Origin of the sequence: Paraburkholderia dinghuensis (genome assembly GCF_003837865.1) — a bacterium.
Classification (GTDB): domain Bacteria; phylum Pseudomonadota; class Gammaproteobacteria; order Burkholderiales; family Burkholderiaceae; genus Paraburkholderia; species Paraburkholderia dinghuensis.
The window spans coordinates 34,350-80,187 of record NZ_RQIS01000024.1 but is presented as its reverse complement, the minus strand read 5'-3'; the positions used below and the strand labels follow the sequence as shown (position 1 = coordinate 80,187).

Below are 45,838 nucleotides of genomic sequence, written 5' to 3'. Positions count from 1 at the left end.
CCGACGATGCCGAATTCCGCCGCTTTCTTGCTACGCTCGGTTATCCGTACTGGGAAGAGACGCACAATCCGGCGTACCGGTTGTTTCTCTCATAAGAGGCCGCAATCGTGGGCGTTTCGCTCTCCGACAAACTCGTTGTCGCGATCTCGTCGCGCGCCCTCTTCGATTTCGAGGAGGAAAACCGCGTCTTCGAAACAGGCGACCTTGCAGCCTACGAAGCCCTGCAGCGCGCGCGCCTGAACGTGCCCGCGCAGCCCGGCGTCGCGTTCGCGCTGATCCGCAAGCTGCTCGCGCTCAACGACGCCGCGCATCACGTCGAAGTGGTGATCCTCTCGCGCAGCGATCCGATCAGCGGCCTGCGTGCGTTCAGTTCGTGCCGCGAGCATGGGCTGGATATCCAGCGCGGCGTGTTCACGCGAGGGAGTGCGCCGTGGCGCTATCTGTTGCCGCTCAATGCGTCGCTCTTTCTCTCCGCGAATCCCGATGACGTGCGCGGCGCGCTCGACGCGGGCTTTCCCGCCGCACGCGTGTTCCCACGCGTCGACGCAAATTCGGAGACAATAGCGGGACGCAATGCGGGCGAGATTCGCATCGCGTTCGACGGCGATGCGGTGCTGTTTTCCGACGAAGCCGAACAGATCTTCCAGCGCGATGGCCTCGGCGCCTTCGTGAGCCACGAGCGCGACAACCGCGAATTGCCGCTCGCGCAAGGTCCGCTCAAGCCGCTGCTCGAAGCGCTGCATCGCCTGCAGAAGCTCGCGGACGCAAACGCGCAGATGCGCATCCGCACCGCACTCGTCACGGCGCGCTCGGCACCGGCGCACGAACGCGCGATCCGCACGCTGATGGCATGGAACATCGAAATCGACGAAGCGATGTTCCTCGGCGGACTCGACAAAGGCCCGTTCCTGCGCGAGTTCGAACCCGATTTTTTCTTCGACGACCAGATCCGCCACTGCGAATCGGCCCGCTCGGTCACGGCGACCGGGCATGTGGCTAGCGGCGTGGCGAATGCAAAAACACCGGCCAACGGCCCAGCAGCACAAGTAACCATCGCATCATGACTCCTGAACAATCTCCGCTCGGCAAGCCCGCCGCCTACACCGAACAGTACGACGCGTCGTTGCTGTTCCCGATCCCGCGTGCAGGGGCGCGCGAAGCGATCGGCATCGGCGCGCAACTGCCTTTCTTCGGCACCGATATCTGGAACGCCTACGAGCTTTCGTGGCTGAACGCGCGCGGCAAACCGCAGATCGCGATCGCGACGTTCTTCATCCCCGCCGACTCGCCGAACATCGTCGAATCGAAATCGTTCAAGCTCTATCTGGGTTCGTTCGCGCAGACGAAGCTCGATTCCGCCGAAGTCGTCCGCGACACGCTCAAGCGCGATATCACGGCGGCCTGCGGCGCGCCGGTATCGGTACGGCTCGACCAGCCGGGCGGATTCGGCAAGATCCAGTTCGAGGAATTCGACGGCCTATCGCTCGACCGTCTCGATCTGGAAGCCGAGGTCTATCATCCGGATCCGTCGCTGCTCACGGCTGCCTTCGACGAAGCGCCGGTCGAAGAAACGCTGTACTCGAATCTGCTGAAGTCGAACTGCCCGGTGACCGGGCAGCCCGACTGGGGCAGCGTGCAGATTCATTACGTGGGGCCGCAGATCGACCAGGCGGGGCTGCTGCGCTACATCATTTCGTACCGCAACCACACGGGCTTTCACGAGCAATGTGCGGAGCGCATGTTCGTGGACATCCTGAACGCGTGCAAACCGGACCGGCTCGCGATCTACGCGCGCTACACGCGCCGCGGCGGGCTCGATATCAATCCGTTCCGCACGAACTACAACATGCCGATGCCGGATAACGCGCGGCTCGCGCGGCAGTAAGTCGACGCAACGAGGCAGACCATGAAAAAAGCGCCGTCAACGGCGCTTTTTTTGGGGCTGTTCGCGGGTTAGCGGGGGAATGGTGATTCCCGACCCAAAGCGCTCCGTTGACTCCCATACCTCCAGCGGCCATTTCGGCCGGTATTACGCCCGTTCGGCATCGCGGTAATTTTCGTGCCCCACCGACCTGAAAGGATTGTCTATCAGCCACGCCCGCGCTGATGCACGAGGAATGCCACGACCGTAGCCAGAACCAGGCCACCGCCGCCCAGCACAATGCCCGCCCAGCCCATCGCGTTATAGAGCGTGCTAGCCACCGCCGATCCCATGGCACCACCGACAAAAATACTCGTCATGTACAGCGCATTCAGGCGGCCGCGGCTCGCAGCATCGAGGGCATAAACGGCTCGCTGGCCCAGTACCATGTTCATCTGAACCGCGAAATCCAGAGCGACCCCGGTCACCCCCAACCACACAACACCATGTGCACCGCCAATCAGGCCCGGGAGGAGACTTACGGCCGCGACGATCATGGCGAAAAGAGATGTTCCCCGCGTATAGCCAGCATCGGCAAGCCGACCCGCAACGGGTGCTGCAGCCGCACCCAACGCGCCTACCAGGGCGAACAGACCAATTTGCTCTTGTGTCAAGCCATAGTGCCGGGTCAGCTCAAGCGGCACGCTCGTCCAGAACAGGCTGAAGGTGCCGAACAGCAGACCTTGATACAGAGCGCGCTCGCGCAACACGGCAAATCGAGTAAAGAGATGCCACAGTGAGCCGAGGAGCTGACCGTAGTTGGACGTATGTTCAGGCACTCGCCGAGGCAATGTCGCTGCAATAACACCGACCGTACCCAGCGTCATGGCCGCCGCAAACATGAACACGGCACGCCAGCCGAAGTGCTGCGCGAGGAAACTCGACAAGGGACGCGCCAGCAGAATGCCGAGCAACAATCCGCTCATGATGTTACCCACTACGCGTCCACGCGATCGCTCAGGAGCAAGATGGGCAGCGAGTGGAATCAGAATCTGTACCGTGACGGAACTCAGCCCGACGAGCAGGGACATGAAAAGGAAGACGCCCGGTGTAGCAGAGAAAGCTGCGGCCAGCAGGCTCGCCGTAGCGGTCAGCGCCGTTACGATCAATAGTCGACGGTTTTCAAGCAGATCGGCCAGGGGAACCAGAAAAAACAGGCCAAGTGCATAGCCAATCTGCGTCAGTGAGACGATCAGGCTCGCGCCCTGCGACGACAGTCGAACGGCCGGGGCGATAAGCTCGATGATCGGTTGGGCGTAGTAGATGTTGGCGACGATCGCGCCGGCGCTGACTGAAAACAGTCCCACCAGCGTCGGTGACATCTCGTGATGGGCGCTTTCCGCGCTGGAAGACACGGTGTTCATGGCGAAGTCCTCAGGGTTGAATGCATCTGAAAGAGATGCCCCGAAGCTTAGCCAGCCATTCAACCGTACAGAATAGGGTCGCAGCGCAACACGGCTTTGCGGGCAACGCAAAGCCGCGGGAGATCAGCCGGGCATGACCCGCATCGCCCGATACATCGGCCCTGGAATCTGGGCGAGAAAATCGAGGAATGCCGAGACACGGCGAGACCCTCGTTGACTGGGCAAGTACAACGCAGTAACGGCCGAAGTCGCGCGATTGGGGTTGACCGTCCAGTGGTCGAACAGCACGGTCAACCGCCCCGCGTGAATATCCGCATCGACCAGCCAATCCGGCAGCAAACCGATGCCGCTGTCCGACATGACGAGTTCGTACAGCATCTCCATGTTGTTGGCGCGCAGTCGCCCAGATACCGGTACCTGCAGTTCTTCCTCACCACGTTTGAACGTCCAGACCTGAGCGTTACTGCCGAAACTGAAACGCAGGCAAGCGTGCGCGGTCAGATCCATCGGAGACTCAGGGGAGCCATGCTGCTGCAGGTAAGTCGGGCTCGCTACGACATACCGGCGAAACGTACCAATCTGCCGCGCAATCACATCGTCATAGGAGGCTGCGCTCCCCAGCCGGATCGAAACATCGATTCGCTCGCCGAGGAGGTCGACGATCTCGTCCGTCATCGTGACGTCCAACTCGAGCTTGGGATGCATCGTCAGTAGACGACCGAGGAATGGCGCAATGCAGCGCCTGCCGAATGCCACCGGCAGCGAAACACGCAATTGGCCGACCGGTGTATCGCCACGATCCGCGATCATGGCGTCGGCTTCGGAAACCGCATCAAGGATCTTGCGCGCACGTTGGTAATACGCCGCCCCTGCTTCCGATACCGTCACCTGACGAGTCGATCGATTTAGCAGAACTGCCCCCAGTTCGGTCTCCAGACCGTCGATCGTGCGCGTGACGGACGAAGTTGCCAGATCCAGTCGGCGTGCCGCGGCAGAAAACCCTCTGGCATCGACGGTTTCGACAAACATTTGAAGTGCCAGCAGTTTGTCCATGCGCACGGTCTCCTTGGGGGGCTCGAAGTTGGTGATTGTCGTACAGCGCGCTCACTGTGTGGATTCAATGGGGCGCGCACAGCGGCAGATTCCCTGATGGTTGACATTCGATAAAACCGGGCCTGCGTGAACGACGTCAGGTCGGAGAGTTGCATCTTCCTGGCGTTATCGGCGGCGCAAGGTTCACTTGCGCACCGGAGGGATTCCGGCGCTCCAGTTCGCCGCCTACGATATGCGCCTCGTCTTGCATGAAGACAAAATCAATGCGGCACTTCCGCGGCCCCCATGCGCCGCGCGATCACCGACGCGCGCTGCGCCAGATAAGCCGAATCGCGATGCTCGTCGAAATACTTCGGACGCGGCAGCATCACCGCAAGCCGCGCCGATTGCCAGGCGGTGAGCTTCGACGCGGGCGTGCGGAAGTAGTACTGCGCCGCAGCCTCGGCGCCATAAACGCCATTGCCCCACTCCACCGAATTCAGATAGATCTCGAAGATGCGCTCCTTGTCGAGCAGCGTCTCCAGCATCCAGGTGATGATGAGCTCCTGGCCCTTGCGGATGTAGCTTTTCTCGCGCGAAAGGAACAGGTTGCGCGCGAGCTGCTGCGTGATCGTCGAACCACCAGCCGCGATGTGGCCGCGCCGCCGGTTCTTTTCCCACGCCTGCAGGATCGCGTCGGTTTCGTAGCCTTTGTTGTTGACGAAGTTCGCGTCCTCGGACGCGATGATCGCGCGCTTGAGGTTGCGCGATATCTGGTCGTAGGGCACCCAGCGATGCTGGATCGAGAGATCGGGACGGTCAGCGCCAAAGCGCGCTTCGTCGGTGCGCATGAATGCCGTCGACTGCGGATCGACGAAATTCCAGGCCGCGATCTGCGCGAAGTAGTAGCCCTGCAGCGCTATCCAGGCAATGACGAACACCGCGACCACATAGGCCAGCCAGCGCAAGGCGCCCGGACGTTTCACGCCTGAGTGCTTCGGCATCGCGGCCCCCGAGTGCGTGCGGCGCGCTTAAGCCTGCGCCGCCAGTTGCGCGCGCAGCGCGGCCAGCACCGGCGCGCTGTCCGGGCGCACGCCGCGCCAGACGTAGAACGATTCCGCTGCCTGCTCGACCAGCATGCCGAGCCCGTCCGCCGCGCGCGCTCCGAGCGACTGCGCATGGCGCATGAACACCGTCGGCTGCGCGCCGTACATCATGTCGTAGGCCAGCGTGCGCGTGCCGAACGCGCGTTCGTCGCATTCGGGCAGCGCGGCGTCGAGGCTGCCTGCGGTCGCGTTGACGATCACGTCGTAGGGCGCCGGATCGACCGCGTGCGGCCCACCGCCGTTGATGACGCATCCCGCCTCGGCCGCCGCGCCCGCGAACTGTCCGATCAGATCGTGTGCCTTCGCGGCCGTGCGATTGACGATAGTGATCTCACGCGGACCGCGTTCGAGCATCGGCAGCACGACACCGCGCGCCGCCCCGCCCGCGCCGAGCAGCAACACGCGAGCGCCCTTGAGGGCGACGCCGAGATTCGCTTCGATGTCGCGCACGAGACCGAAGCCGTCGGTGTTGTCGCCGAAGATGCCGTCTGCGTCGAAGCGCAGCGTGTTCACCGCACCCGCCGCCGCCGCGCGCGGCGAGAGCCGGTGCGCGAGCGCATGCGCTTCGAGCTTGAACGGGACGGTCACGTTCAGGCCGCGGCCGCCGGCCGCCTTGAATGCGTTCACTTCGTCCGCGAAACCATCGAGCGGCGCGAGCAGGCGTGTGTATTCGATGTGCTCGCCGGTTTGCTCGGCGAACCGCGCGTGAATGAACGGCGACTTGCTATGCGCGACCGGGTTGCCGATCACGGCATAGCGGTCAACGTGCAAGTCGCCCACGCCGGCCGCGCTCATTCGCGTGTCTCCGCTGTATGCTGGGCCTGCTGCCCGTTCGAATCGGCGGCTGATTCATCGGCGTTTTCGGCGGCGTTTTCGTCCGCATTTTCGTCGTTAGCGCCTTCGCCCGCCTCCGATTCGGCGAGCGCTTCAGCCTCGCTTTGCGCCGATTCGTCCGCGGCTTCGATCAGTTCGTCGTCTTCGCCCTCTTCTTCAGCTTCCGCACCGCTCGTCACGACCGGCGCATCGAGCACGCGCAGCATGCGCACCGACGCCTCGATGGTCAGCTCGTCGATCGACATCACTTCGAGCAGCACGCGCGTGCCGCGCGCATGTACGCCGAGCGCCGGCACGTGCATGATCAATGGCACTTCCTCGAAGCGCACGAGGTCGTCCTTAATAACGGTCGCGGCGAATTCGCGGCGGTTTTCCTGCTTGAGCCAACGCAGACACCAGAAGTACTCCATGCGGCGCTGATAATCGGCGTAAGCGGTATAGGTCTCGTCGAAGCCCTGCACGACCGCAAAGAGATCGGCGTCCTTCGGCTTGAACGGCGCGACGAGCTTCGCAGCCACGCCGTGCTCGACGCACGCGAGAAGCTGCCACTGGTTCACGAGGTCAACGTACCGGCGCAGCGGCGACGTGCTCCACGCGTATTGCGTGACACCGAGGCCTTCGTGCGGCGCCGCCGTGGTCTGCATGCGCGTGCGCTTCGGACCGCTCGGCGCGCCGAACGCGCGTTGCGAGCGATAGATGCCCGGCACGCCGTGATCGTGCAGGAACGCACCCCACGTCGAATTCGCGAGGATCGCGAGCTCCGCGACGATCGTGTCGAGCGGCGAGCCGCGGCGGCGCGGTGTGATCGTGACGTGCTCGCCATCGACGTAGAAGTTGAAGTCGGTGTTGCGCTGGACTTCGCGGCGCAGGCCGTAGCCCGCACGCGCCTCCTGGCGCTTCTCGAAGAGCGATTGCGCGAACGGCCACAGCACCGCGATATCGTCCTTGTGCGGATAGTCGCCGGTGCCTGCCGCGAGGGTCTCTTCGGTGACGAGTTCGTCGAGCGTGTTGTGGCGCAGGTTGTTCTTCACGAACACGCGCTCGGCACGCGTTTCGGTCGCGACGATGTCCTGCGTTTCGCGGTTCACGATGCAGTAGAGCGACAGCGCCGGACGCAGTCCGCCTTCCTTGAGCGTGAACGCATCGACGAAATCGTCGGGCAGCATCGTGATCTTGTCGCCGGGCATGTAGACCGTCGAAAGGCGCGTGCGTGCGATCGTGTCCGCCATGTCGCCGCGCTGAATGCCGAGCGCAGGCGCCGCGATGTGAATGCCGATGCGCACGCGGCCATCGGAGAGCGGCTCGATCGAGAAGGCGTCGTCGATTTCGGTGGTCGTCACGTCGTCGATGGAGAACGCCTCGACGTGCGGCCCCGCCTCGGGCAGATCCTCGGGCAACGCGCCGACTTCCACGGCCGGGAAGCCCGTGCCGTGCGGGAAGAACTCCGCGAGGAAACGCGCCTCGTGCAACGCGCGCGGCGACGCGATGCCGCCGCATTCGAGCATCAGGCGCGGCATCGAGATTCCACGGTGAGCCGCGGCCGCTTCGAGCGCCTTGTACTCGATGGAATTCTTGTCGGGTTTCGTCAGAAGGCCCAGTGCCTTGCCCCGGAACGCTTCGGGCAGCTTGCCCGCCTTCAGGTCATCTTCGTAACCGGCCTGCACGAGCGCCTGCTGACGCTTGCGCTCGAGCGCGGCGAGCGCCATCTTCAACTGCTCTTCGGGCGCACGCTGGTACTGGCCGCGTCCCTTGCGGCGGAAATACACGGGCGAACCATGCAGGCACAGCACGAGCGCCGCGCGCTCGATCGCACCGTACGTTTCACCGAAGTATTCGGCGGCGAGCGTCGTGAACGCGAATTCTTCGGCGGGCGCGCATTCCCAAAGGAAGTCGAGATCGATCTCCTTCGCAGCGGCTTCCGCCTGTTCCATCAATTCAGCGGCAGCCGGCTTTTCGAACTCGATCAACACGTCCTTCGCGCGCACCTTCGCGCGGCGTCCGCCCGGCAACTCGACCTGAAATGCGTCGCCCTGGCGCGACAGCACACTGCCCGCCTTGAAACTGCCCGATTCCTCAAAGAAAACGTTCACTCAATACTCTCGTTCAGACTTGCTTAGACCGCCCACGCGATGCGGTGAGGCGGTGCTGTATACATACAGACTGGCGTTCGCGCCTGTGTTCAGCGCGATGCCTTCTATTGGAGATACGTCAGGGCGCGTCGCACCAGGCAATCGCGTCGTCGACGTAATCGGCAAATTCGCTGATGCCGTGGTCGCTGCCCTCGATCAGCTTCGTGCGTACGCCCGGATAGTGCGCGAGCATTTCCCGATAGTCGAGCACCTCGTCGCCGGTCGCGGCGATCAGATAGTAGCGCCCGGGCTGCGTCACCGATGCGACGGCCAGCCCACGCAACTCATCCAGATGGCGCTGCTCGACGACGATACTGCCGCCACCGTGCCAGAGCGGCTGCTCGCCAAGATACTTCGACAGATCGCGGTCCGGCACCACCGCCGGATTGAGCAGCACGGCACGCCAGCCGTGCTTTTCGGCGAGATGCGTCGCGAAATAGCCGCCGAGCGAACTGCCGATGAGCGTCACCCGCTCGCCCGGCTTCACGCGCGAGCCGATTTCCTGCTCCGCGATCGCGATGGCATCGACGGGCGACACAGGCAGCGTCGGGCAGAGCCATTCGTCGGCGCGGCCCAATTCAGCCAGGCGAGCGGCGATGAGCTGCGCCTTGAACGACTGCGGCGACGACCGGAACCCATGCAGATAGACGATCACGACGTACCCCGCGCAGAAAGCGCATCGAGCAGCTTCTGATGCACGCCGCCGAAGCCGCCGTTGCTCATCACGAGGACCTGGTCGCCCGGGCGTGCGGCCGCGACCACAGCCTTCACGAGCGCGTCGAGGTCGTGGAATGCCTGCGCCTTGCCGCCGAGAGGCGCCAGCGCGCCGGCCAGATCCCAGCCGAGCGCGTCCTTGCCGCCTGGTGCGCCGTAGCCGAACACGAGGTCGGCATCGGCGAGACTCACGGGCAGTTGCGCCTTCATCACACCGAGCTTCATCGTGTTTGAGCGCGGTTCCAGAACAGCCAAAATGCGCGTTCGTTTGCCATCCTCGCCGCTACCCACGCGCGTGCGCAGTCCGGCGATGGTCGTCTCGATCGCGGTGGGATGGTGCGCGAAGTCGTCGTAAACGGTCACGCCGTCCACGCTGCCGCGCACTTCCATGCGGCGCTTCACGTTACGGAACGTCGTGAGCGACTGGGCGGCCTGCGCGGGCGGCACACCGACGCTGCGCGCCGCGGCAATCGCCGCGAGCGCGTTCAGCCGGTTGTGTTCGCCCTGGATCTGCCACTCGACGACACCCACGCGCTCACTGTTGTGATAGACGGCGAAACGTTCATCGACGGGCATATCGCTCGCGGCGGGAAGCGCCTGCCAGCCACCGTCGACGCCAAAGCGTTCCACGTCGCTCCACACGCCGCGCGTGAGCACGCGCTCGAGCGCATCCGAGCGGCCGTTCGTAACAACACGGCCCACACCGGGAATCGTGCGCACGAGATGATGGAACTGCGTCTCGATCGCGGCGAGGTCGGGGAAGATGTCGGCGTGATCGTATTCGAGGTTGTTCAGCACCGCGGTGCGCGGACGGTAATGGACGAACTTCGAGCGCTTGTCGAAGAACGCGGTGTCGTACTCGTCGGCTTCGATGACGAAGAAGCTCGAATCGGTGAGCCGCGCCGACACACCGAAATTGAGCGGCACGCCGCCGATCAGGAAGCCGGGATTCAGGCCCGCGTCCTCGAGCAGCCACGTGAGCATCGAGGTCGTCGTGGTTTTGCCGTGCGTGCCCGCGACGGCGAGCACCCACTTGTCGCGCAGCACATGGTCGCCGAGCCACTGCGGCCCGGACGTGTACGGCAAGCCGCGGTTCAGGATCTCCTCCATCAGCGGATTGCCACGCGACACCACATTGCCGATCACGTAGAGATCGGGCTTCAGATCAATCTGGCTTGCGTCGTAACCCTCGATCAGGCGGATGCCCTGCGCTTCGAGCTGGGTGCTCATCGGCGGATACACCCCTGCGTCGCAGCCGGTCACGGTGTGGCCCGCGCTGCGCGCGAGCACGGCGAGACCGCCCATGAACGTGCCGCAAATGCCGAGGATATGGATGTGCATAAGCCTGTCACGCCGCGCGGGCGTCGGGAAACGGGTTGTCGGGATGGGGTACGCGAAGACGGCGGCGTGCGCCGCCACAACGAAGGACGCTATTGTACCCGACGCTCACCCGACGGCGCGGGCCATGGGCCGCCGCCGCGGGGCGCGGAACCGGTGCCAGGCGAGGTGCCGCGGACGCCGGACGGCGGCAACCGGAGGACAACACGGAGGACAACCCGGGGTGCGACCTGGGCGCCAGTCGGGCGCCCAGGCATTCTCCAGTATCATTGAGGGATCATGATTCGCAGAGCACATTTCGATCCGCAACGCGTGCGCGAGGAAATCGCGATCGCGGCAGCACGGATGATTGCCGAAGACGGCCTCGACTACGCGAGCGCCAAGCGCAAGGCGGCGCGGCAGGTCGTGGGGGACGCGCGCATCGACGGCGCCTGGCTGCCCGACAACGATCTGATAGAAGAGGAAATCCGCGAATATCAGGCCCTGTTTCAGGGCGAGAGCCAGCCGGTGGTGCTGCGGCGGCTGCGCGAGATCGCGCTCGACTGGATGCGGCGACTCGATGCCTTCAACCCGTTTGTGACGGGCGCGGTGCTCAACGGCACTGCGGGTCAGCATTCTGACATCCATCTGCAGATCTTCTGCGACAACCCGAAGGACGTCGCCATCTGGCTTCTGAACGCGAATGTGCAATATGACGTGTCGGAGACGCCCCACTTTGCTGCGCGCACCTACGTGGAGACGCTGAGCTTCATGTACCGGCCGTCGCGCAACGAGGAGCCAGTGGGCATCCACGTTGCGCTCTATGACACCGACGACCTGCGCGGCGCCGTGCGCGCCGACGCTCGCGGACGCCTGCCGCGAGCGAACGCCGAGGCGCTCAAGGCGCTGATCGACGAAAGCGACGCGACATCCTCCCGCGTCCTGACGTCAACCTCACTCAATCAACACGATCAAACGGACTGAAAAGCGCACCGATGAACACGAAGCGGATTCTGGCTACCGTCGTGGTGGCGGCTCTGGCTGCCGGCGGCGGCATTCTGGCGGGACACTGGGCAAAGGGCGGCAACGCGGGCAAGGCCGACGCGGCCTCGGTCGCGGACAAAAACGCTGTCGGAGAACTGTGGTCCGCCGCCGTCACGACCCCCGACGGCAAGCCCCAGTCGCTAGCTCACTACAAGGGTCGCCCGATCGTCGTGAATTTCTGGGCCTCGTGGTGCGGTCCGTGCGTCGAAGAGATGCCGGAGCTGTCCGCGCTGCAGCGCGAGTACGCGAAGAAAGGCATCCAGTTCATCGGGGTCGGAGTCGACTCCGGCGCGAACATCAAAGCGTTCCTCCAGAAAGTGCAGGTCGACTACCCCATCTACGTGGCGGGATTCGCCGGCGCCGATGTCGCGCGCGCATTCGGCAATACGGCAGGCGGCTTGCCGTACACCGTCGTTATCGACGCGAACGGCAACGTACGCGCGACAAAATTAGGCCAAATCAAACCGGACGAACTTCGTCATACGTTGGATGCACTTTGACGCAGCGGAAGAATTGACCGGACCTTAACCGCCGTACGGCACTTTTTGCTTTGGGATTTACGCTTTTTGACAGAAGATCGCTGATTCTGACGGACGCAGAGCAAACTAAGGGCCGCATCACTCTCTCGGAAAACTAGACAAAATTCTCTAATCGGCGCTAAAGTTCGCGCAACTCCACGGAATAACAAGCGACCATGACGCGACTGCTGGTTCTTCACGGCCCCAACCTCAATCTTCTCGGCACGCGGGAACCTGAGGTCTATGGGCGTGTGACGCTCCCGCAGATCGATCAGGCGCTCGCTGACCGTGCCGCCGATAGAGGCGTGACACTCGCGACGTTCCAGAGCAATCACGAAGGGGCGCTTGTCGATCGCATCCAGGCTGCGCGCGTCGAAGAAACCGATTTCATCCTGATCAATCCGGCCGCCTACACGCACACGAGCGTGGCGATCCGGGACGCGCTGGCAGGCGTCGGCATTCCGTTCGTCGAGATTCACCTGTCGAACGTGCATCGCCGCGAGGCCTTCCGGCATCACTCGTATTTTTCCGATCTGGCCGAAGGCGTCATCTGCGGGCTCGGCTGGAAGGGTTACCTGTACGCGCTCGAATACGCGCTTGACCGGCTTGCCGCCGCCAAAAGCGCGTGATTCGCGGGTCGCGCCGTCCGCATTAGCCGACTCACTCTGACAGACAACACCAATCCTGTGCCGGCGCGCGCGCCCCGGCACCTCACGCATTCAAAGGGGCTGCACCATGGATCTACGTAAGCTGAAGACTCTGATCGACCTCGTTTCCGAGTCGGGCATCTCGGAACTCGAAGTCACCGAGGGTGAAGGCAAGGTGCGTATCGTCAAGAACGCTCCGCCGGTCTATATCCAGCCGCAGGCCGCCCAGTTCGCGGCACCCATGGCCGCACCGCTCGCTGCGCCCGCCCACGCCGCCGAAGGCGCTGCCAGCGTCGCTGCTGCGCCGGTGGTGCCGCAAGGCCATGTTGTGACTTCGCCGATGGTCGGTACGTTCTACCGCGCACCGTCGCCGGGCGCCGATCCGTTCGTCCAGGTCGGCGACACGGTCAAGGAAGGCCAGACGCTGTGCATCATCGAAGCGATGAAGTTGCTGAACGAAATCGAATCGGACGTGGCCGGCGTGGTCAAGGAAGTCCTCGTCGAGAATGGTCAGGCTGTGGAATACGGCCAGCCCCTCTTCGTAGTCGCATAAAGCCGTTGGCGCGCTCGCGCTGCGGCGGTGCCGCACGCGAGACGCATGAGTTGCCTGTGCTGCGTGCCGCATGCGCGAAGAGCGCTTCGCGACGCACGCGCGACCGATCCTCTCAGGTGTCCCGCCTGTCCCTTGCGCGGCGCCCATTGAAGAGTCGAATACCCACCATGTTTGAAAAAATCCTCATTGCCAATCGTGGCGAAATCGCGCTCCGTATCCAGCGCGCGTGCCGCGAACTCGGCGTCAAGACCGTCGTTGTCTACTCGGAAGCCGACAAGGAAGCCAAGTACGTGAAGCTCGCCGATGAGGCGGTCTGCATCGGCCCGGCTCCGTCGAACCTCAGCTATCTGAACATGCCCGCGCTCATCAGCGCAGCGGAAGTCACCGACGCCGAAGCGATCCACCCCGGCTACGGCTTCCTTTCCGAGAACGCGGATTTCGCCGAGCGCGTCGAGCAGTCGGGCTTCACGTTCATCGGCCCGCGCCCGGAAACGATCCGCATGATGGGCGACAAGGTCTCCGCGAAGCACGCGATGATCAAGGCCGGCGTGCCGTGCGTGCCCGGCTCGGAAGGCGCATTGCCGGACGATCCGAAGGAGATCGTCAAGATCGCGCGCGCGGTCGGCTACCCCGTCATCATCAAGGCGGCGGGCGGCGGCGGCGGCCGCGGCATGCGCGTCGTGCACACGGAAGCGGCACTCGTCAACGCGGTCAACATGACGCGTGAAGAAGCGGGCCGTGCGTTCGGCAATCCGCAGGTGTACATGGAGAAGTTCCTCGAGAATCCGCGCCACATCGAAATCCAGGTGCTCTCGGATTCGTTCAAGAACGCCGTGTGGCTCGGCGAACGCGACTGCTCGATGCAGCGCCGCCACCAGAAGGTGATCGAGGAAGCGCCTGCGCCGGGTATCGCGCGCCGCCTGCTCGATCGCATCGGCGACCGCTGCGCCGACGCCTGCAAGAAGATGGGTTACCTCGGCGCGGGCACGTTCGAGTTCCTGTACGAAAACGGCGAGTTCTACTTCATCGAAATGAACACGCGCGTGCAGGTCGAGCACCCGGTCACCGAGCTGATCACCGGCATCGACATCGTGCAGGAACAGATCCGTATCGCCGCCGGCGAGAAGCTCGCGTTCCGCCAGCGCGACATCCAGTTGAAGGGCCACGCGATCGAGTGCCGTATCAACGCTGAAGATCCGTTCAAGTTCACGCCGTCGCCGGGACGTCTCACGTCGTGGCACATGCCGGGTGGCCCGGGCGTGCGCGTCGATTCGCACGCCTACAATGGCTACTTCGTTCCGCCGAACTATGATTCGATGATCGGCAAGCTGATCACCTACGGCGCGACGCGCGAACAGGCGATCCAGCGTATGCGCATCGCGTTGTCGGAGATGGTGGTCGAGGGCATCCAGACGAACATCCCGCTGCACCGCGAGCTGATGCTCGATGCGAAGTTCGTCGAAGGCGGCACGAGCATTCACTACCTCGAAAACCGTCTGGCCGCGCGCCAGCAGGTTCAGAAGGAAGAAGCGTAATTCATGAGCTATCGGGAACTGATCGTCGAACTCGATCGTGAACGCGCCGAGGAACTCTCCGACGCACTGATCGAACTCGGCGCGCTGTCGGTGTCGGTCGAAGATGCCGACGCCGACACGCCCGACGAGCAGCCGCTCTTCGGCGAGCCCGGGCTCACGCCCGATCGCACCGCGTGGCAGCACTCGCGCGTGATCGCGCTCATCGGCGACGATCAGGATCCGGCCGTGCTGCTCGCGGCCGCAGCGAACGAACTCGGCCTCGCGGCGCTGCCTGCGTTCGCGCTGCGCGAAGTCGAGGAGCAGGACTGGGTGCGGCTCACGCAATCGCAGTTCGAGCCGATCCAGATCGGCCAGCGCATCTGGGTCGTGCCGTCGTGGCACGATGCGCCCGATCCCGACGCGCGCGTCCTCGAACTCGATCCGGGCCTCGCATTCGGCACGGGCAGCCATCCCACCACGCGTCTTTGCATGGAGTGGCTCGAACAGCACGTCAAGCCGGGCAACTCGCTCCTCGACTACGGTTGCGGCTCGGGCATCCTCGCGATTCTCGCGAAGAAGTGCGGCGCGAATCCGGTTATCGGCATCGACATCGACCCGCAAGCAGTCGAATCGGCGCGCCACAACAGCGCGCGCAATCACGCCGACGTCACCTACGGCCTCCCCGACGACTGCCCGCCGGGCGAGTTCGACATCGTCGTCGCCAACATCCTGTCGAATCCGCTGAAGCTCATGGCTTCGATGCTCTCGTCGCGCGTAAAACCCGGCGGACGCCTCGCGCTATCGGGCATCCTCGCGCGCCAGGCCGAGGAAGTGGCTCGCGTCTACGAACCGTGGATCGACATCGCCGTCTGGCGCGAACACGAAGGCTGGGTTTGCCTCGCTGGTACGCGGCGCGGCTAGCGACGGAATGCCAGTAGAATGGCGGGTATCGCTAACCCACCGGTCTACCCAGATCAACGGCCCACATGCTCCTGGCAACGCGCTGTCCCTTCTGCGAAACCGTCTTCCGTATCGTGCCCGCGCAGCTTGCAGTGCGTCGTGGCCTCGTGCGTTGCGGCCACTGTCAGGAAGCGTTTGATGCGTCGGGCAGCCTGTTCGAGGTGCCGGACAACGGCGAGTTCGCAAATGCCGTTCCCGTTGCCGCCGATGTCGCAGCGACCCTGACCGCGCCGGCCACGACACATCTGCCGGAAGAAAAGCGCGAGGCAGTCACATCAGCTGGCGCTCCCGATTTCGCGAATCCCGCGTGGGACCCGTGGGCACCGCCCGCTGACAGCCAGATCGACAACCGGCTGCTGTACAGCGCCGAACACCTGCCGCAGCCCGCGATCGCGCCGAGCGTCACACCGACGTTCACGCCCCCGCTCGCCGAGCCGTCGCTCGCGCCCGAGCCGGCAACACACGCGAGCGCCACAGCGACGGCAGCACAATCGACTGCGTCGCATTGGCAACGCGTCGAACCAGGCATCAACGAGCCCACACTGACCGCGGACGAACCATCGTCCGTTCGCACCGACGATCCCGAGCCCGTACTGCCAGGCGCCGCTGCGGCAGCGTCTGCGGCGGCGGCCTTCAGCAGCCTGTCTCCAGGTGCTGGTCCTGAACCGTTCGCCGTTACACGCGAAACGCCCGCGCGCGCACCGCGCCGCACGGGCTGGCGCATCATCGGCTCGTTGTTCGCGCTTGTGCTGCTCGCATTGCTCGCGGCTCAGCTCGCCTGGTGGCTGCGCGAGACGGTGATGGTCTACTGGCCCGCCTCGAAGCCGCTCTACGAGCAGGCATGCCAGCAGCTCGGCTGCCGAGTGCTGCCACCGCGCGATATCGACGGCCTGCAGGTCCAGCCGTCCGATCTGCGCCAGGTCGACGATCCGCATCACCTCGAACTGAAGGTGCCGCTGCGCAATCACTTCAACGTGGCGCTCGCGTTTCCAGCCATCGAACTGACACTGCTCGACCATCAAAATAACGTGGTCGTGCGTCGCGTGCTGTGGCCGCAAGACTATGTGACGCCCGGCACGCGCATCGAGGCCGGCTTGCCGGCACGCACCACGCAGACGATGATCGTGCGGCTCGACACAGGCAACGTCGTCGCTTCGAACTTCCGCATCGAGATCTTCTATCCCTGATGCCCGCGTTGTTGTCAGTTTCGCCTGCGGGACTGCTTTCGAGCGGCCCGCACATTCCCTGCGCCCGGCGCTACCGGCGCGCTTTTCATTGGTACATGAACTCGCGGAGAGCACATCATGAGTCAAGTTACGCTGGGTGGTAACCCGATCGACGTTGCTGGCACGTTCCCTTCGGCTGGCCAGAAGGCGCCGGCATTTTCGCTCGTCGGCCGCGATCTGAAGCCTGTCTCGCTCGCCGATTTCGGCGGCAAGCGCAAGGTGCTCAACATCGTCCCGAGCCTCGACACGCCGGTCTGCGCCACGTCGACGCGCAAGTTCAACGAATCCGCGGGCAAGCTCGACAACACGGTCGTCGTCGTGATCTCGGGCGACCTGCCGTTCGCGGCGGCGCGCTTTTGCACGACCGAAGGCATCGAGAACGTCGTGACGGCCTCGACCTTCCGCGGCCATGACTTCGCGCAGGCCTACGGCGTCGATGTGACGAGCGGCCCGCTCGCCGGCCTGACCGCGCGCGCGGTCGTCGTGATCGACGCCAACGACAAGGTCGTCTACGCCGAGCGCGTCAGCGAGATCAAGAACGAACCGAATTACGACGCTGCCCTCGCAGCACTAAAGTAATCTGGCATCTGTGCGCCGCCGCGCCTGGCGCGCGGCGCACGCCCGGACTCACCCTCCACGCTACAGGAACTCCAGCCTTGTCTACGTTGATTTGCGGCTCGCTCGCCTACGACAACATCATGACCTTCGAAGGTCGCTTTCGTGAGCACATCCTGCCCGAGCAGGTGCACATCCTTAACGTGAGCTTCCTCGTGCCGACGATGCGTCGCGAATTCGGCGGCTGCGCAGGCAACATCGCCTACTCGCTGCATCTGCTCGGCGGCGATGCGCGCATCATGGCGACGCTCGGCGGCGCCGACGCACAACCGTACCTCGATCGCCTCGACACGCTCGGCCTCTCGCAAGCGCATGTGCGTGTGCTGCCCGACACGTGGTCGGCACAGGCGATGATCACGACCGATCTCGAAAACAACCAGATCACTGCGTTCCACCCGGGCGCGATGATGCAGTCGCACCTGAACCGCGCCGACGAGGCACCTGGCATCAAGCTCGGTATCGTCGCGCCGGACGGCTTCGACGGCATGGTCCAGCACGTCGAGCAGTTCGCGAAGGCCGGCGTGCCGTTCATTTTCGATCCGGGTCAAGGATTGCCGCTCTTCGACGGGCCGTCGCTGCAACGCGCGATTGAACTTGCGACGTATGTTGCGGTCAACGATTACGAAGCCAACCTTGTCAGCCACCGCACCGGCTGGTCGCTCGAAGAGATCGCCAGCAAGGTCGATGCGCTGATCGTCACGCGCGGCGAGCACGGGTCGCAGATCTATCACGACGGCGGCATCGAGGAGATTCCTCCGGTGCAGGCGGAACGTGTACTGGATCCGACCGGTTGCGGCGACGCGTTCCGCGGTGGTCTGCTCTACGGCATCGAGAACGGCCTCGGCTGGGCAACCACCGGGCGTCTCGCGAGCCTAATGGGCGCGCTCAAGATCGAACATCAAGGTCCACAGAACTATGCACCCACACGGGCGCAGATCAATGAACGGTTCATGAAGGCGTTCGGATACGAACTGCCGAACTGAACGCAGGCCCCGCGCGGGGGCCTTCTGGAGTTATACGAATGAGAACAACAAGTTGTTTGCTGGTTGCAGTGCTGGTGGCGGGTTCGTTTGCGGTTTCGGGGTGTGCATATAACAGCAGTTCCGCCGACGTCTATACGGCGTCGCAGGCGCAGCGCGAGGCCATGGTCCGCATGGCCACGATCGAGAGCGTTCGTGCCGTGAAGATCAGCTCCAATGACGGACAGCCCACCGGCCTCGGCGCCATTGGCGGCGGCGCGCTCGGCGCGGTAGCCGGCAGCGCGATCGGCGGCGGACGCGGTTCGATCGTCACGGGCATCATCGGCGGCATCGCGGGCGCAGTGGCTGGCAATGCGGTGGAAAACGGCGCCGCGTTGCGCGACGGCCTCGAGCTTACGGTGCGTCTCGACAGCGGCGACCTGCGTGCCATCACGCAGACCTCCACCGGTGAAGTCTTCAACGCGGGTGACCGCGTGCGCCTGCTCTCGAGCGGCGGCGTGACCCGCGTCACCCACTAACAGCGGTTTCCCCTGTACCGCGGCGGCGCCCTTGCGCCTTACGCGGAACCTCAGGCGCATGTGCTCCCCTGTGCATGCGCCTTTTTTCGTGCGTGCTCGCCGGCTCGCGATCGCACACGCCCCTGCGCGCGTACCACGGGGCCCACGGACGAAAAAAATCCCGTCGCGAGCAACGCCAGCGACGGGATCATGATCGGGCCTTGAAGCCGCCCGAACTGCGAGGCACGCAAGATGCGTGTCTCGCCTGGTACTGCGTATTACGGACGGCTGCCGGTCGGGAACGGCCATGCAGCAGCCGGGTTCAGGGCAGTCTTCACCGATGCTGCGGGTGCAGCCGGTTGCGCAGCAGGGGCAGCAGCAGGCGCGGGAGCGGCAGCCTTCTTCGCAGGCGCTTTCTTGGCAGCCTTCTTCGCGGCAGCCTTCTTCGCAGGCGCGGCCTTCTTCGCAGCAGCCTTCTTCGCAGGCGCGGCCTTCTTCGCTGCGGCCTTCTTCGCAGGCGCGGCCTTCTTCGCTGCGGCCTTCTTCGCCGGCGCTGCCTTCTTCGCAGCAACCTTCTTCACGGCGACTTTCTTCGCGGCAACCTTCTTCGCTGCGACCTTCTTCGCCGGAGCAGCCTTCTTCGCAGCAACCTTCTTCACTGCGACTTTCTTCGCTGCGACCTTCTTTGCAGCGGCCTTCTTCGCCGGAGCAGCCTTCTTCGCAGCAACCTTCTTCACGGCGACTTTCTTCGCTGCGACCTTCTTCACTGCGACCTTCTTCGCAGCAGCCTTCTTCGCCGGAGCAGCCTTCTTCGCTGCAACCTTCTTCACTGCGACCTTCTTTGCCGCCGGTTTCTTCTTGGCAGTTGCCATTTTCTTCTCCTTCAGGTTCAGATGAGAGTCAGTTCAAACATCGCCCTTCGTCAAAACCCGCTTCCCGCGAACGCTTATCAGGGCGCACGCTGCGAAGCGGGCTATTCATCGGCGTACGCTGATCCCGCGCGCTTACGCTAATGAATGCGGTAAGGCGCGCAGTGCCATCGGGCACTGCGCGCCATGTCAACCCGGCGTCGGATATCGACACCGGCCAACGTTCGTTGAAGACGCCAGCCATATGGCTAACGCCGTTTTCCGGGGGGAAGTTTGCCCATCCCTCTGAAGGGTTCGCAAAGTGCCAGTCATATCGGTCAGCCACCAGGGCCCCGGGCACGCTTTGCATCAGGCGTTCCTGCTCCTAATCATCTAGCCGGCATGGGCGCTCGCGTAGCGCCGCCGGCACCCCAAAAGACTTGTTCAGCAGTGCACCCCAGGTTACTCCCAGGACAATGCACCGCCCGTCTGATATTCGATCACGCGCGTCTCGAAGAAGTTGCGTTCCTTCTTCAGGTCGATCATCTCGCTCATCCACGGGAACGGGTTCTCTTCGTTCGGGAACAGCGGATCGAGACCGATCTGCTGGCAACGCCGGTTGCTGATGAAGCGCAGATAGCTCTTGAACATCGACGCGTTCAGACCGAGGACGCCACGCGGCATCGTGTCTTCCGCGTAGCGGTATTCGAGGTCGACCGCCTGCTTGAACAGATCAGCGATCTCTGCACGGAACGCGGGGGTCCACAGGTGCGGGTTCTCGAGCTTGATCTGATTGATGAGGTCGATGCCGAAATTGCAGTGCATCGACTCGTCGCGCAGGATGTACTGGTATTGCTCCGCCGCGCCGGTCATCTTGTTCTGGCGGCCGAGCGCGAGGATCTGGGTGAACCCGACATAGAAGAACAGGCCTTCCATGATGCAGGCGAACACGATCAGCGACCGGAGCAGCTTCTGGTCGGCGTCTGTCGTGCCCGTCTTGAACGACGGATCTGTGAGCGTATGGATGAACGGGATCAGGAACTCGTCCTTGTCGCGGATCGACTTGACCTCGTGGTACGCGTTAAAGATCTCGCCTTCGTCCAGACCGAGCGATTCGACGATGTACTGGTACGCGTGCGTGTGGATCGCCTCTTCGAACGCCTGGCGCAGCAGGAACTGACGGCATTCGGGCGCCGTGATGTGGCGGTAGGTGCCCAGCACGATATTGTTCGCGGCGAGGGAGTCGGCGGTCACGAAGAAGCCGAGGTTGCGCTTGACGATCCGGCGCTCGTCCTCGGTCAGACCGTTCGGGTCCTTCCAGAGCGCGATGTCGCGGGACATGTTGATTTCCTGCGGCATCCAGTGGTTCGCACAGCCGGCCAGATACTTTTCCCAAGCCCACTTGTACTTGAACGGGACCAACTGGTTCACGTCGGTCTGACCGTTGATGATGCGCTTGTCGGCGACATTCACGCGCGCTTCGGAGGACACCGCTGCCTGAGCCGGCGGAGCGACTGCGAAGTCGCTGGCGAAAATGTTTTCCGCAGTGGATGCCTGAGGAGTGGAACGCAGACCGAACTGCACATCGGCAGCCGGGACAGCCTCACCCGCGAGGTTGCGCATCGCATTTTGTTGCGCACCGCTCGACGGAGTTACGGCCGTTTTCTCGTCATCCCAGTTGAGCATAAATGTCACCATCAATTTAGATCGGTTTGTACCATCTTTTCGTGAGCGGTAAAAGGGTTCGCACACGAAAAGTCCAGTTTTCGTTTCGCGTTGCGACCTGCATACAACACTTTGTCATTGCATTGTGTCGATCAACATGCGAGAGGCGCTGCGATAACGATGTGTTCGAATGCCTTCGCGCGTTTCAAATGAGCCTTGAAACTTGCGAGTAGTCGCGACGCGCGAGTGCTCTTGATTGCAGTCGATCGCTCTCGATCGAGGTCGCTTGCGTCTGCTTGCGTCCGCTTGCTGCGCGATGCACTTCGCTTCGTCACTGCCATACGTGCGGACTTCGCCGCCTCGTCGCTGCCTGTTGTGCAGCGTGTCCCGGGCGCATCGGTGAAAACTCCAGGGATTCCTGATGCCTTCGCTCGCCGACTTCTTTCGTGCGTCGCGGCATGGGTGCCGTGCGTGTCGGGAATTAGCCGCAAGCGGATGACGCGAGCGGCGAGAACTTCCTCTTGCCAGGCGGCGCGCATCGCACGCGCCGCCCTTCTCTACTATTTACTACTGCAGTGCTGCTTCAGTCACGAGGCATTGCACCACGTCACTGGCAGGCCTCGCACTCTTCGAAGCCCGGGTCGCCCGGACGCATCATGCACACGGGGCCGTCGGCTTCGGGCGCTTCCACGATCGGTTCGGCCTCTGCGGCGCTCGCCGATTGCAGCATCGTCGAATCCGCTCCGCCACCCGTCACGCCGAAGCCCGCGCCACCGCCGTATGCGCCACCAGCACCACCCGCACCGCCGTCGCCGTTCGTCGGCACCGCGTTAAGCGCGCCGTGCGCGACCGTCGACTTCTCGACGTGCGTCGCCGCCATCGTACGCAGGTAGTAGGTCGTCTTGAGACCGCGCAACCACGCGAGCTTGTAGACCTCATCGAGCTTCTTGCCCGACGCACCTGCCATATAGATGTTCAGCGATTGCGCCTGGTCAATCCACTTCTGGCGACGCGACGCTGCCTCGACGAGCCAGCTCGGATCGACTTCGAACGCCGTGGCGTAGATCGCGCGCAGGTCGGCCGGGATGCGGTCGATGCGCGAGAGCGTGCCGTCGAAGTACTTCAGGTCCGCGACCATCACCTCGTCCCACAGGCCGCGCTCCTTCAGATCGCGCACCAGGTAGTCGTTGACGACCGTGAACTCGCCCGAGAGGTTCGACTTCACATAAAGGTTCTGGAAGGTCGGCTCGATACAGGCCGAGACGCCGATGATGTTCGAAATCGTTGCCGTCGGTGCGATGGCGACGCAGTTCGAGTTGCGCATACCGTGCGTCGCGATGCGCGAACGCAGCGCTTCCCAGTCCATCGTCTCGCTCGTGTCGACTTCGACGTAGCCGCCGCGTGCGTCGGCGAGCAGCTTCAGCGTGTCCTGCGGGAGGATGCCGCGATCCCACAGCGAGCCACGGTACGTCGAGTAGCGGCCGCGCTCCTGGGCCAGCTCGGTCGATGCCCAGTAGGCGTAGTAGCAGACCGATTCCATCGAACGGTCGGCGAACTCGACGGCCTCCTGCGACGCGTACGGCGTGCGCAGCAGATGCAGGCAGTCCTGGAAGCCCATGATGCCCATGCCGACCGGGCGGTGCTTCAGGTTCGAGTTACGCGCCTTCGACACCGCGTAGTAGTTGATGTCGATGACGTTGTCGAGCATGCGCATCGCGACGCTGATCGTGTGCTTGAGCTTGTCCTGGTCGAGCGCGTAGCTGCCGTCGTCCTGCTTGACCATGTGCGCGACGAGGTTCACCGAGCCGAGGTTGCAGACGGCGATTTCGGCATCGCTCGTGTTCAGCGTGATTTCCGTGCAGAGGTTCGACGAGTGGACGACGCCGATGTGCTGCTGCGGCGAGCGCACGTTGCAGGGATCCTTGAACGTGATCCACGGGTGGCCCGTCTCGAACAGCATGCCGAGCATCTTGCGCCACAGCTGGGCGGCAGGCATCTTCTTGAAGAGCTTGATCTCGCCGCGCGCGGCCTTCTCTTCGTAAGCGGTGTAAGCGGTTTCGAACTCGGCGCCGAACTTGTCGTGCAGGTCCGGGCAGGTCGACGGCGAGAACAGCGTCCAGTCGGCGCCTTCCATCACGCGCTTCATGAACAGGTCGGGAATCCAGTTCGCCGTGTTCATGTCGTGCGTGCGGCGGCGGTCGTCGCCGGTGTTCTTGCGCAGTTCCAGGAATTCTTCGATGTCGAGGTGCCACGACTCCAGGTACGCGCACACCGCGCCCTTGCGCTTGCCGCCCTGGTTCACGGCGACGGCCGTGTCGTTGACGACCTTCAGGAACGGCACGACGCCCTGCGACTTGCCGTTGGTCCCCTTGATGTGCGAGCCGAGCGCGCGCACGCGCGTCCAGTCATTGCCGAGGCCGCCCGCGAATTTCGAGAGCAGCGCGTTGTCCTTGAGCGCTTCGTAGATGCCGTCGAGGTCGTCGGCAACCGTCGTCAGGTAGCACGACGACAGCTGCGAGCGGTGCGTGCCCGAGTTGAACAGCGTCGGCGTGGACGACATGAAGTCGAACGTCGAGAGCACGTTGTAGAACTCGATCGCACGCGCTTCACGGTCGATCTCGTTCAGCGACAGACCCATCGCGACGCGCATGAAGAAAGCCTGCGGCATCTCGATGCGGGTGCCGTCGACGTGGAGGAAGTAGCGGTCGTACAGCGTTTGCAGGCCGAGGTAACCGAACTGCAGGTCGCGGTTCGCGTCGAGCGCCGATGCGAGGCGCTTCAGGTCGAACTGCTGCAGCTTGTCGTCGAGCAGGCCGGCTTCAACGCCGCGCTTCACGAACTGCGGGAAGTAGTCGGCATAACGCTCGGCCATCTGCGCCTGCGTCACTTCCTCTTCGAGAATTTCGCGACGGATCGTGTGCAGCAGGATGCGCGAAGTCACCTGGCTATAGGCCGGATCCTTTTCGATCATCGTGCGCGCGGCGAGGATGGCCGAGTCGTAGACCTGTGACATCGGCACGCCGTCGTAGAGGTTCTTCACCGTTTCCGCGACGATCGGATCGGCGTTCACAGCATCACCCAGCCCCGCGCATGCCGACTCGATCAGCGCGTGCAGCGCGTGCATGTCGAGTGGGCGCGTGACGCCGTTGTCGGTCACGTTCAGGCTCGCAGCGGGCGGCGCCTGTTCTTCCTGCGCGTGGCTGCGCTCCTGGTTGCGCTTTTCGCGATACAGCACGTAAGCGCGCGCGACGTTGTGCTCGCCGCCGCGCATCAGCGCGAGTTCAACCTGGTCCTGGATATCTTCGATATGGAACGTGCCGCCGTTCGGACGGCTACGCAAGAGCGCGCGCACGACGTTCTGCGTGAGCTGCTCGACGAGTTCGCGCACGCGTGCCGACGCCGCGCCCTGCCCGCCATTGACCGCCAGAAAGGCCTTCGTCATCGCGATGGCGATCTTCGACGGCTCGAACGCCACCACGCTGCCGTTGCGGCGGATCACCTTGTGGTCGGCGAACTGTGACGCATTCGTCTGGCCGTCCTGCGTCTCACCACCCAGCGTGTGCGCGGCGTGCGCGCCTTCAAACCGGGTCGAGACGTTATCGGTCGTTTGCATGTGCAAAGCTCCTGGTCCTGGAAGTGTGCGAAGAGTTTTCGCGGATTAAAACGGACGCCGCGCCCCCGTGTGCGCGGTCGATTAGGCGGAGAAAAAAAGACAGCCTGGCGAGGATGCCGGATGCGGCAAAGCAGATGGGACAAACGAAACGCCGGTCTTCATCGTGTATGCCGCGATCATTGGCTGCACCCCTTTTCTCGATTACTGCCGGTGCGTCGGCGATTCACCGGCTGTTTTGCCGGTTTTTTACTCACTGCGCACCGCACATCGTTCTTTTTCCTATGTCGCCAAAGCGAGCGGCGCCGTGCTCGTCGAGCGAGGCGCCGCGGCGCAACACAACATATGGTGTGAAGCTGTGTTTCGGGAACAAAGTATAGTGGAGAATAAAAACCGGTCAAACGTTTTTATTTGGGCCGGAATGCTTGACATTTGTGAAGCCCAGGCGTGTCGGGGGCTCCACGCAAAGCAAGCATCAATGCGACTTTTTCGTGACAGAGACAGGGGGTACGGCGGTGGTCAAAGCGTCGCGTCTTGCCTGCCTTGCCCGCGGAAATAAGGGAAGTACGGATCGGCGAGTTGCGCGTCGCGCTGCAGACGCGCCCAGTCGAAATGCGGGCCAGGATCTGTCTTGCGCCCCGGCGCGATGTCAGAGTGACCAGCGAGCGCGTCGATCGGATAACGCGTAACGAGCACCTTCACGAGCGCCGCCAGCGTCGCGTATTGCGCGGACTCGAACGCCGTCGTATCGCTGCCCTCGAGTTCGATGCCGATCGAAAAGTCGTTGCAGCGCTCGCGGCCGAAGAAGCTCGACACGCCCGCGTGCCACGCGCGTTCGTCGCAGGAGACGAACTGTTCGAGCGCGCCGTCGCGATGGATCACGAAATGGGCCGACACGCGCACTCCGCGCAGATGTTGATCGAAGTACGGATGTGAATCGCAGTCGAGGCGATTGAGGAAGAGATCTGCGATCGAGGCGCCGCCGAAGGTGTCCGGCGGCAGGCTGATGTTGTGCACGACGATGAGCGTCGGCAGCGCGTGCGCGGGACGCGCCTCGAAGTTCGGCGATGGAAGGCGACGCGCGGCGGCAACCCAGCCCTGCGCGTCCACTTCGAACGGATGCGATGCTGCGCTCATCGCGCGGCGCGGTCCTTGTCCGCTGAACGCGCGACGTAGGCACGCGCATGCTCGGCGCAACAGAACGACTGCGCGCCCGCGGTAACCGACTCGCTGCGCGGCGCGTGCACACCGCACTCGGCGCAGCAGACCATCGGCTCAGGCAACGCGCCCTGTCCATTCGATCGGCCAGCAGCACCCGCACCGTTCGACGCGCGCCATGCACCCTGAGCGCCGCGGCCGCCTTGCGTGTTTTGCCCCTGCTGCGCTTGTTGCCCTTGCGAGCCCGAACGCATCTGCGCGCGGCGCAGCGCCTTGACGAACCACTGGCCGAGGACGATCAGCAGGAACAGGAGAAAAATCTGTCTCATGAGATTGATGCGCTTCACGCGCACTCAGACGATGGGGCGGTGCAGCAGCACCTCGAAGACGAACCGGCTGCCGACATACGCGAGCAGCAACGCGATGAACGACGCGATCACCCAGCGTAGCGCGGCGCGGCCGCGCCAGCCCGAAATCCTGCGAGCCGTGAGGAGCGATCCGAACATGACCCACGAGAGGATCGCGAACACCGTCTTGTGATCGAGTGAGAGCGGCCGGTCAGTCAACTGCTCGTTGAACACGATGCCCGAAGCGAGCGTAAGCGTGAGCAGCACGAAGCCGGCGCCGATCAGGCGAAACAGCAGCTTCTCCATCGTGAGGAGCGGCGGCAGCGTGTCGATCCAGTTCGAAAGCCAGCCGCCGTTCGCGGCACCGTTGCGCTGGAAGCCGCCGCCGCGCAGCGAGTGCAGGCGGCGCTCGACGGCAAGCATCAGGATCGCGTGCAAGGCGGCGATGGCAAAGAGCCCATACGCAATGTTTGCGATGACGAAGTGCGTCTTGAACATCGGCGCTGCGGCGTACGGCAGCACGCGCACGCCACCGAACACGAGCGGCAACAGAGCGGCCAGCGCGGCGAGCGGCAGCAGCAACAGGCGCAGCCCGTCGAGCTGAAAGAAAAAGCTCTCGATCCAGTAGATGACCACGCCGAGCCAGAACATCGCCGACAACGCGAAGGCGAAGCCGAAGATCATCTCGTGGACGGGAAAGATCGTCATGTGCAGCAGCACGCCGTGCGCCGCGAGCGCAACGAGCAGCAGCGTCCGCGAGAGCGGCCCGAAGCTGCGCGTGCGCGCCGGGCCGTCGGCGCCGGCAACGCTCACCGGTGCCGTCACGGACGCCGGAAGCACGCCGCCGGGAAGCGTCTCGACGCCGGCATGACGCAGCGCCCGCCAGTCGGCGGCGCACAGACCGCCGTAAAGGAGCGCGGTGAGGGCATACAGTACAATATCCATATTCGAAGTTTACTATAGGCCCCATGCCGGGAGGGACAGCACCCTTCTTACGCGCGCCCGGGCCGCACTGCTCACCGCTCCCCATGCTCGACAATCTCACTCAACGGATGGCGCGCGTCGTCAAGACGCTGCGCGGCGAAGCCCGGCTGACCGAGGCCAATACGCAGGAAATGCTGCGCGAAGTGCGTCTCGCGCTGCTCGAGGCGGACGTCGCGCTGCCCGTCGTGCGCGAATTCATCGCCAAGGTGAAGGAGAAGGCGCTCGGCGAAGAAGTGGTCGGCAGTCTGTCGCCGGGGCAGGCGCTCGTCGGCGTGGTGCAGCGCGAGCTGACCGCCGTGATCGGCGGCGACTACGAAGGTAAAGCCGCCGAACTCGATCTCGCCGTCACCCCCCCCGCCGTGATCCTCATGGCCGGTCTGCAGGGCGCGGGCAAGACGACCACCGTCGGCAAGCTCGCAAAACTGCTGCGCGAGAAGTACAAGAAGAAGGTGCTCACCGTTTCATGCGACGTCTATCGTCCGGCCGCTATCGCGCAGCTGAAGACGGTGACCGAGCAGGTCGGCGCCGACTTCTTCCCGTCGCAGCCCGACCAGAAACCGGTCGATATCGCCAACGCCGCCGTCGACTGGGCGAAGCGCCACTATCACGACGTGCTGCTCGTCGACACGGCCGGCCGCCTCGGTATCGACGAGGCAATGATGAACGAGATCGCCGCACTGCATGCGGCGCTCAAGCCCGCTGAAACGCTCTTCGTCGTCGATGCGATGCTCGGCCAGGACGCCGTCAACACCGCAAAGGCGTTCAACGACGCCCTGCCGCTCACCGGTGTCGTGCTCACCAAGCTCGACGGCGACTCGCGTGGCGGCGCCGCGCTCTCCGTGCGCCACATCACGGGTAAGCCGATCAAGTTCGTAGGCGTCGCCGAAAAGCTCGACGGCCTCGAAGTCTTCCATCCGGACCGCATGGCGAACCGGATTCTCGGCATGGGCGACATTCTCGCGCTCGTCGAGGAGGCCCAGCGCGGCGTGGATGTGCAAGCGGCGCAAAAGCTCGCCGACAAGGTCAAGAAGGGCGGCGACTTCGACCTCAACGACTTCAAGGCCCAGCTCTCGCAGATGAAGAAGATGGGCGGTCTCTCGACGCTCATGGACAAGCTGCCCGCGCAGTTCCAGCAGGCCGCCGCGGGTGCCGACATGGGCGTTGCCGAAAAGCAGATGCGCCGCATGGAGGGCATCATCAATTCGATGACACCCGCCGAGCGCGCCAAGCCCGAACTCATCAAGGCCACGCGCAAGCGGCGCATCGCGGCGGGCGCGGGCGTGCAGGTCCAGGAAGTGAACCGCATGCTGAACCAGTATGACCAGATGCGCACCATGATGAAGAAGCTCAAGGGCGGCAACCTGCAGAAGATGATGCGCGGTATGAAGGGCATGATGCCCGGCATGCGCTGAACTTGCGGGCGACACGCGCGGCAACCGGTTGCGTTCGGACGTCGCGGGTCGTCACCCGTCACGCGGCGCGCGAGCTGGACCACACGGGTTTATGCTGTAGCGCGCGCCAGCGTTATTTCCCACACTGAATAACTACCGCCACGACCCCGCCAGAGTCATGAATCGCGAAGAAGCCCTTCACATTTTCCGCCACTCCGAAGAGATCGTTTCGGAGGGCGAGGTCAATGCGTCGATCGGCCGGATGGCCGAAGCGATCCGCGCCGAAATCAGCGATGACTTCCCGCTCGTGCTGTCGGTGATGGGCGGCGCTGCTGTGTTCACTGGCATGCTGCTGCCGCATCTCGACTTCCCGCTCGAATTCGACTACATCCACCTCACCCGCTATCGCAACGCGATCAAGGGCAGCTCCGAAATGCAGTGGCGCGTGGCGCCGCGCGAGTCGGTGAAGGACCGCGTGGTGCTGGTTCTCGACGATATCCTCGACGAAGGCGAGACCATGGCCGCCATCCGCGACCGCATCCTCGCGATGGGTGCGAAGCGATTCATGTCGGCGGTGTTGTGCGAGAAGACCATCCCGAAGGCGAAACCGCTGCATCCGGACTTCTGCGGTTTCGCGGTGCCGGATCGCTACGTATTCGGCTGCGGCATGGACGCGAAGGGTTACTGGCGAAACCTGCCGACCATCCGTGCGCTGACCGAAGGCGCCTGAGCCCGTTCACACGCACCATGAAAAAAAGCGGCCCGGGCCGCTTTTTTATTGTGTGCTCGTTTCGCTGCGATTCTGCGTTTTCACAGGTGATGCACGAAGGTGCTGATCCCCGCGAGAATCATCTCGACCGAGATCGCGACCAGCACGAGCCCCATCAGCCGCTCGAACGCGGTCACCACGCGCTCGCCGAGCCACTGCTGGATGCGCTCCGCCAGCACGAGCACCGCGGCACAAACCACCATCGTCACCGTGAGCGCCGCGATCCACTCGTACAGCTTGCCGGGCGCCTGCGACGTGAGCAGCATCACCGTGGCGAGCGCCGAAGGCCCCGCCAGCGCGGGAATCGCGAGCGGCACGATGAGCGGCTCGCCGTCCTTGTCGCTGCCGCCGAACGGGCCGCCCGGATGCGGGAAGATCATGCGCAGCGCAATAAGAAACAGCACGATGCCGCCACCGATACGCAGCGACGTATCGGTGAGCCCCATCATGCGCAGGAAGCCGTTGCCGGCCACCATGAAGATGAGCAGGATCACGAATGCGATCGCCACTTCCCGCAGGATCACGATCGCCCGGCGCCGCGGCGCCACATGGTGCAAACACCCGATGAAGAGCGGAATGTTGCCGAGCGGATCGGTGATGAGAAGCAGCAGGACGGTCGCGGACAGGAAGCTGTACTGCACGCTCGCGGCGCTCCCTGACGCTTAGCGCGCGAGCGCCGCGCGGATCTTCTGCGCGACAACCTGGGCGGCCTCCTCGGCTGCCAGCAGCGTCGCTTCGGTGTCGCGACGGCCCTGGTACTCGATCTTGCCTTCCTTGAGGCCGCGCTCGCCGATCACGAGGCGATGCGGCACGCCGATCAGCTCCCAGTCCGCGAACATGACGCCCGGACGCTCGCCACGATCGTCGAGGATCACGTCGACGCCGGCCTTGACGAGTTCGTCGTAGACACGCTCGGCGTGCTCGCGCACGAGTTCGCTGCGATCGAGGCCCATCGGGCACACGACCACTTCGAACGGCGCGATCGATTCCGGCCAGATGATCCCCTTCTCGTCGAAATTCTGTTCGATCGCGGCACCGAGGATACGCGTGACGCCGATGCCGTAGCAGCCCATCTGCATCGGTTGCGGCTTGCCGTTTTCACCGAGGAAGTTGGCGCTCATCGCATCGGAATACTTGGTGCCGAGCTGGAACACGTGGCCCACTTCGATGCCGCGGCAGATGTCGAGCACGCCCTTGCCGTCCGGCGACGGATCGCCCTTCTTCACATTGCGAATGTCGGCGACGACCGGCTCCGGCAGATCGCGGCCCCAGTTCACGCCGGTCGTATGGAAGTCCACTTCGTTGGCCCCGACGACGAAGTCGCTCATGTTCGCGACCGTCGAATCGGCGATCACCTTCACCGGCTTCTTCGTGCCGATCGGACCGAGGTAGCCCGGCGGCGTGCCGAACCATTCGACGATCTCGGCCTCGGTCGCGAAGCGGAAATTGCCCAGGCCCTCGAGCTTGCCCGCCTTGATCTCGTTCAGATCGTGATCGCCGCGCAGGAGCAGCAGCCAGATCGTCGGTTCGGCGCCTTCACCGTTTTCGGTTGCGAGCACGATCGACTTCACCGTGCGCTCGAGCGGGATTCCGAGCAGTTCGGCGACCTGCTCGCACTTCGCTGCGCCCGGCGTGGCGGTCTTCACGAGCGGCTCGGTGGCCGCGCCGCGTTGTGCGATGAGTGGCAGCGCATCGGCGGCTTCGACGTTCGCTGCGAAATCCGACGTCGGGCAGTAGGCAATATCGTCCTCACCGGTCTCGGCGATCACGTGGAACTCGTGTGAGCCGCTGCCGCCGATCGAGCCATTGTCGGCCGCGACGGCACGGAACTCGAGACCGAGACGCGTGAAGATGCGCGTATAGGCGTCGTACATCTTCTGGTACGAGACCTTCAGACCGTCGACGTCCTTATCGAACGAGTACGCGTCTTTCATGATGAACTCGCGGCCGCGCATCACGCCGAACCGGGGACGGATTTCGTCGCGGAACTTCGTCTGCACCTGATAGAAGTTCACCGGCAACTGGCGATAGCTCTTGATCTGGTTGCGCGCGATGTCGGTGATGACTTCCTCGTGCGTCGGGCCCATCACGAAATCGCTCTGCTTACGGTCCTTGAATCGCAGCAGTTCCGGCCCGTATTGTTCCCAGCGCCCCGATTCCTGCCACAGCTCGGCCGGCTGCACGGACGGCATCAGCAGTTCGATCGCGCCCGCGCGGTTCATTTCCTCGCGCACGATCGCCTCGACCTTGCGGATCGAGCGCAGCCCGACCGGCAAATAGTTATAGATGCCGCCCGCAACGCGACGGATCATGCCCGCGCGGACCATCAATTTGTGACTGACGATCTCGGCGTCAGCCGGCGCTTCCTTCAAGGTGCCGATAAAGAAACGGGTGGCTTTCATTCAGGTTTTCCAAAAGCGGCGGCCCGTGCAGACCGCCCGAAGAAGGTGAAACGGTGGGGACTCGCACAGCTCGCGCGGCATCGCGTGGTATCGAGATGCCGGCGCACTACCCATGGCGCCGGCCAGCCGGCCGGGCGCCCCCCCCCGTGAGGCCTCGATTGCGCGCCTTGCCCGTACTCGCGGCAATTCGCTCCAATCTTCCGGCGCTCGGGTGCGTGAGGACCGTTATCTGTTTATAATCAAAGCAATTTTAAAGGATTCGAAGGTGGTTGTATGCTGGATCGTGAAGGCTTTCGCCCGAACGTCGGCATCATCCTCTTGAACGCGCACAACGAAGTGTTTTGGGGCAAACGGGTTCGTGAACATTCCTGGCAGTTTCCGCAAGGGGGCATCAAGTATGGTGAGACCCCCATGCAGGCAATGTATCGGGAGTTGCAGGAAGAAACCGGGCTGCTTCCAGAGCACGTCAAGATCGTCGGTCGCACGCGCGACTGGCTGCGTTATGAGGTGCCGGACAAGTTCATCAAGCGCGAAGTGCGCGGCCATTATCGCGGCCAGAAGCAGATATGGTTTCTGCTGCGCATGGTCGGGCGCGACTGCGATATCTGTCTGCGGGCGACAGAGCACCCCGAGTTCGATGCGTGGCGCTGGAACGAATACTGGGTGCCGCTCGAAGCGGTCATCGAGTTCAAACGCGACGTCTATCAACTCGCGTTGACCGAGTTGTCGCGCTTTCTGCGGCGACCCGCCGCGCCACGCCCGGAAAGGGGCGGCATGCACGGGCACGAAGTGCGCTATCCGCGCATCGTCACGTCGGCACACGCCGACGCCGTGCAGGCCTCGCCTTTTATGGCAGACGTGCCCGACAGCACGCCTGTCGAAAGCGACTGCGGACCGGGCGAGAGTATGATCGTGCCTGCGCCGGAGGAGCACGAATAACCGACTACGGCGCACTGAGCGCCAGAACCGGCGACGCGAACCTCGTTCGCATCGCCGCTTGGCCTTTGCGCTGCGGCATCTTTGGCGCGCAACGCGCCGTTGCTTCGAAGGGAAACCAATTTGAAACGTATTGCTCTTGCCGCGGCGTGCGCCGCGGCCGCAAGTAGCGTCCTGCTGACCGGCTGCGGCAGTTCCGGCCCCACCAACAAGGACGACAGCGCATTCACCTACCTGCTTGACCGCAAAAGCAACTGGCAGGAAAACAAGCTCGAAGGATTGCCGACGCTACCGCAGGCCGGTTCGACGCTTCTGGCGTTCGACGTCTCGAACAACACGCCGCTCAAGTTCGCGATCGATCCCGCCTCGTTGACGGTGGGCACCGACGGCGTCGTGCGCTATACGATCGTCATCACCAGCCCGACGGGCGCACGCAACGTGAACTACGAAGGGATTCGCTGCGATACGTACGAGTGGCGTCTCTACGCGAGCCTCGACGCCGATCACAACGGCTGGGACCAAACCGTGGCGAACGACTGGTCGCGCATCGAAAACGGCACGCTGAATGCGTATCACGCCGCGCTCTACCAGGACTACTTCTGCGCCAACAAGTTGCCGTTCGCGAAAGCGCCGGTCATCGTCCAGAACTTGCGCTACGGTCGCGTGCAGTCGTCACTCGTTCGCTGACGCCGCGGCCCCTGTATAAAAAAACCGCGCCGGCCCAAGGCCGGCGCGGTTTTTTCTTGCGTGCCCGCCTGGCTGGAGTCAGACGAGCACGAGATTGTCGCGGTGGATCAGTTCGGGTTCGAGCATGTAGCCGAGGATGCCCTCGATCTCGCCACTCGAATGACGCTGGATCAGCTTCGTTTCCGCGCTGCTGTAGTTGGTGAGCCCACGTGCCACCTCGATGCCCGCGCCATCCAGGCACGCAATCACTTCGCCGCGCGCGAACGCGCCCTGTACGCCAATCACGCCGATCGGCAGCAGACTCTTGCCGGCAGCAGTGAGCTTCTGCACGGCGCCGTCGTCGATCACGACGTGACCGCGCACCTGCAGGTGGTCGGCCATCCACTGTTTGCGGGCGGCCATGCGTGCGGTGCGTGCGATCAACTGCGTGCCGATCGCCTCGCCCGATGCGAGACGCACGAGAACCTCGGACTCCCTGCCACTCGCAATGACGGTGTTCGCGCCGCTGTGCGCCGCGCGCTTCGCTGCGAGGATCTTGGTGAGCATGCCGCCACGGCCGATGCTCGACCCGGCGCCGCCCGCCATCGCTTCCAGCTCCGGCGTGCCGGCGTCCGATTGCTGCACGAGTGTCGCCGACGGATCCTTGCGCGGATCCGCAGTGTAGAGGCCGCTCTGGTCGGTCAGGATGATGAGCGCATCGCCTTCGATCAGATTCGCGACGAGCGCGCCCAGCGTATCGTTGTCGCCGAACTTGATTTCATCGGTAACGACCGTGTCGTTCTCGTTGATGATCGGCACGACGCCCAGACGCAGCAGCGTGAGTAGCGTCGAGCGCGCGTTCAGATAGCGCTCGCGATCGGCGAGGTCGGCATGCGTAAGGAGGATCTGCGCGGTGCGAACGTCGTGCTCGGCAAAACGGCTTTCGTACACCTGCGCGAGCCCCATCTGTCCGACGGCCGCAGCCGCCTGCAGTTCGTCGATTTCGCGCGGCCGCTTCGACCACCCGAGCCGCTGCATGCCCTCGGCAATCGCACCCGAACTAACCAGCACGACTTCCTTTCCCTGCGCACGCAGCGCAGCGATCTGCGCGGCCCAACGGCCGATGGCCTCGTGATCGAGCCCCCGGCCATCGTTCGTGACGAGGCTCGAACCGACTTTCACTACCAGGCGCCGTGAATCGGCAATGACGGAACGCATACTGCGCGGTCTCCCCAAATGACTGATGACGGGTAAAGCCCCGGCGTTAACCGCGCGGCGGCACTGACGAGGTGCTTACTCTTGCGGATCGCGGGCGTTATCGCCCTCGGCGCGCGGCGTGTCGCGAAAACGCACGTCCGATGCGAGGTCTTCCGCCTCTTCGGCGCGACGCGCGTCCGAATGAGCGGAAACATAGTCGAACACCGCGTAGCAGAGGTTTTCGCAGCCCTGACCGGTGAGCGCCGAAATCTCGAACACGGGGCCGTCCCAACCGAAGCGCTTCACGAAGTCGGCGATGCGTTCGGCACGCTCGTCTTCGGGCACCATGTCGAGCTTGTTCAGCACGAGCCAGCGCGGCTTCTCATAGAGCGTCTCGTCGTACTTGCGTAGTTCGCCGACGATGGCCTTCGCCTCCGCTACCGGATCGACCGATTCGTCGAACGGCGCAAGGTCGACGATATGCAGCAGCAGCCCCGTGCGCTGCAGATGGCGCAGGAACTGGTGTCCAAGGCCCGCGCCTTCGGCGGCACCTTCGATCAGACCCGGAATATCGGCAATCACGAAGCTCTTGCTCGGACCCACGCGCACCACGCCGAGATTCGGCGCGAGCGTCGTGAAGGGGTAGTCGGCAACCTTCGGTTTTGCGTTCGACACCGCCGAAATAAACGTGGACTTGCCCGCATTCGGCATGCCGAGCAGACCGACGTCCGCCAGCACCTTCAGTTCGAGCTTGAGCATGCGGCGCTCGCCGGGCTTGCCGTCGGTCTTCTGGCGCGGCGCACGATTCGTGGACGACTTGAAGTGCAGGTTGCCGAGGCCACCCGCGCCACCGTTCGCCACGATCACGCACTGATCGTGCTCAGTGAGGTCGGCGATCAACTCGCCTGTCTCGAGGTCGGTGATGACCGTGCCTACGGGCATGCGCAACGTGATGTCGTCGCCGCCCTTACCGTAGCAGTCCGAGCCACGGCCGTTCTCGCCGTTGCGCGCCTGATGCTTCTTTGTATAGCGGTAGTCGATCAGCGTGTTGATATTGCGGTCCGCGATCGCGTTGACGCTACCGCCACGCCCGCCGTCGCCTCCGTCCGGTCCGCCGAACGGGACGAACTTCTCGCGCCGCATCGACGCGCTGCCATCACCCCCATCACCGGCGATGACTTCGATCTTCGCTTCGTCAATGAACTTCATGCGTTACTCCGTCCCGTGGATGTCACTATTTTGCCGCGCAAGGACCTGCTTGACCAACCTGGCCGAACAGCCAACGTCCAGGCGGGCGGATTCACTGGCCTCGCGAAGCGTTCGCGCCCTGCAAGCACAGCCAGCGGCTTCGCGCCTGGCTCGGCCAGGCGAGCGCGGCCGATCAAGGTTGCGGCCATAAACAAAAAGGCCCCGCAAACTTCGCGGGGCCTTTTTTGCGTCGATTGCGAACGATCTGGAACTCAGACCGCTGCCGGGACGACGTTGACCGTATGCTTGTTCGCTGCGCCCTTGGTCGTGAATGCGACGTGGCCATCGACCAGCGCATACAGCGTGTGGTCCTTGCCGATGCCGACATTCAGGCCCGGGTGCATGCGCGTGCCGCGCTGGCGAACAATGATGCCGCCTGCGAGGATCGCCTGGCCACCGAACACCTTCACGCCAAGTCGTTTCGACTCTGAGTCACGGCCGTTCCGCGAGGAACCGCCAGCCTTTTTGTGTGCCATTTGTTTGCTCCTTTACCTTCGTGCGCTATGGCGTCGACTTACGCGTTGATCGCGTCGATGCGCAGTTCGGTGTAGTTCTGGCGGTGGCCGCCGTGCTTCTGGTAGTGCTTCCGGCGACGCATCTTGAAGATGGTCACTTTGGCGTGACGACCGTGGGAGACGACGGTAGCCTTGACGGAAGCCCCACTGACCAGCGGCGTACCGAACTTAATCGATTCGCCTTCGCCCACTGCGAGAACCTGGTCGAGCGTGATTTCTGCGTCAATGTCTGCCGGTATCTGTTCTACTTTAAGTTTTTCGCCAACGGCAACTTTGTACTGCTTGCCGCCGGTTTTTATGACCGCGTACATTGAGAACCTCACTCTGAGAATACTTTCCAGCTTGTTGACAAACTTACTCTAAGCGCTGGAAACCCTCGATTATACATAGAGTTAGCTGCGCAGTCAAAACTGATTGACGCTGCCGCTCGGGCGCTGCACGCAAGCCCGGAGGCAGGCCACGTGCACGCGTCAAAGCGCCGCGCGACGGGCGCTCCCCGACGGCAGGCCCTGGCCGGATCGGAAACCTGGCGACATGGCAGCGCTCGGGAGTCGCCGGATTCGCCTTATAATCCGCGGCACTATCCTTGAATGTCATCATGCCGTCCACCGTCACCCCCACCCCCAGCGCAGCTGCCCTGCTCGCCCCGATCGCCGCTGACATGGAGCAGGTCAACCGAGTCATCCGGAAAAGCCTGGCGTCCGAGGTGATGCTGATCAATCAGATCTCCGAGTACATCATCGGCGCGGGAGGCAAACGGCTGCGTCCAGCGCTCCTCCTGCTCGTGGCCGGCGCGCTCGGCGACCGTGGCACGCACCGGCACGAACTCGCCGCCGTCGTGGAATTCATCCATACGGCGACGCTGCTTCACGACGATGTGGTCGACGAATCCGACCTGCGGCGCGGCCGCCAGACGGCCAACGCACTCTTCGGCAACGCGGCGAGCGTGCTGGTCGGCGACTACCTGTACTCGCGCTCGTTCGAAATGATGGTCGGCGTCGGCAAGATGCGCGTGATGGAGATCCTGTCGCAGGCGACGACGATCATTTCCGAAGGCGAGGTGCTTCAGCTCCTGAACATGCACGACGCCGACGTGGACGTGTCTCGCTACATGCAGGTGATCCGCTACAAGACGGCGAAGCTCTTCGAAGCGGCAGCTCAACTGGGCGCGGTGCTTTCGGGGTCGGATGTTCGGACCGAAGAAGCGGCAGCGGAGTTCGGCCGGCGTATCGGCACGGCGTTCCAGATCATGGACGACTGGCTCGATTACGCCGGCACCGCCGATGCGATGGGCAAAAACGCCGGTGACGATCTGCGCGAAGGCAAGCCCACGCTGCCGCTCATCTGGTTGATCGAGCACGGCACGCCGGAGCAGGCCGCTCTCGCACGCGAAGCCATCGAGCAGGGTGGCACGACGCGCTTCGACGAAATCTTCGCGGCGATCACGCGCTCGGGTGCGCTCGATCACACGCTCGAGTGCGCGAAGGCCGAGGCGCAGGCCGCTGCGGACGCAATTTCGTGGTTTCCCCCTTCCATTTACAAAGAGAGCCTGCTAGAATTATGTTCTTACTCGACGACGCGCCAGTCTTGAACAAGACGCCGCGAGCTGTTGAGTCTAGCTGGAGTCCAGTACTCGGTTAGTCAATTCGGGGTGTAGCTTAGCCTGGTAGAGCGCTACGTTCGGGACGTAGAGGCCGGAGGTTCGAATCCTCTCACCCCGACCAGAATTCTTCCTTGTGAATCAAGGACATCAAGCCCAGCCGATGCTGGGCTTTTTTGTTTTTGGCGCTCCGTTTTGCGGCAAGATCGCCGCCGCCTGTCCCACGAATGCCTGACCGGCGCATTACCGTGGAGCGTGGAACGCGTAATCGCCCGATAGCGCCCTGCAGCCCAAGCTGCGGCCCGCCCAGTCAATCGCGCCGTATCAGTTCACGAAGCTGCACCCTCCAGGGTAACGGCTAAGCCAGTTGCTCGCACATTGTCTTAACCGCTTGCCAGTCGCTATCGGTCATGGCGTCCTCGCCGGACGGAGAACCCGCGTTCATTTTTTCCCTCTCCGGCGTAAGCGGGTGATCTGACAGGAAAGCTGGCAGGCCGTTGTCGGCCTCACGCTCCGGAGGCGACGCGAAAAAAAACGCCAGGTCGGCGACGCGCTCCATATCACGACTGTAGGACAGCGATACAAGTTGCCCTGCCTGCGACGCGACACATTACCCAGTCGCAGGTCTATTCCAAATATCCTGGCGATGGCGTTGATACCTAGATTGCGCACGATCTGATTAAGTGGGTCATGGCCCGCAATGTGCGCGGTTTCGTGCGCCATCACGCCCGCAGCGTGGCCGCGGAGGTAACGCGACACCCCTCTGCTATAGTCTCCTCATCCCCTTTTTCTGATTATCGCGACGCGTGGACCAAATCCCGTTATGGGCGCAGATTGGCGCCGTCTTCGTCCTCCTCATCTGCTCCAGCTTCTTCTCGATTTCCGAAACGGCGATGATGGCACTCAACCGCCATCGACTGAAACACCTCGCCAACCAAGGGGCGCTCGGCGCGAAGACGACGCAAAAGCTCCTCGGACGAACCGACCTGCTGCTCACCGTCATCCTGATTGGCAACAACCTGTTCAACACGATCATCCCTGTCCTCACCACCTCGATCGCGCTGCGCACGTTCGGCCATGACAATCTCGTGCTCTCGATCGCGACCGGTCTCGTCGCATTCCTGATTATCGTGTTCGCGGAGATCACGCCGAAGATCGTCGGCGCAACGTTTCCGGAAAAAATCGCCCTGCCCGCGAGCCTCCTGATCGCGCCACTCATGCGCGTGACGAAGCCTGTCGTGTGGTTCGTGAACCAGTTCGCGAACGGCGTCCTGCGTCTGTTGCATATCAATACGAGCAAAGGGCGCGACCTGCGCCTCTCGACCGACGAACTGCGCACCATCGTGCTCGAATCGGGCAGCTTCATGCCGACCAAGCACCGCAGCATCCTGATGAACCTGTTCGACCTCGAAAACATCACCGTCGACGACGTCATGATCCCGCGCCGCCGCATCGAGGCGCTCGACTTCGAGGCGCCGCTCGAAGAGATCCTGCATCAGCTGGAAACCTGCTATCACAACAAGTTGATCGTCTATCAGGGCGACATCGACCGCGTGCTCGGCGTCCTGCACGTGCGCAAGACACTGTCGGCCCTGCACAACCAGGAACTGGAGCGCGAGACGCTGCGTGAACTGCTCGCCGAGCCGTACTTCGTGCCGACCGGCACGCCCGTGTTCCAGCAACTCCAGTACTTCCAGGAAAGCCGCCATCGCATCGCGCTCGTCGTCAATGAATACGGCGAGATGGAAGGTCTCGTCACGCCGGAAGACATCATCGAAGAACTGATCGGTGAATTCACGACGACGATGCCGCGCAGCGGTGCCGGCCGCGGCGGCTGGAACGAGGACGGCGAATGCATCGTGCCTGGCAGTATGCCGTTGCGCGAACTGAATCGCTGGTTGCACCTGACGCTCCCCACCGACGGGCCGAAGACGCTCAACGGCCTGATCCTCGAAGTGCTCGAAGAGATTCCGGAAGGCGACGTGTGCCTGCAGATCGGCGACGTGAAGCTCGAAGTGCTGCGCAGCGACGATCAGGCCGTGCGCACTGTGAAGCTTTTCAAACCCGGCGCGAAGCCGCGCGCGAGCACACTGAAAATAGCAAAGATGCGCCTGCCGGGCCGCTAGCCATCCGGCCGAATAGCGCGCGAATCGCGTATCGTTCGATGATGGAGCCGTTTCTTCTTCAAGGCGGCACCATCCGATGATTCCCCTTCCTTATCGCACGGCGTCGCGCCACCCGTGTGCTGCTGCACAGGCGGCGGCGAGTGGTGGTGGCATGCCACGTCCCGCCTCGTTCGCAAAGCCCACCGCTGCGCCCGCCGACGACGCCCCCGCCGTGCGTCTCCTCGCCGACACGCTTGGCGAAGCGGCGCGCCGCAATGCGTCCGATCTCCACATCGAGCCCCTCGAGCACGGCTGGCGCATCCGGCTACGGATCGATGGCGTGCTGCACGAGATGACGCGGCCGCCCGCCCATCTGCGCGATGCGTTCATCACGCGCGTCAAGGTGCTCGCGCGCATGGACATCGCCGAACGGCGCATTCCGCTCGACGGTCGTCTTCGGCTCGCACCGCCTCACCCCGCCCGGGCCGCCGAAGACTATCGCGTGAACTCGCTGCCTACGCTGTTTGGCGAAAAGCTCGTGCTGCGGCGGCTCGAAACACTGCCGGAGAACCTCACATTCGCGGCGCTCGGGCTTGATGAGGCACAGCGGCGGACCGTCGCCGACGCGATTCGCGCACCGCACGGTCTCGTCCTCGTGACAGGCCCGACGGGCAGCGGCAAGACGCTTTCGCTCTACTGCTTCCTGCAGATGCTCAACGAAGATTCGCGCAATCTTTGCTCGGTGGAAGATCCCGCCGAGATCCAGCTCGCGGGCATCAACCAGGTCAACGTGCGCGAGAAGGCCGGACTCACGTTCGCCGTCGCGCTGCGCGCACTGCTGCGTCAGGACCCGGACGTCATCATGATCGGGGAGATTCGCGATGAGGAAACCGCCAGCGTCGCGGTGAAAGCGGCGCAGACGGGGCACCTCGTACTCTCGACACTGCACACCAACGACGCCCCTTCAGCGGCGGCGCGTCTGATCGACATCGGCGTCGAGCCTTATAACCTCGCGGGCGCACTGCGACTCGTCACCGCCCAGCGACTCGTGCGCCGGCTGTGCCCGCTGTGTCGCGTACCAGCGGGAGAACCTGCCGCGGTGTTGCGCGCAGCCGGGCTGGATGACAGTCAGGAGACCTACGCTGCGAGCGGCTGCGAAGCGTGTCACGGCATCGGGTATCGCGGGCGCGTAGGGATCCACGAGATCATGCCGGTGTCGGCGGCGATACGCGAACGGATCGTCGCGAAGCAAGGCGCACACGCCATCGCGCAGCAGGCGCGCGCGGACGGTGCAGCGACACTGCGCGAAGCAGCGCTCGAGCGTGTGCGCGACGGCACGACGAGCCTTGCCGAAGCACTCTCGGCCACGGATTCGGCATGACACCAGCGGCCGGCAATCTCAATCGCGCGCCCGCCGAATGGCGCTTCGCCTGGCGAGGCGTCGACGCGACAGGCGCGCAAAAGCGCGGCACGCTGATCGCGATCGACGCCGCGGCCGCCCGGCACGCGCTCAAGCGCGAACGCATCACCGTCACGATGCTTACACGGCAGCGAGCGGCACCGGACCCGCGCGCCAGCCCTGCAGATATCACCCGCTTCACGCGTCAATTGTCGAGCCTCTTGCGCGCCGGCCTGCCGCTTGCACCCGCGCTCGACCTGCTCACACAGTCACCCGGGCCGCAGGCCTTGCCACGCATCGTGGGCATGCTTGCACGCGATATCACCGCGGGCATGCGTTTTTCCGATTCGCTCGCGCGCCACCCAGAACGCTTCGGTGCACTCTATTGCCAGCTAGTGGCAGTCGGCGAGGCATCGGGCGCGCTGGCGGCTGTCCTCGCGCGCATCGCCGATGACCGCGAGCGCGCCGCCGCGCAGCGCTCCAAAGTTCGCGCGGCGCTCACCTATCCGGTTGCCGTACTGCTGCTCGCCGTCGCGATCACGGCGGCGTTGCTGATCTGGGTCGTCCCGACGTTCAAGCAGATATTCGACGGCTTCGGCGCCGCCCTGCCTGCACCCACGCAGTTCGTGCTGATGCTTTCCGCCGGAGCCGCGCGCTGGAGCATGCCGGCCGCAGCCTGCTGCGCAATGGTCGTGGTCGCGACGCGCAGCGTGCTGCGCCGTTTCGCGCGCGCCCGCATCGCCTTTGGCCGCTTCCAGCTGAAGTTGCCGCTCGCCGGCTCGCTGCTCACCGCGCTGTGCGCCGCGCGGTGGAGCCGGGCCCTGGGTACGCTGCTCACCGCGGGCACCCCACTCGCCGACGCGTTCGTTTCGCTCACCCACGCCAGCGGCAACGCATTTTTCGACCATGCGAGCGCGGGCATCAGTGCACGCCTGCGGCATGGCGAACGTCTCGCGGCCGCCATGCGCGCGGCCGGCTGCTTTCCCGCCGATGTGATTCAACCTGTCGCCGTCGCCGAAGAGTCAGGCGCGCTCGACGCAATGCTGCTCGACGTCGCCTCGCTCGCCGACCGGCAGGTTGACGAAAAGATCGGGTTGCTTTCGAGTTTGTGCGAGCCGCTAGTGATCGTGGTGCTCGGCGCACTAGTTGGTGGGCTCGTCGTCGCGATGTATCTTCCCATCATTCAACTCGGCAACGTGGTGTAGCATCGCTGCCAGATTCCTATACAGCTTATGCCCGTTCATATTCCATCCACTGCGAGTCTCGCATCTCCCGACGCGCTCGGCATGCTGCCGCCCGCCCTGACGATGGGATTTGCGATCGTCCTTGGTCTCATCGTCGGTAGTTTCCTGAACGTCGTGGTACATCGCCTGCCGATCATGCTCGAGCGCGCGTGGCGGGCCGACGCGGCCGAGGCGAACGGGCAGCTCTTCACCGACGACGGCCTGCCCGAGCGCTACAACCTTTGGCTTCCGCGCAGCGCCTGCCCGCACTGCGGCCACGTACTGAGGGCTTGGGAAAACATTCCGGTAATTAGCTGGCTCGCGTTGCGCGGGCGCTGTTCCCACTGTCGCGCGCGCGTGAGCGTGCGCTACCCGCTCATCGAACTCGCGGGCGCGATCTGTGCGGTAGTCGCGCTGATCGTGTTCGGTCCTTCGGGCAAGGCGCTAGCCGCGTTCGTGCTGTGCGCGGCGCTCATTGCGGCCAGTGCGATCGATCTCGAACACCAGATGCTTTACGACGAAATCACGCAGCCGCTCCTCTGGGGTGGATTAATCGTGAATTTGTCCGGCACGTTCGTCAGTCTGCACGAGGCCGTGATCGGTGCCGTCGCGGGTTATCTCGCGCTCTGGTGCGTCTACTGGCTGTTCCGGCTGCTGCGTGGCATCGAGGGTATGGGTCAGGGCGATTTCAAATTGCTCGCGGCGCTCGGCGCGTGGCTCGGCTGGGGCGCGCTGCCGCAAATTGTCGTGATCGCCGCTGTCGCGGGCGCCGTGATCGGGCTCGCGGCCACGCTGACCGGGCGCATGCGTTTCGAAGAGCCGCTGCCGTTTGGACCATATCTCGCCGCGGGCGCGCTCGTCACGCTCTTCGCCGGTACACCGTTTTCACCGTCATATTTCGCGTGGGGGAACTGATCGATGTTCCTGGTCGGGCTCACAGGAGGCATAGGCAGCGGGAAGTCAACCGTGGCGGATCTGTTCGCCGCACGCGGCGTGCCGGTCGTCGATACCGACGTAATCGCCCATCAGATCACGGCGCCCGAAGGCGTTGCGATGCCGCAGATCCGCCAAAAATTCGGCCCCGAATTCGTCGCGCCCGACGGCTCGATGGACCGCGCCCGCATGCGCGCACTGGTCTTCAGCGACGAGTCCGCGCGCAAACGGCTGGAAGCGATCACGCACCCGCTGATCCGGTCGGAAACCGAGCGGGCTTCGCGCGCCGCGCGCGGCCCTTACGTAATCGTCGTCGTGCCGCTTCTCGTGGAATCGAGTACGTGGAAGACACGCGTCGACCGTGTGCTCGCCGTCGATTGCAGCGTCGAAACGCAGATCGCGCGCGTAATGCGGCGCAACGGCTTTACGCGCGAGCAGGTGCTGGCCATCATCGCTCGCCAGGCCGCGCGTGAAGCGCGTCTTGCCGCCGCCGACGACGTCGTCGTCAACGACGGTGCGTCGCTCGAATCACTCGCCAGCGATGTAGACACGCTGCATACGCAGTACGTTGCGCTCGCGAAGGCGCAGGAGACAAACCCGCCCGGCTGAGCACCGGCAAGCGCGACACATACGGCGGAACAGACAAGCAAAGGGCTTTCTTTTCGGACAACCGCGCTACGCAGCAGGCACTACGTACCGGTGTCCGCGCAAATTACGAACGCTCTCACAAGCCCCTGCGATTGCGACTGTAGTCTCACGGCATTAGAATGTCCTGCAATCTTTCACCGACCACGCCAGAGGCGAGCGCGCTTGATTCTTTACGAGTATCCCTTCAACGAGCGAATCCGAACGCTGCTGCGCCTCGAAGATCTCTTCGAGCGCTTCACGTTTTTCCTGACGCAGGAGGATCCGAGGGAACATCATGTCGCGCTCACGACGCTTTTCGAAATCGCGGAAGTAGCGGGCCGCGCCGACCTCAAGTCGGACCTGATGAAGGAACTCGAAAGGCAGCGTCAGACGCTTGCACCGTTCCGCGGCAATCCTGGCATCGAACAAACTGCGCTCGAAGCCGTGCTCGGCGAGATCGAGCAGACGCTCGCGGGCCTCACGCAGATGCAGGGCAAGACCGGTCAGCATCTCGCCGAAAATGAGTGGCTCGCCAGTATCCGCAGCCGCGCGATCATTCCGGGCGGCACCTGCAAGTTCGACCTGCCGTCGTACTACGCGTGGCAACAATTGCATCCCGACCAGCGCCGCCAGGACATCGCGAAGTGGGTGATGCCGCTCCTGCCGCTGCGCGACGCTGCCTCGATCGTGCTGCGCCTCGCGCGCGAATCAGGTCAGGCGTCGAAAGTGATGGCGATGCAGGGCAGCTACCAGCAGATGCTCGCGGGCCGCGCCTGGCAATTGATGCAGGTGCGCGTGGCACCGGAATTGCGCGTGATTCCGGAAGCCAGCGCCAACAAGTACATGCTGTGGGTTCGTTTCACCGTGCAGGACGGCGATCTGCGGCCGCGCGCGGTGGATGTCGATGTGCCGTTCCACCTGACGCTATGCAGCCTGTGACGCGGCCTCGCGGGCTGATTTTCACCAACGCGTCGCGAACCGAATACCGTTCGATCGAATGATTACTGCTGTCAAATGTCCGACTTGCGGCAAGGATGTCCGCTGGGTGCCTGAAAACCGGTTCCGCCCGTTCTGTTCCGAACGTTGCAAGCAGATGGACCTCGGCGCCTGGGCGGCCGAAAAATACCGCATCGGCGGTAACGACGAAGAGACACCGCCCGACGACGCTCCGCCCACGGATACGCATCAGTGAGCGGAAAAGCGAACGAGCAATAAAAAAACCGCTGCGCGATTCACGCAGCGGT

Annotated in this window: 45 protein-coding genes, 1 tRNA gene and 1 pseudogene; 26 read left to right on the top strand and 21 right to left on the bottom strand. The window is 63.8% G+C overall.

All coding sequences use genetic code 11. From position 1 onward, the window contains the following. The 3 genes and pseudogenes from D1Y85_RS24410 to queF form a co-directional block, all read left to right on the top strand. Window positions 1-95 (top strand): annotated as a pseudogene (locus D1Y85_RS24410) (threonine dehydratase); the annotation flags it as partial. A 12-nt stretch (window positions 96-107) separates the two neighbouring features. Further along, complete coding sequence (locus tag D1Y85_RS24405) at window positions 108-1,064, top strand: 5'-nucleotidase (protein ID WP_124153655.1); 957 nt, start codon at window positions 108-110, stop codon at window positions 1,062-1,064. Next, entirely contained in the window at window positions 1,061-1,885 is an 825-nt protein-coding gene (queF, locus tag D1Y85_RS24400; RefSeq protein WP_124153654.1) for an NADPH-dependent 7-cyano-7-deazaguanine reductase QueF, read from the top strand. Before D1Y85_RS24405 ends, queF begins: the two co-directional genes overlap by 4 nt. A 203-nt stretch (window positions 1,886-2,088) precedes the next feature. Here queF and D1Y85_RS24395 read toward each other — a convergent pair whose 3' ends face one another. The 7 genes from D1Y85_RS24395 to mpl all read right to left on the bottom strand — a co-directional run bounded on the left by D1Y85_RS24395 (window position 2,089) and on the right by mpl (window position 10,441). Next, window positions 2,089-3,285, bottom strand: a complete 1,197-nt coding sequence (locus D1Y85_RS24395) for an MFS transporter (protein WP_124153653.1) — start codon at window positions 3,283-3,285, stop codon at window positions 2,089-2,091. 123 nt (window positions 3,286-3,408) lie between these two features. Beyond that, window positions 3,409-4,338, bottom strand: coding sequence for a LysR family transcriptional regulator (locus tag D1Y85_RS24390; RefSeq protein WP_124153652.1), 930 nt, complete (start codon window positions 4,336-4,338; stop codon window positions 3,409-3,411). A gap of 260 nt (window positions 4,339-4,598) precedes the next feature. Then, complete coding sequence (mtgA, locus tag D1Y85_RS24385) at window positions 4,599-5,321, bottom strand: monofunctional biosynthetic peptidoglycan transglycosylase (protein WP_124153651.1); 723 nt, start codon at window positions 5,319-5,321, stop codon at window positions 4,599-4,601. A 27-nt stretch (window positions 5,322-5,348) separates the two neighbouring features. Beyond that, window positions 5,349-6,218 carry a shikimate dehydrogenase gene (aroE, locus tag D1Y85_RS24380; protein WP_124153650.1) on the bottom strand — a complete coding sequence of 290 codons (870 nt, stop codon included), beginning with the start codon at window positions 6,216-6,218 and terminating at the stop codon, window positions 5,349-5,351. Further along, complete coding sequence (locus D1Y85_RS24375) at window positions 6,215-8,347, bottom strand: ribonuclease catalytic domain-containing protein (RefSeq protein ID WP_124153649.1); 2,133 nt, start codon at window positions 8,345-8,347, stop codon at window positions 6,215-6,217. Before D1Y85_RS24375 ends, aroE begins: the two co-directional genes overlap by 4 nt. A gap of 118 nt (window positions 8,348-8,465) precedes the next feature. Continuing rightward, a complete protein-coding gene (locus tag D1Y85_RS24370) occupies window positions 8,466-9,041 on the bottom strand; it encodes a YqiA/YcfP family alpha/beta fold hydrolase (protein WP_124153648.1) in 576 nt (191 codons plus the stop codon). Then, entirely contained in the window at window positions 9,038-10,441 is a 1,404-nt protein-coding gene (mpl, locus tag D1Y85_RS24365) for a UDP-N-acetylmuramate:L-alanyl-gamma-D-glutamyl-meso-diaminopimelate ligase (protein WP_124153647.1), read from the bottom strand. The genes D1Y85_RS24370 and mpl overlap by 4 nt, the downstream gene beginning before the upstream one ends. A gap of 276 nt (window positions 10,442-10,717) precedes the next feature. Here mpl and D1Y85_RS24360 point away from each other — a divergent pair, with 276 nt between their 5' ends. The 10 genes from D1Y85_RS24360 (at window position 10,718) to D1Y85_RS24315 (ending at window position 18,992) form a co-directional block, all read left to right on the top strand. After that, window positions 10,718-11,401, top strand: coding sequence for a UDP-N-acetylmuramate--alanine ligase (locus D1Y85_RS24360; protein WP_124153646.1), 684 nt, complete (start codon window positions 10,718-10,720; stop codon window positions 11,399-11,401). A gap of 11 nt (window positions 11,402-11,412) precedes the next feature. Further along, window positions 11,413-11,961, top strand: a complete 549-nt coding sequence (locus D1Y85_RS24355) for a TlpA family protein disulfide reductase (RefSeq protein ID WP_124153645.1) — start codon at window positions 11,413-11,415, stop codon at window positions 11,959-11,961. Window positions 11,962-12,155: 194 nt separating this feature from the next. Continuing rightward, a complete protein-coding gene (aroQ, locus tag D1Y85_RS24350) occupies window positions 12,156-12,608 on the top strand; it encodes a type II 3-dehydroquinate dehydratase (protein WP_124153644.1) in 453 nt (150 codons plus the stop codon). A 106-nt stretch (window positions 12,609-12,714) separates the two neighbouring features. Beyond that, window positions 12,715-13,179 carry an acetyl-CoA carboxylase biotin carboxyl carrier protein gene (gene accB, locus D1Y85_RS24345; protein ID WP_124153643.1) on the top strand — a complete coding sequence of 155 codons (465 nt, stop codon included), beginning with the start codon at window positions 12,715-12,717 and terminating at the stop codon, window positions 13,177-13,179. 167 nt (window positions 13,180-13,346) lie between these two features. Further along, the gene (gene accC / locus D1Y85_RS24340; protein WP_124153642.1) at window positions 13,347-14,714 is read left to right on the top strand and encodes an acetyl-CoA carboxylase biotin carboxylase subunit; all 1,368 of its coding nucleotides are present in this window, start codon (window positions 13,347-13,349) and stop codon (window positions 14,712-14,714) included. 3 nt (window positions 14,715-14,717) lie between these two features. Further along, window positions 14,718-15,614 (top strand): 50S ribosomal protein L11 methyltransferase, encoded by an 897-nt coding sequence (gene prmA, locus D1Y85_RS24335; RefSeq protein WP_124153641.1) that lies wholly within the window; start codon window positions 14,718-14,720, stop codon window positions 15,612-15,614. 65 nt (window positions 15,615-15,679) lie between these two features. Further along, entirely contained in the window at window positions 15,680-16,840 is a 1,161-nt protein-coding gene (locus D1Y85_RS24330; protein WP_124153640.1) for a zinc-ribbon and DUF3426 domain-containing protein, read from the top strand. 117 nt (window positions 16,841-16,957) lie between these two features. Beyond that, on the top strand, window positions 16,958-17,458 hold the full coding sequence (gene tpx, locus D1Y85_RS24325) for a thiol peroxidase (RefSeq protein WP_124153639.1): 501 nt from the start codon (window positions 16,958-16,960) through the stop codon (window positions 17,456-17,458). Between the two features lie 77 nt (window positions 17,459-17,535). Further along, a complete protein-coding gene (locus D1Y85_RS24320) occupies window positions 17,536-18,477 on the top strand; it encodes a carbohydrate kinase family protein (protein ID WP_124153638.1) in 942 nt (313 codons plus the stop codon). Window positions 18,478-18,515: 38 nt separating this feature from the next. Further along, window positions 18,516-18,992, top strand: coding sequence for an outer membrane lipoprotein (locus tag D1Y85_RS24315; protein ID WP_124153637.1), 477 nt, complete (start codon window positions 18,516-18,518; stop codon window positions 18,990-18,992). Between the two features lie 257 nt (window positions 18,993-19,249). Here D1Y85_RS24315 and D1Y85_RS24310 read toward each other — a convergent pair whose 3' ends face one another. The 7 genes from D1Y85_RS24310 to D1Y85_RS24280 form a co-directional block, all read right to left on the bottom strand. Next, entirely contained in the window at window positions 19,250-19,843 is a 594-nt protein-coding gene (locus D1Y85_RS24310) for a histone H1-like DNA-binding protein (protein ID WP_124153636.1), read from the bottom strand. A gap of 28 nt (window positions 19,844-19,871) precedes the next feature. After that, entirely contained in the window at window positions 19,872-20,189 is a 318-nt protein-coding gene (locus D1Y85_RS27755; RefSeq protein WP_124153635.1) for a hypothetical protein, read from the bottom strand. Between the two features lie 92 nt (window positions 20,190-20,281). After that, window positions 20,282-21,505, bottom strand: a complete 1,224-nt coding sequence (locus tag D1Y85_RS24300; RefSeq protein WP_124153634.1) for a ribonucleotide-diphosphate reductase subunit beta — start codon at window positions 21,503-21,505, stop codon at window positions 20,282-20,284. A 586-nt stretch (window positions 21,506-22,091) separates the two neighbouring features. Beyond that, window positions 22,092-25,097 carry a ribonucleoside-diphosphate reductase subunit alpha gene (locus tag D1Y85_RS24295; RefSeq protein WP_124153633.1) on the bottom strand — a complete coding sequence of 1,002 codons (3,006 nt, stop codon included), beginning with the start codon at window positions 25,095-25,097 and terminating at the stop codon, window positions 22,092-22,094. Between the two features lie 516 nt (window positions 25,098-25,613). After that, window positions 25,614-26,231, bottom strand: a complete 618-nt coding sequence (ampD, locus tag D1Y85_RS24290) for a 1,6-anhydro-N-acetylmuramyl-L-alanine amidase AmpD (protein WP_124153632.1) — start codon at window positions 26,229-26,231, stop codon at window positions 25,614-25,616. Further along, window positions 26,228-26,581, bottom strand: coding sequence for a PP0621 family protein (locus D1Y85_RS24285; RefSeq protein ID WP_124153631.1), 354 nt, complete (start codon window positions 26,579-26,581; stop codon window positions 26,228-26,230). Before D1Y85_RS24285 ends, ampD begins: the two co-directional genes overlap by 4 nt. Window positions 26,582-26,605: 24 nt before the next feature. Continuing rightward, entirely contained in the window at window positions 26,606-27,544 is a 939-nt protein-coding gene (locus tag D1Y85_RS24280; protein ID WP_124153630.1) for a cytochrome C assembly family protein, read from the bottom strand. Between the two features lie 83 nt (window positions 27,545-27,627). Between D1Y85_RS24280 and ffh the strand changes: the two genes are divergently transcribed. Both ffh and D1Y85_RS24270 read left to right on the top strand, forming a co-directional pair. After that, a complete protein-coding gene (ffh, locus tag D1Y85_RS24275) occupies window positions 27,628-28,995 on the top strand; it encodes a signal recognition particle protein (RefSeq protein WP_124153629.1) in 1,368 nt (455 codons plus the stop codon). A gap of 157 nt (window positions 28,996-29,152) precedes the next feature. After that, window positions 29,153-29,704, top strand: coding sequence for a hypoxanthine-guanine phosphoribosyltransferase (locus tag D1Y85_RS24270; RefSeq protein ID WP_124153628.1), 552 nt, complete (start codon window positions 29,153-29,155; stop codon window positions 29,702-29,704). An 80-nt stretch (window positions 29,705-29,784) separates the two neighbouring features. Here D1Y85_RS24270 and D1Y85_RS24265 read toward each other — a convergent pair whose 3' ends face one another. Both D1Y85_RS24265 and D1Y85_RS24260 read right to left on the bottom strand, forming a co-directional pair. Then, window positions 29,785-30,384, bottom strand: coding sequence for a MarC family protein (locus tag D1Y85_RS24265; protein ID WP_124153627.1), 600 nt, complete (start codon window positions 30,382-30,384; stop codon window positions 29,785-29,787). A 21-nt stretch (window positions 30,385-30,405) separates the two neighbouring features. Then, window positions 30,406-32,145 (bottom strand): proline--tRNA ligase, encoded by a 1,740-nt coding sequence (locus D1Y85_RS24260; RefSeq protein WP_124153626.1) that lies wholly within the window; start codon window positions 32,143-32,145, stop codon window positions 30,406-30,408. A 273-nt stretch (window positions 32,146-32,418) separates the two neighbouring features. On the opposite strand from D1Y85_RS24260, the gene D1Y85_RS24250 reads away from it, so the two are divergent. Continuing rightward, complete coding sequence (locus tag D1Y85_RS24250; RefSeq protein ID WP_124153624.1) at window positions 32,419-33,084, top strand: RNA pyrophosphohydrolase; 666 nt, start codon at window positions 32,419-32,421, stop codon at window positions 33,082-33,084. A gap of 120 nt (window positions 33,085-33,204) precedes the next feature. Beyond that, window positions 33,205-33,768: a CNP1-like family protein gene (locus D1Y85_RS24245; RefSeq protein WP_124153623.1), complete on the top strand. Its 564-nt coding sequence runs from the start codon at window positions 33,205-33,207 to the stop codon at window positions 33,766-33,768. 78 nt (window positions 33,769-33,846) lie between these two features. Here D1Y85_RS24245 and proB read toward each other — a convergent pair whose 3' ends face one another. The 4 genes from proB to rplU all read right to left on the bottom strand — a co-directional run bounded on the left by proB (window position 33,847) and on the right by rplU (window position 37,018). Then, window positions 33,847-34,965 (bottom strand): glutamate 5-kinase, encoded by a 1,119-nt coding sequence (gene proB / locus D1Y85_RS24240; RefSeq protein WP_124153622.1) that lies wholly within the window; start codon window positions 34,963-34,965, stop codon window positions 33,847-33,849. Between the two features lie 75 nt (window positions 34,966-35,040). Further along, window positions 35,041-36,153: an Obg family GTPase CgtA gene (cgtA, locus tag D1Y85_RS24235; RefSeq protein WP_124153621.1), complete on the bottom strand. Its 1,113-nt coding sequence runs from the start codon at window positions 36,151-36,153 to the stop codon at window positions 35,041-35,043. Between the two features lie 251 nt (window positions 36,154-36,404). Continuing rightward, on the bottom strand, window positions 36,405-36,668 hold the full coding sequence (gene rpmA / locus D1Y85_RS24230; protein WP_124153620.1) for a 50S ribosomal protein L27: 264 nt from the start codon (window positions 36,666-36,668) through the stop codon (window positions 36,405-36,407). Between the two features lie 38 nt (window positions 36,669-36,706). Continuing rightward, window positions 36,707-37,018 (bottom strand): 50S ribosomal protein L21, encoded by a 312-nt coding sequence (gene rplU / locus D1Y85_RS24225; RefSeq protein WP_006025184.1) that lies wholly within the window; start codon window positions 37,016-37,018, stop codon window positions 36,707-36,709. Between the two features lie 287 nt (window positions 37,019-37,305). On the opposite strand from rplU, the gene D1Y85_RS24220 reads away from it, so the two are divergent. After that, the gene (locus D1Y85_RS24220) at window positions 37,306-38,298 is read left to right on the top strand and encodes a polyprenyl synthetase family protein (protein WP_124153619.1); all 993 of its coding nucleotides are present in this window, start codon (window positions 37,306-37,308) and stop codon (window positions 38,296-38,298) included. Window positions 38,299-38,354: 56 nt separating this feature from the next. After that, window positions 38,355-38,431, top strand: a tRNA-Pro gene (locus D1Y85_RS24215). Window positions 38,432-38,748: 317 nt separating this feature from the next. On the opposite strand, the gene D1Y85_RS28155 is transcribed toward D1Y85_RS24215, so the two are convergent. Then, complete coding sequence (locus D1Y85_RS28155) at window positions 38,749-39,030, bottom strand: hypothetical protein (RefSeq protein WP_124153618.1); 282 nt, start codon at window positions 39,028-39,030, stop codon at window positions 38,749-38,751. 83 nt (window positions 39,031-39,113) lie between these two features. Between D1Y85_RS28155 and D1Y85_RS24205 the strand changes: the two genes are divergently transcribed. The 7 genes from D1Y85_RS24205 (at window position 39,114) to D1Y85_RS24175 (ending at window position 45,786) form a co-directional block, all read left to right on the top strand. Continuing rightward, window positions 39,114-40,433, top strand: a complete 1,320-nt coding sequence (locus tag D1Y85_RS24205) for an HlyC/CorC family transporter (protein WP_124153617.1) — start codon at window positions 39,114-39,116, stop codon at window positions 40,431-40,433. 151 nt (window positions 40,434-40,584) lie between these two features. Beyond that, a complete protein-coding gene (locus D1Y85_RS24200) occupies window positions 40,585-41,793 on the top strand; it encodes a GspE/PulE family protein (protein WP_124153616.1) in 1,209 nt (402 codons plus the stop codon). Continuing rightward, the gene (locus D1Y85_RS24195; protein ID WP_124153615.1) at window positions 41,790-43,016 is read left to right on the top strand and encodes a type II secretion system F family protein; all 1,227 of its coding nucleotides are present in this window, start codon (window positions 41,790-41,792) and stop codon (window positions 43,014-43,016) included. The genes D1Y85_RS24200 and D1Y85_RS24195 overlap by 4 nt, the downstream gene beginning before the upstream one ends. A 27-nt stretch (window positions 43,017-43,043) precedes the next feature. Further along, on the top strand, window positions 43,044-43,949 hold the full coding sequence (locus D1Y85_RS24190) for a prepilin peptidase (RefSeq protein ID WP_124153614.1): 906 nt from the start codon (window positions 43,044-43,046) through the stop codon (window positions 43,947-43,949). 3 nt (window positions 43,950-43,952) lie between these two features. Next, a complete protein-coding gene (gene coaE, locus D1Y85_RS24185) occupies window positions 43,953-44,576 on the top strand; it encodes a dephospho-CoA kinase (RefSeq protein ID WP_124153613.1) in 624 nt (207 codons plus the stop codon). A 201-nt stretch (window positions 44,577-44,777) separates the two neighbouring features. Next, window positions 44,778-45,533: a cell division protein ZapD gene (gene zapD / locus D1Y85_RS24180; protein ID WP_124153612.1), complete on the top strand. Its 756-nt coding sequence runs from the start codon at window positions 44,778-44,780 to the stop codon at window positions 45,531-45,533. Window positions 45,534-45,591: 58 nt separating this feature from the next. Continuing rightward, the gene (locus D1Y85_RS24175) at window positions 45,592-45,786 is read left to right on the top strand and encodes a DNA gyrase inhibitor YacG (RefSeq protein WP_124153611.1); all 195 of its coding nucleotides are present in this window, start codon (window positions 45,592-45,594) and stop codon (window positions 45,784-45,786) included. The last annotated feature ends 52 nt before the right edge of the window (window positions 45,787-45,838 follow it).

Bases quoted from the DNA above. Each gene is read 5' to 3' on its own strand.
- queF (WP_124153654.1), top strand. From the start codon at position 1,061: ATGACTCCTGAACAATCTCCGCTCGGCAAGCCCGCCGCCTACACCGAA.
- D1Y85_RS24395 (WP_124153653.1), bottom strand. From the start codon at position 3,285: ATGAACACCGTGTCTTCCAGCGCGGAAAGCGCCCATCACGAGATGTCA.
- D1Y85_RS24390 (WP_124153652.1), bottom strand. From the start codon at position 4,338: ATGGACAAACTGCTGGCACTTCAAATGTTTGTCGAAACCGTCGATGCC.
- mtgA (WP_124153651.1), bottom strand. From the start codon at position 5,321: ATGCCGAAGCACTCAGGCGTGAAACGTCCGGGCGCCTTGCGCTGGCTG.
- aroE (WP_124153650.1), bottom strand. From the start codon at position 6,218: ATGAGCGCGGCCGGCGTGGGCGACTTGCACGTTGACCGCTATGCCGTG.
- mpl (WP_124153647.1), bottom strand. From the start codon at position 10,441: ATGCACATCCATATCCTCGGCATTTGCGGCACGTTCATGGGCGGTCTC.
- D1Y85_RS24360 (WP_124153646.1), top strand. From the start codon at position 10,718: ATGATTCGCAGAGCACATTTCGATCCGCAACGCGTGCGCGAGGAAATC.
- D1Y85_RS24355 (WP_124153645.1), top strand. From the start codon at position 11,413: ATGAACACGAAGCGGATTCTGGCTACCGTCGTGGTGGCGGCTCTGGCT.
- aroQ (WP_124153644.1), top strand. From the start codon at position 12,156: ATGACGCGACTGCTGGTTCTTCACGGCCCCAACCTCAATCTTCTCGGC.
- accB (WP_124153643.1), top strand. From the start codon at position 12,715: ATGGATCTACGTAAGCTGAAGACTCTGATCGACCTCGTTTCCGAGTCG.
- accC (WP_124153642.1), top strand. From the start codon at position 13,347: ATGTTTGAAAAAATCCTCATTGCCAATCGTGGCGAAATCGCGCTCCGT.
- prmA (WP_124153641.1), top strand. From the start codon at position 14,718: ATGAGCTATCGGGAACTGATCGTCGAACTCGATCGTGAACGCGCCGAG.
- D1Y85_RS24330 (WP_124153640.1), top strand. From the start codon at position 15,680: ATGCTCCTGGCAACGCGCTGTCCCTTCTGCGAAACCGTCTTCCGTATC.
- tpx (WP_124153639.1), top strand. From the start codon at position 16,958: ATGAGTCAAGTTACGCTGGGTGGTAACCCGATCGACGTTGCTGGCACG.
- D1Y85_RS24315 (WP_124153637.1), top strand. From the start codon at position 18,516: ATGAGAACAACAAGTTGTTTGCTGGTTGCAGTGCTGGTGGCGGGTTCG.
- D1Y85_RS24310 (WP_124153636.1), bottom strand. From the start codon at position 19,843: ATGGCAACTGCCAAGAAGAAACCGGCGGCAAAGAAGGTCGCAGTGAAG.
- D1Y85_RS27755 (WP_124153635.1), bottom strand. From the start codon at position 20,189: ATGCAAAGCGTGCCCGGGGCCCTGGTGGCTGACCGATATGACTGGCAC.
- D1Y85_RS24300 (WP_124153634.1), bottom strand. From the start codon at position 21,505: ATGCTCAACTGGGATGACGAGAAAACGGCCGTAACTCCGTCGAGCGGT.
- D1Y85_RS24295 (WP_124153633.1), bottom strand. From the start codon at position 25,097: ATGCAAACGACCGATAACGTCTCGACCCGGTTTGAAGGCGCGCACGCC.
- ampD (WP_124153632.1), bottom strand. From the start codon at position 26,231: ATGAGCGCAGCATCGCATCCGTTCGAAGTGGACGCGCAGGGCTGGGTT.
- D1Y85_RS24285 (WP_124153631.1), bottom strand. From the start codon at position 26,581: ATGAGACAGATTTTTCTCCTGTTCCTGCTGATCGTCCTCGGCCAGTGG.
- D1Y85_RS24280 (WP_124153630.1), bottom strand. From the start codon at position 27,544: ATGGATATTGTACTGTATGCCCTCACCGCGCTCCTTTACGGCGGTCTG.
- ffh (WP_124153629.1), top strand. From the start codon at position 27,628: ATGCTCGACAATCTCACTCAACGGATGGCGCGCGTCGTCAAGACGCTG.
- D1Y85_RS24270 (WP_124153628.1), top strand. From the start codon at position 29,153: ATGAATCGCGAAGAAGCCCTTCACATTTTCCGCCACTCCGAAGAGATC.
- D1Y85_RS24260 (WP_124153626.1), bottom strand. From the start codon at position 32,145: ATGAAAGCCACCCGTTTCTTTATCGGCACCTTGAAGGAAGCGCCGGCT.
- D1Y85_RS24250 (WP_124153624.1), top strand. From the start codon at position 32,419: ATGCTGGATCGTGAAGGCTTTCGCCCGAACGTCGGCATCATCCTCTTG.
- proB (WP_124153622.1), bottom strand. From the start codon at position 34,965: ATGCGTTCCGTCATTGCCGATTCACGGCGCCTGGTAGTGAAAGTCGGT.
- cgtA (WP_124153621.1), bottom strand. From the start codon at position 36,153: ATGAAGTTCATTGACGAAGCGAAGATCGAAGTCATCGCCGGTGATGGG.
- rpmA (WP_124153620.1), bottom strand. From the start codon at position 36,668: ATGGCACACAAAAAGGCTGGCGGTTCCTCGCGGAACGGCCGTGACTCA.
- rplU (WP_006025184.1), bottom strand. From the start codon at position 37,018: ATGTACGCGGTCATAAAAACCGGCGGCAAGCAGTACAAAGTTGCCGTT.
- D1Y85_RS24220 (WP_124153619.1), top strand. From the start codon at position 37,306: ATGCCGTCCACCGTCACCCCCACCCCCAGCGCAGCTGCCCTGCTCGCC.
- D1Y85_RS28155 (WP_124153618.1), bottom strand. From the start codon at position 39,030: ATGGCGCACGAAACCGCGCACATTGCGGGCCATGACCCACTTAATCAG.
- D1Y85_RS24200 (WP_124153616.1), top strand. From the start codon at position 40,585: ATGCCACGTCCCGCCTCGTTCGCAAAGCCCACCGCTGCGCCCGCCGAC.
- D1Y85_RS24195 (WP_124153615.1), top strand. From the start codon at position 41,790: ATGACACCAGCGGCCGGCAATCTCAATCGCGCGCCCGCCGAATGGCGC.
- D1Y85_RS24190 (WP_124153614.1), top strand. From the start codon at position 43,044: ATGCCCGTTCATATTCCATCCACTGCGAGTCTCGCATCTCCCGACGCG.
- coaE (WP_124153613.1), top strand. From the start codon at position 43,953: ATGTTCCTGGTCGGGCTCACAGGAGGCATAGGCAGCGGGAAGTCAACC.
- D1Y85_RS24175 (WP_124153611.1), top strand. From the start codon at position 45,592: ATGATTACTGCTGTCAAATGTCCGACTTGCGGCAAGGATGTCCGCTGG.